This window comes from Teichococcus coralli (assembly GCF_009829925.1).
GTDB lineage: Bacteria > Pseudomonadota > Alphaproteobacteria > Acetobacterales > Acetobacteraceae > Pseudoroseomonas > Pseudoroseomonas coralli.
Map to the genome: position 1 here is coordinate 171,212 of NZ_SNVJ01000008.1, position 55,415 is coordinate 226,626.

General features: G+C 72.3%; 53 protein-coding genes and 1 tRNA gene (2 of these 54 running past the window's edge). 28 read left to right on the forward strand and 26 right to left on the reverse strand.

Going from position 1 to position 55,415, the window contains the following annotated elements:
* Positions 1-295: the 5' portion of a cysteine desulfurase family protein gene (locus E0493_RS11495; RefSeq protein ID WP_160937085.1), read on the reverse strand. The gene continues 782 nt to the left of window position 1, outside the view; only the first 295 of its 1,077 coding nucleotides appear in the window; its start codon is at positions 293-295; its stop codon lies beyond the left edge, outside the window.
* Complete coding sequence (locus E0493_RS11500; RefSeq protein ID WP_160937086.1) at positions 292-801, reverse strand: Rrf2 family transcriptional regulator; 510 nt, start codon at positions 799-801, stop codon at positions 292-294. Before E0493_RS11500 ends, E0493_RS11495 begins: the two co-directional genes overlap by 4 nt.
* 395 nt (positions 802-1,196) lie before the next feature.
* Here E0493_RS11500 and E0493_RS11505 point away from each other — a divergent pair, with 395 nt between their 5' ends.
* Positions 1,197-1,865, forward strand: a complete 669-nt coding sequence (locus E0493_RS11505) for an alpha/beta hydrolase (RefSeq protein ID WP_160937087.1) — start codon at positions 1,197-1,199, stop codon at positions 1,863-1,865.
* Between the two features lie 75 nt (positions 1,866-1,940).
* Here E0493_RS11505 and E0493_RS11510 read toward each other — a convergent pair whose 3' ends face one another.
* Positions 1,941-3,026, reverse strand: a complete 1,086-nt coding sequence (locus E0493_RS11510) for an anhydro-N-acetylmuramic acid kinase (RefSeq protein WP_160937136.1) — start codon at positions 3,024-3,026, stop codon at positions 1,941-1,943.
* A gap of 68 nt (positions 3,027-3,094) precedes the next feature.
* Here E0493_RS11510 and tyrS point away from each other — a divergent pair, with 68 nt between their 5' ends.
* On the forward strand, positions 3,095-4,321 hold the full coding sequence (tyrS, locus tag E0493_RS11515; RefSeq protein ID WP_160937088.1) for a tyrosine--tRNA ligase: 1,227 nt from the start codon (positions 3,095-3,097) through the stop codon (positions 4,319-4,321).
* Positions 4,322-4,389: 68 nt separating this feature from the next.
* On the forward strand, positions 4,390-4,797 hold the full coding sequence (locus E0493_RS11520; protein ID WP_160937089.1) for a DUF3574 domain-containing protein: 408 nt from the start codon (positions 4,390-4,392) through the stop codon (positions 4,795-4,797).
* A gap of 10 nt (positions 4,798-4,807) precedes the next feature.
* Here the strand turns inward: E0493_RS11520 and E0493_RS11525 are convergent, their stop codons facing one another.
* The gene (locus E0493_RS11525) at positions 4,808-7,975 is read right to left on the reverse strand and encodes a YhdP family protein (protein WP_367614500.1); all 3,168 of its coding nucleotides are present in this window, start codon (positions 7,973-7,975) and stop codon (positions 4,808-4,810) included.
* Positions 7,976-8,001: 26 nt separating this feature from the next.
* Here E0493_RS11525 and E0493_RS11530 point away from each other — a divergent pair, with 26 nt between their 5' ends.
* Together E0493_RS11530 and E0493_RS11535 are read left to right on the forward strand one after the other, a co-directional pair.
* Positions 8,002-10,959: a bifunctional [glutamine synthetase] adenylyltransferase/[glutamine synthetase]-adenylyl-L-tyrosine phosphorylase gene (locus tag E0493_RS11530; protein WP_160937091.1), complete on the forward strand. Its 2,958-nt coding sequence runs from the start codon at positions 8,002-8,004 to the stop codon at positions 10,957-10,959.
* A complete protein-coding gene (locus E0493_RS11535) occupies positions 10,956-11,423 on the forward strand; it encodes a peroxiredoxin (RefSeq protein ID WP_160937092.1) in 468 nt (155 codons plus the stop codon). The genes E0493_RS11530 and E0493_RS11535 overlap by 4 nt, the downstream gene beginning before the upstream one ends.
* 39 nt (positions 11,424-11,462) lie before the next feature.
* On the opposite strand, the gene E0493_RS11540 is transcribed toward E0493_RS11535, so the two are convergent.
* Positions 11,463-12,041 (reverse strand): YqaA family protein, encoded by a 579-nt coding sequence (locus tag E0493_RS11540; protein ID WP_160937137.1) that lies wholly within the window; start codon positions 12,039-12,041, stop codon positions 11,463-11,465.
* 128 nt (positions 12,042-12,169) lie between these two features.
* Here E0493_RS11540 and E0493_RS11545 point away from each other — a divergent pair, with 128 nt between their 5' ends.
* A complete protein-coding gene (locus E0493_RS11545; RefSeq protein WP_160937093.1) occupies positions 12,170-12,502 on the forward strand; it encodes an NIPSNAP family protein in 333 nt (110 codons plus the stop codon).
* 46 nt (positions 12,503-12,548) lie between these two features.
* Here the strand turns inward: E0493_RS11545 and E0493_RS11550 are convergent, their stop codons facing one another.
* From E0493_RS11550 to E0493_RS11565, 4 genes are all read right to left on the reverse strand, one after another.
* Entirely contained in the window at positions 12,549-13,013 is a 465-nt protein-coding gene (locus E0493_RS11550; RefSeq protein WP_160937094.1) for a GlcG/HbpS family heme-binding protein, read from the reverse strand.
* Positions 13,014-13,388: 375 nt separating this feature from the next.
* Positions 13,389-13,790 carry a MarR family transcriptional regulator gene (locus E0493_RS11555; protein ID WP_160937138.1) on the reverse strand — a complete coding sequence of 134 codons (402 nt, stop codon included), beginning with the start codon at positions 13,788-13,790 and terminating at the stop codon, positions 13,389-13,391.
* 141 nt (positions 13,791-13,931) lie between these two features.
* Positions 13,932-15,293 (reverse strand): leucyl aminopeptidase family protein, encoded by a 1,362-nt coding sequence (locus tag E0493_RS11560; RefSeq protein ID WP_160937095.1) that lies wholly within the window; start codon positions 15,291-15,293, stop codon positions 13,932-13,934.
* A gap of 137 nt (positions 15,294-15,430) precedes the next feature.
* Complete coding sequence (locus E0493_RS11565; protein WP_160937096.1) at positions 15,431-16,399, reverse strand: Gfo/Idh/MocA family protein; 969 nt, start codon at positions 16,397-16,399, stop codon at positions 15,431-15,433.
* Between the two features lie 293 nt (positions 16,400-16,692).
* On the opposite strand from E0493_RS11565, the gene recQ reads away from it, so the two are divergent.
* The 3 genes from recQ (at position 16,693) to bfr (ending at position 19,432) form a co-directional block, all read left to right on the forward strand.
* Entirely contained in the window at positions 16,693-18,504 is a 1,812-nt protein-coding gene (gene recQ / locus E0493_RS11570) for a DNA helicase RecQ (RefSeq protein ID WP_160937097.1), read from the forward strand.
* 61 nt (positions 18,505-18,565) lie between these two features.
* Positions 18,566-18,757: a (2Fe-2S)-binding protein gene (locus E0493_RS11575; RefSeq protein ID WP_160937098.1), complete on the forward strand. Its 192-nt coding sequence runs from the start codon at positions 18,566-18,568 to the stop codon at positions 18,755-18,757.
* A 183-nt stretch (positions 18,758-18,940) separates the two neighbouring features.
* Complete coding sequence (bfr, locus tag E0493_RS11580) at positions 18,941-19,432, forward strand: bacterioferritin (protein WP_160937099.1); 492 nt, start codon at positions 18,941-18,943, stop codon at positions 19,430-19,432.
* A gap of 24 nt (positions 19,433-19,456) precedes the next feature.
* Here bfr and E0493_RS11585 read toward each other — a convergent pair whose 3' ends face one another.
* The 3 genes from E0493_RS11585 to E0493_RS11595 all read right to left on the reverse strand — a co-directional run bounded on the left by E0493_RS11585 (position 19,457) and on the right by E0493_RS11595 (position 21,867).
* Positions 19,457-19,975 (reverse strand): cysteine dioxygenase family protein, encoded by a 519-nt coding sequence (locus tag E0493_RS11585; protein WP_160937100.1) that lies wholly within the window; start codon positions 19,973-19,975, stop codon positions 19,457-19,459.
* 16 nt (positions 19,976-19,991) lie between these two features.
* Positions 19,992-20,675, reverse strand: coding sequence for a GntR family transcriptional regulator (locus tag E0493_RS11590; RefSeq protein WP_160937101.1), 684 nt, complete (start codon positions 20,673-20,675; stop codon positions 19,992-19,994).
* A 157-nt stretch (positions 20,676-20,832) separates the two neighbouring features.
* Positions 20,833-21,867 carry a polyprenyl synthetase family protein gene (locus E0493_RS11595; protein ID WP_160937139.1) on the reverse strand — a complete coding sequence of 345 codons (1,035 nt, stop codon included), beginning with the start codon at positions 21,865-21,867 and terminating at the stop codon, positions 20,833-20,835.
* Positions 21,868-21,997: 130 nt separating this feature from the next.
* Between E0493_RS11595 and E0493_RS23095 the strand changes: the two genes are divergently transcribed.
* The 3 genes from E0493_RS23095 (at position 21,998) to E0493_RS11605 (ending at position 25,446) form a co-directional block, all read left to right on the forward strand.
* Complete coding sequence (locus tag E0493_RS23095) at positions 21,998-22,210, forward strand: putative signal transducing protein (RefSeq protein WP_202397069.1); 213 nt, start codon at positions 21,998-22,000, stop codon at positions 22,208-22,210.
* The gene (locus E0493_RS11600) at positions 22,207-22,959 is read left to right on the forward strand and encodes a tRNA1(Val) (adenine(37)-N6)-methyltransferase (protein WP_367614501.1); all 753 of its coding nucleotides are present in this window, start codon (positions 22,207-22,209) and stop codon (positions 22,957-22,959) included. The genes E0493_RS23095 and E0493_RS11600 overlap by 4 nt, the downstream gene beginning before the upstream one ends.
* A gap of 75 nt (positions 22,960-23,034) precedes the next feature.
* A complete protein-coding gene (locus E0493_RS11605; RefSeq protein WP_160937103.1) occupies positions 23,035-25,446 on the forward strand; it encodes a glycosyltransferase family 4 protein in 2,412 nt (803 codons plus the stop codon).
* Between the two features lie 18 nt (positions 25,447-25,464).
* Here the strand turns inward: E0493_RS11605 and E0493_RS11610 are convergent, their stop codons facing one another.
* The 3 genes from E0493_RS11610 to E0493_RS11620 form a co-directional block, all read right to left on the reverse strand.
* Positions 25,465-26,586: a P1 family peptidase gene (locus E0493_RS11610; RefSeq protein WP_202397070.1), complete on the reverse strand. Its 1,122-nt coding sequence runs from the start codon at positions 26,584-26,586 to the stop codon at positions 25,465-25,467.
* Entirely contained in the window at positions 26,576-29,221 is a 2,646-nt protein-coding gene (gene alaS, locus E0493_RS11615; RefSeq protein ID WP_160937104.1) for an alanine--tRNA ligase, read from the reverse strand. Before alaS ends, E0493_RS11610 begins: the two co-directional genes overlap by 11 nt.
* 103 nt (positions 29,222-29,324) lie before the next feature.
* Entirely contained in the window at positions 29,325-29,915 is a 591-nt protein-coding gene (locus tag E0493_RS11620; RefSeq protein ID WP_268894114.1) for a transposase, read from the reverse strand.
* 19 nt (positions 29,916-29,934) lie between these two features.
* On the opposite strand from E0493_RS11620, the gene E0493_RS11625 reads away from it, so the two are divergent.
* From E0493_RS11625 to E0493_RS11640, 4 genes are all read left to right on the forward strand, one after another.
* Positions 29,935-31,350, forward strand: a complete 1,416-nt coding sequence (locus E0493_RS11625) for a replication-associated recombination protein A (RefSeq protein WP_160937105.1) — start codon at positions 29,935-29,937, stop codon at positions 31,348-31,350.
* Positions 31,347-31,733 (forward strand): fluoride efflux transporter FluC, encoded by a 387-nt coding sequence (locus tag E0493_RS11630; RefSeq protein WP_160937106.1) that lies wholly within the window; start codon positions 31,347-31,349, stop codon positions 31,731-31,733. The genes E0493_RS11625 and E0493_RS11630 overlap by 4 nt, the downstream gene beginning before the upstream one ends.
* Before the next feature lie 86 nt (positions 31,734-31,819).
* A complete protein-coding gene (locus E0493_RS11635) occupies positions 31,820-32,797 on the forward strand; it encodes an RluA family pseudouridine synthase (RefSeq protein ID WP_160937107.1) in 978 nt (325 codons plus the stop codon).
* A gap of 4 nt (positions 32,798-32,801) precedes the next feature.
* Positions 32,802-35,375 carry an AsmA family protein gene (locus tag E0493_RS11640; protein ID WP_160937108.1) on the forward strand — a complete coding sequence of 858 codons (2,574 nt, stop codon included), beginning with the start codon at positions 32,802-32,804 and terminating at the stop codon, positions 35,373-35,375.
* A gap of 65 nt (positions 35,376-35,440) precedes the next feature.
* Here the strand turns inward: E0493_RS11640 and recA are convergent, their stop codons facing one another.
* The 3 genes from recA to E0493_RS11655 all read right to left on the reverse strand — a co-directional run bounded on the left by recA (position 35,441) and on the right by E0493_RS11655 (position 38,510).
* Positions 35,441-36,484, reverse strand: a complete 1,044-nt coding sequence (gene recA, locus E0493_RS11645; RefSeq protein ID WP_160937109.1) for a recombinase RecA — start codon at positions 36,482-36,484, stop codon at positions 35,441-35,443.
* A 212-nt stretch (positions 36,485-36,696) separates the two neighbouring features.
* Entirely contained in the window at positions 36,697-38,250 is a 1,554-nt protein-coding gene (locus tag E0493_RS11650; protein ID WP_160937110.1) for an ATP-binding protein, read from the reverse strand.
* Positions 38,251-38,279: 29 nt separating this feature from the next.
* On the reverse strand, positions 38,280-38,510 hold the full coding sequence (locus E0493_RS11655; protein WP_160937111.1) for a hypothetical protein: 231 nt from the start codon (positions 38,508-38,510) through the stop codon (positions 38,280-38,282).
* 110 nt (positions 38,511-38,620) lie between these two features.
* Between E0493_RS11655 and E0493_RS11660 the strand changes: the two genes are divergently transcribed.
* A complete protein-coding gene (locus tag E0493_RS11660; protein ID WP_160937112.1) occupies positions 38,621-38,878 on the forward strand; it encodes a hypothetical protein in 258 nt (85 codons plus the stop codon).
* Between the two features lie 15 nt (positions 38,879-38,893).
* Here the strand turns inward: E0493_RS11660 and speE are convergent, their stop codons facing one another.
* A complete protein-coding gene (gene speE, locus E0493_RS11665) occupies positions 38,894-39,766 on the reverse strand; it encodes a polyamine aminopropyltransferase (RefSeq protein WP_160937113.1) in 873 nt (290 codons plus the stop codon).
* A gap of 97 nt (positions 39,767-39,863) precedes the next feature.
* The gene (gene speD / locus E0493_RS11670) at positions 39,864-40,322 is read right to left on the reverse strand and encodes an adenosylmethionine decarboxylase (protein WP_160937114.1); all 459 of its coding nucleotides are present in this window, start codon (positions 40,320-40,322) and stop codon (positions 39,864-39,866) included.
* A gap of 310 nt (positions 40,323-40,632) precedes the next feature.
* Here speD and E0493_RS11675 point away from each other — a divergent pair.
* Both E0493_RS11675 and E0493_RS11680 read left to right on the forward strand, forming a co-directional pair.
* A tRNA-Ser gene (locus tag E0493_RS11675) sits at positions 40,633-40,723 on the forward strand.
* Positions 40,724-40,896: 173 nt separating this feature from the next.
* Entirely contained in the window at positions 40,897-41,352 is a 456-nt protein-coding gene (locus E0493_RS11680) for a hypothetical protein (RefSeq protein ID WP_160937115.1), read from the forward strand.
* Positions 41,353-41,543: 191 nt separating this feature from the next.
* Here E0493_RS11680 and E0493_RS11685 read toward each other — a convergent pair whose 3' ends face one another.
* Genes E0493_RS11685 through E0493_RS11695 form a run of 3 tightly spaced genes read right to left on the reverse strand, consistent with a single transcriptional unit; the run spans position 41,544 to position 44,391 of the window.
* Positions 41,544-42,743, reverse strand: a complete 1,200-nt coding sequence (locus E0493_RS11685) for a mandelate racemase/muconate lactonizing enzyme family protein (RefSeq protein WP_202397071.1) — start codon at positions 42,741-42,743, stop codon at positions 41,544-41,546.
* On the reverse strand, positions 42,740-43,723 hold the full coding sequence (locus tag E0493_RS11690; RefSeq protein ID WP_160937116.1) for a Bug family tripartite tricarboxylate transporter substrate binding protein: 984 nt from the start codon (positions 43,721-43,723) through the stop codon (positions 42,740-42,742). Before E0493_RS11690 ends, E0493_RS11685 begins: the two co-directional genes overlap by 4 nt.
* A 20-nt stretch (positions 43,724-43,743) precedes the next feature.
* Entirely contained in the window at positions 43,744-44,391 is a 648-nt protein-coding gene (locus tag E0493_RS11695; protein WP_160937117.1) for a GntR family transcriptional regulator, read from the reverse strand.
* A gap of 44 nt (positions 44,392-44,435) precedes the next feature.
* Between E0493_RS11695 and E0493_RS11700 the strand changes: the two genes are divergently transcribed.
* Positions 44,436-45,284, forward strand: coding sequence for an SMP-30/gluconolactonase/LRE family protein (locus tag E0493_RS11700; RefSeq protein ID WP_160937118.1), 849 nt, complete (start codon positions 44,436-44,438; stop codon positions 45,282-45,284).
* A 147-nt stretch (positions 45,285-45,431) separates the two neighbouring features.
* Here E0493_RS11700 and E0493_RS11705 read toward each other — a convergent pair whose 3' ends face one another.
* Together E0493_RS11705 and E0493_RS11710 are read right to left on the reverse strand one after the other, a co-directional pair.
* Entirely contained in the window at positions 45,432-46,196 is a 765-nt protein-coding gene (locus E0493_RS11705) for a class I SAM-dependent methyltransferase (protein ID WP_160937119.1), read from the reverse strand.
* 386 nt (positions 46,197-46,582) lie between these two features.
* Complete coding sequence (locus E0493_RS11710; RefSeq protein WP_235913713.1) at positions 46,583-47,029, reverse strand: hypothetical protein; 447 nt, start codon at positions 47,027-47,029, stop codon at positions 46,583-46,585.
* A gap of 208 nt (positions 47,030-47,237) precedes the next feature.
* Here E0493_RS11710 and E0493_RS11715 point away from each other — a divergent pair, with 208 nt between their 5' ends.
* From E0493_RS11715 to def, 8 genes are all read left to right on the forward strand, one after another.
* On the forward strand, positions 47,238-48,557 hold the full coding sequence (locus tag E0493_RS11715; RefSeq protein WP_235913714.1) for an MFS transporter: 1,320 nt from the start codon (positions 47,238-47,240) through the stop codon (positions 48,555-48,557).
* 102 nt (positions 48,558-48,659) lie between these two features.
* Positions 48,660-50,054: a nicotinate phosphoribosyltransferase gene (locus E0493_RS11720; protein ID WP_160937120.1), complete on the forward strand. Its 1,395-nt coding sequence runs from the start codon at positions 48,660-48,662 to the stop codon at positions 50,052-50,054.
* A gap of 29 nt (positions 50,055-50,083) precedes the next feature.
* A complete protein-coding gene (chrA, locus tag E0493_RS11725) occupies positions 50,084-51,325 on the forward strand; it encodes a chromate efflux transporter (protein WP_456316346.1) in 1,242 nt (413 codons plus the stop codon).
* A 327-nt stretch (positions 51,326-51,652) separates the two neighbouring features.
* Positions 51,653-52,426 (forward strand): IclR family transcriptional regulator, encoded by a 774-nt coding sequence (locus E0493_RS11730; protein ID WP_367614502.1) that lies wholly within the window; start codon positions 51,653-51,655, stop codon positions 52,424-52,426.
* Complete coding sequence (locus tag E0493_RS11735) at positions 52,414-53,409, forward strand: 2-dehydro-3-deoxygalactonokinase (protein WP_160937122.1); 996 nt, start codon at positions 52,414-52,416, stop codon at positions 53,407-53,409. Before E0493_RS11730 ends, E0493_RS11735 begins: the two co-directional genes overlap by 13 nt.
* Complete coding sequence (locus E0493_RS11740; protein WP_160937123.1) at positions 53,406-54,056, forward strand: 2-dehydro-3-deoxy-6-phosphogalactonate aldolase; 651 nt, start codon at positions 53,406-53,408, stop codon at positions 54,054-54,056. Before E0493_RS11735 ends, E0493_RS11740 begins: the two co-directional genes overlap by 4 nt.
* Positions 54,057-54,308: 252 nt before the next feature.
* Positions 54,309-54,434, forward strand: a complete 126-nt coding sequence (locus E0493_RS23725; RefSeq protein WP_268894112.1) for a hypothetical protein — start codon at positions 54,309-54,311, stop codon at positions 54,432-54,434.
* Between the two features lie 159 nt (positions 54,435-54,593).
* A complete protein-coding gene (def, locus tag E0493_RS11745; protein WP_160937124.1) occupies positions 54,594-55,175 on the forward strand; it encodes a peptide deformylase in 582 nt (193 codons plus the stop codon).
* Positions 55,176-55,254: 79 nt separating this feature from the next.
* Here def and E0493_RS11750 read toward each other — a convergent pair whose 3' ends face one another.
* Positions 55,255-55,415, reverse strand: partial view of a hypothetical protein gene (locus E0493_RS11750; protein ID WP_160937125.1) — the 3' portion only. Its footprint extends 79 nt past the window's final position; the window shows 161 of its 240 coding nt (coding positions 80-240); its start codon lies off the right edge, out of view — the gene reads right to left on this strand; its stop codon occupies positions 55,255-55,257.

A 55,415-nucleotide genomic window follows, 5' to 3' on the forward strand; every position in this document is an offset into this window, starting at 1 on the left:
GAAGGATGGCCGGATGCTCCGTCGCCCCCGCCAGGATGCGCCGCCCCCGGCCCAGGGCGTGGAGCGCGAGCGCGTTGGCCTCGGTCGCTCCCGAGGTGAACACCACGTCGCGCGGGCGGGCCCCGAACCGCTCCGCGACGCAGCCGCGCGCCCTTTCCAGCACCTGCCGCGACGCCCGCCCGGCGGCATGCACGGAGGACGGGTTGCCCACGAGGTCCAGCGCCTCCAGCATGGCCTGCCGCGCCGCCGGCCGCAGCGGCTCGGTGGCGTTGGCGTCGAGATAGAGCGGGGTCATGACAGGGTGCGCGGCGGCAGCGCGCGGCCGCAGACGCGGCCTTCCACCACGTCGGCCAGGGAGATGTGGCAGAGGAACAGGCTGATCTGCGCGCCCAGCTCGTCCCAGAGATCATGCGTCAGGCAGCGGCTGCCGGCGAGGCAGCCCGGCGTGCCCTCGCCGCAGCGGGTGGCGACGATGGGCTCGTCCACCGCCTCGATGATGGCGCCGATGCTGATTTCGTCCGCCGCGCGGGCAAGCCGGTAGCCGCCGCCCGGCCCGCGCGCCGAGGCAACCAGCCCCGCCCGCCTCAGCCGGGCGAACAGCTGCTCCAGATAGGCAACCGACAGCAGCTGCGCCTGCGCGATCTCGCCGAGGCTGACGGGCCGCCCTCCGCCCGCCTCAGCCCGCTTCGGCTGAATTGCGCAGGACGCAATGCTGCCATCCCCCGACTGCTGGTCCTGCATCCGGGCGGCCAGTTCCACCAGGGCCATGACGGCGTACCGCCCGCGCGTAGACAAGCGCATCGCTCAGCTTTCCCATGCTGCCGCGACATCGCCGCGACCGAGGCGTCCAAAGTACTGAAACTGCGCCCGGCTGGGGGCCATGCCATGAATCCGTTATGAAAGCGGCGCTTGAAGGCTTATATTGGTCGCGTCGCGGGGAGCGGAAGCCTGCCCCGGGACGACAAGGGCTTGATGGGAGCCATGCAGCGCGGCGGTTTGCCGCGCCGGTCGAACGCTATTGATCCCGACCGGCACGGTCAACCATTCGGCGGCATACAGCCGCCTGCATGGCGTTCTCATGGCGCCTTCCAGTGGCGCACCCTGGCCGGCCCGGTCGCGCTTTCGCGGGACGTCCGGACCATCATGGCTTCCCAACCGGGCGCTGCCGCGCCCACCGCACCGGATGCAAGGGGACGATGCCTGAAGTGATGTTCGCCGGGCCGGATGGCCGGCTCGAGGGTCGTTACCACCACGCGAAGCAGCCCAACGCCCCCGTGGCGCTGGTCCTGCATCCTCACCCGCTGCATGGCGGGACGATGAACAACCGGGTGGTGCATGCGCTTTACACGCGCTTTCAGAACATGGGGTTCTCCACCCTTCGCTTCAACTTCAGAGGCGTCGGGCGCAGCCAGGGCCGCTACGACGGCGGCATTGGCGAAATCTCGGACGCCGCCGCGGCGCTCGACTTCCTCCAGGCGGTGAACCCGAACGCTTCCATGCTCTGGGTCGCCGGCTACTCCTTCGGCGCCTATGTCGGCATGCAGCTGCTGATGCGCCGTCCCGAGATGGGCGGCTTCGTTTCCATCGCCCTTCCCGCTAGCCACTACGATTTCGGCTTCCTGGCGCCCTGCCCCTGCTCTGGGCTGATCCTGCACGGCGGCGAGGACGAGCTGGTGCCCGAGAACTCGGTGCGCAAGTTGGTGGAGAAGCTGAACACCCAGCGCGGCATCGCCATCGACTACCGCGTCCAGGAAGCTGCGGGCCATGTGTTCACCGCCGAGCAGACCGAGAAGGTGGCCGACGCGGCGGAGGACCATGTCCACACCATGCTGAACCGCACCCGGATGGCCATGGCGGCCGACTGACCGCCCTGGACGCTCACGCGAAAAAGGGGCCGGACGGCAGAAGCCTGTCCGGCCCCTTTTTCGTGGCGGGCCCGCTCAGCCGCCGGTCAGGCGGCCCCCCGTCAGCGGCTGCGGCGCGCCGGTCGTGCCGGGATAGGTGAGCGGCAGCCCGCGCAGCACCCGCGCCGCCAGGATGCCGAAGGCCTGCGCCTCCAGCGCATCCCCATCCCAGCCCGCGACCTCGACGGGACGCAGCGGCTCCGGCAGCGCGCAGGCCAGCGCCCGCATCAGCGCCGGATTGCGGCGCCCGCCGCCGCCCACCAGCCATTGCACCGGCGGGTCGGGAAAGTGCCGCGCCGCGGCGGCCACGGCGCAGGCGCAGAAGGCCACCAGCGTCGCCGCACCGTCGGCGGGGGAAAGCTCCGCCGCGCCGGCATCGCGCAGCGCCCGGTCGAAGTCGAGCCGGTCCAGCGACTTGGGTGGCGGAGCCTCGAGGTAAGGGTGCGCCAGCAGCCGCGCCATCACGGCGCCGTCCGGCAGGCCCGCCAGCGCCAGGCGCCCGTCCTTGTCGTAGTCGGCGCCGGTCGAGCGCCGCGCCCAGTCGTCCAGCGGGCCGTTGGCCGGCCCGGTGTCGAAGGCCAGCAGCCGGTGGTCGCTACCGATCCAGGTGACGTTGCCCACCCCGCCGAGGTTCAGGATGACCAGCGGCTTCGGAAGCTGCGCCGCCACCACCGCATGGGCGATCGGCACCAGCGGCGCCCCCTGCCCGCCGGCCGCCACGTCGGCGCTGCGGAAGTCATGGGCGACCCGCGTGCCGGTCGCACGCGCCAGCATCGCGGCGTCGCCGATCTGCCAGGTGCGGCCCTCGCCGGGGCGGCCGGCCACCGGCCGGTGCAGGATCGTCTGCCCGTGGAAGCCGATCAGGTCCGCCTCCAGCCCAAGCTTGACCACCGCCTCCACATGCCGCTCCGTCAGGCGGCGCTCGCAGTCCTTCAGGAAAGGGTCGTCCGGCGGCAGGCCTTCGGCCAGGTCCAGCAGCTTGCGCAGGTCCCGCCGCAGTTCCGCATCGTAAGGCAGGGTGAGGCTTGGCCCGATCCGCCCGATCTGGTCTCCGTCCGTCTCCAACCACGCGGCATCCACGCCATCCAGCGAGGTCCCGCTCATCAGCCCAATGGTTCGCAGCATCCCCACACTGTGCTAGGGGCGCAGCCTGGGGGGAAGCCCCCGCCCCGAAGCGGATACGGACGACGATGGACGAATTCCTGCACATCGCGCGCGAGCGCGGCTACATCCACCAGGTGACGGACGAGGCGGCGCTGGCCGCGCGGATGAAGCAGGGCGTCCTTCCGGCCTATATCGGCTTCGACTGCACGGCGGACAGCCTGCATGTCGGCAGCCTCATGCAAATCATGATCCTGCGCCTGCTGCAGCGCACCGGTCACAAGCCCGTGGTGCTGATGGGCGGCGGCACCAGCAAGGTGGGCGACCCTTCCTTCCGCGACGAGGCCCGCCCGCTGCTGACCGACGCGCAGATCGAGATCAACAAGGCCGGCATCCGCAAGGTCTTCGACGCCTTCCTGAGCTTCGGCGACGGCCCCACCGGCGCCATAATGGTGGACAACGCGGACTGGCTGGACAGGCTGCTCTACATCCCCTTCCTGCGCGAGGTCGGGCGCCACTTCAGCGTCAACCGCATGCTGTCCATGGACAGCGTGAAGCAGCGGCTGGAGCGGGAGCAATCCTTCTCCTTTCTCGAATTCAACTACATGCTGCTGCAGGGCTACGACTTCCTGGAGCTGTTCCGCCGCCACGGCGTGGCGCTTCAGCTCGGCGGCTCCGACCAGTGGGGCAACATCATCATGGGCGCCGACCTGGTGCGGCGCATGGAGGGCCAGGAGGCCTTCGGCGTCACCACGCCGCTGCTGACCACCGCCTCCGGCGCCAAGATGGGCAAGACCGCCGCCGGCGCCGTCTGGCTCAACGCCGAGAAGCTCTCGCCCTATGACTACTGGCAGTTCTGGCGCAACGCCGAGGATGCCGATGTCGGCCGCTTCCTCGCCCTCTTCACCGAGCTGCCGATGGACGAGGTGCGGCGGCTCGGCGCCCTGGCCGGCTCGGAGGTGAACGAGGCCAAGAAGGTTCTGGCGACCGAGGCGACAGCCCTGCTGCACGGCCGCGCCGCCGCCGGGCAGGCCGCCGAGACCGCCCGCCGCGCCTTCGAGGAGGGCCAGGCCGCCGAAACCCTGCCCGCCATCAGCGCCGCCCTCCCGGCGCCGCTGATCGACCTCGCCGTGCAGGCTGGCTTCGCCGGCAGCAAGGGCGAGGCCCGCCGCCTCGTCCGGCAGAATGGCCTGCGGCTGAACGATGAGCCGGTGAGCGACGAGACGCGCAGCGTCACCGAGGCCGACCTGCGCGACGGCGCGGCGAAGCTCTCGGCCGGCCGCAAGCGGCACGTGCTGGTGCGCCCGGCCGGCTGAGCGGCGGCCTGGCGGGGCGGGCGCGGCAGGGGCATCCTGCCCGGCCGCCTTCGCCACGGAGACGACGCATGCCGCGCCTCATCCTGCCCCTTCGCGTCCTACCCATTTGCCTGCTGCTCGGCGCCTGCGCCGGCTGCCCGGGCGGCCAGACCCCCGCCACCGTGGCGGAGCTGTTCTTCGGCCGCTCGGTGCCGGGCGGCGGCACCGTCGGCGAGGCGGAGTGGGACGCCTTCCTGGCCGACACCGTGACACCCGCCTTCCCCCAAGGCCTCACCGTGCAGGACGCGCAGGGCCAATGGCGCGGCGCCGATGGCGAGGTGGTGCGCGAGCCGGCCAAGCGCCTGCTGCTGGTCCTGCCCGAAACCTCTGCCGACCGCGCCGACGCGCGGGTTGCGCCGCTGGCGGAGAACTATCGCGCCCGCTTCCGGCAGGAGAGCGTGCTGCGGCTGCAACACGCGGCCTGCGTGGCCTTCTGAGGCGCCGGCCTCAGGGCGCCGGTGCCGTGCCGCCGCCGAACAACCCGCGCAGGAAGCCTGGCGTCAGCGCGGCCAGCGGGTTCACCGTCACCGCCGGGTCCTGCACCGGGCCGCGCATGCGCCAGGTGGCGGCGAACAGCCCCCCTCCCTGCTCCGGGCTGAACAGCTTGCCGAGCAGCGGGATGCGCCCGAGCAGCGTGTTCAGCGCATAGGCGGGAACGATGGTGCCCTCCAGGTCGATGACCCGGCTGCGCCGGAGGATGGTGCCCTTGGCCGTCACCCCGAGGGAGGCGGAAAAGGCGCGCGCCTCCCGTAGCGCCAGCGCCTCGGGTGTCAGCGTGAAGGGCGCCACCAGCCGGGAGAAGCTCAGCCCCGGCCCACGCACCGCGTCCACCACGCCATATACCGTCAGCGCCTGCAGCAGCTTGCCCACGCCCGCGGCCTCCTGGATCGTGAAATCCGACATCTCCGCCGTGCCGCTCAGCGGCGCGCCCGGCGCGTTGCTGGCCCAGTGGCCGTTCACCGAAAGCCTGCCGCCCTGCACCTGCCTCAGCACGTCGAAGGCCTGTAGCAGGGCCCCGGCATCCTCCGCGTTCAGCTGCAGGTCGCGCCCCTGCCCACGCGGCACGATGGTGAGGTCGAAGCCGCTGCCGGGCGCCGTCAGGCCCGAGAAGCGGGCCTCCCGCAGCACGCCGCGGCCATCGGCGGCGGCGCGGCCCTGCACCGTGCCCAGGCTCCGCCCTTCGCCCAGCAGCACATGGTCGAAGCGCCCGTCCAGCATCACCGGCGCGCTGTCGCCCGAGGCGGCGCCGCCCTTGTCGTCCGGCTCCGCCAGCAGCGGGCCGAGGTCCAGCGCGGGGCCGGAGAGGCGGAACCGCCAGGGCGCGCCCGGCTGCGCGGGCGGCCGCATCTCCGCGGCGAAGCGGCCGGCGAAGATCCGCGCCTCGTTCAATTCAACCCGCTCCAGCCTGCTCTGCGGCCCGAAGGCAACCTTGCCCCGCGCCCGGAGGTCCGGAGCTTCCACCTGGAAGCTCTCCACCGCGCGCAGCGAGTCCTCGGCGATCCGCAGCTCGGCCTGGGCCGAAGCGGCCTGGCGGGGCGCCTTCCGCCAGGCCAGCGCGGAAAGGGCCATGCGGCTGTCCCTGAGGTCGGCCGCGAGGCGCACCCGCGTCTCACCGTCCCGCCGCTTCTCCATCACCGCCTGAACGCCGACCGGCCCTTCAACGAAACCCTCCAGGTCCAGCCCGAATTCCGCGATCCTGGAGGCGTCCGGGCGCGCGTCCGCGCGGATGCGCTCGACCACCTGGCTGGCCGGGCCCGGGCGGAGATCCATCTCGACGGCGAGCTGCGTCGGGATGCCGTCGAGCAGCGCCTCGCCGTTGGCCCGCAGGCGGCTGTTGTCCACCGTCAGGCTCGCGGTGCCATGGTCGAGCGGCTTGCCGACAACCACGTCGGAGAGATGGAACTGCGAGAGCTGCGCCTGGAGGTTCACCCGCAGCACCTCGGACGGGATGTCCTCCAGCAGCGGAAAGGCCAAATGGAGGCGGCCGTCGAGCTGGCCCGAGGGATTCTTCAGGTCCAGCGGGCGGCGTTCGAACAGCTTCAGGCGGGGATGCTTGATCAGGGCCACCGCCTGGGCCACCGGCCCGCGCAGCCGGGCATCGATGTCCGCCTGCTCGTCATGCGTGTCGAGCGCGGAGAAGCGGATGGTGGCGCCCGGGCTGTTCAGCGCCGTGCCGGCCTGCCGCGCCGCGGCGACCTGGATGGTGATCTCCTTCAGGCCGAACTGCGCCGTCGCCTGCACCGCTTCCAGCGGCGCGATCGGCCGCAGCCAGTGCACCACGCCATTCTCCAGCTGCAGCGTCCCGCTCAGGTCGGTGACCTGCAGCCCCGAGAGGTCGGCCGCCGACTCCGCCCGGAGCGCGAAGCGGCCCTCGTGCAAGGTGCCGGCGGTCACGTTCTCCACGATCCACTTGCGGGCGCCGCGCACGATGTCCGGCGGCCAATAGGTGCCGAGCTCGCCGGCCTGGACCTGGTCAAGGCCCAGCTCCAGGCTGGCGCGCCAGCGGTCGTCCCGCAGCGCGGCCTGGCCCGAGGCGGTCAGCACCGGTGCCGGGAGGGCCGCGGCGCCCGCCGTGGCCGGCGCCAGCGCCACGCGAAGGCGGCTCAGCTCCAGCGCCGCCGGCGTGCCGCGGGCCGAAAGGTCGAGGGCGGCGAAGGCGATCCGGTGCCCGGCCGCGCGGAAGCTGCCTGGCCCGCCATGCAAGGCGAGCCCGAGCCGCGGGGTGGCCTGCGGCGCGCCGGCGTCGAAGCGGCCCGAGACGTCCAGCGCGATCGAGCCGTCGAACAGCGCCAGCGGCGCGAGGGCCGGCAGCAGGGCGGCGAGCCGCGCGGGCTCCAGCCCCGGCAGCGAGAGCGTGCCCTCCAGCACCGGTCCTTCCCCGAGGATGCTGGCGGCGAGGCGCACCGGCACGACCGGTCCGGCACCCGGCAGCCGCAGAGACGCCTTCCCCTCGCCGTCCACCCGGTCGCCCCCCGCGCTGCGCCGCAACGTCAGCGAGACATCCTCCAGCCGCCAGGTCAGGCCGAGCTGGTGGTCGAGAATGGTGAGCTGCCCGTCGGCGATGTCGATCCGCCGCAGCACTCCCCAGGGCGTATCCCGCGCCTCGCGCCCCAGCAGGCGCCGCAGCACGAGGCCGCCCTCCTCGTCCGATTCGGGCTGGGAGGGCGCCGGCGAAGGCCGCCCCATCGCCAGCGAGAGCGCGCCGTCGGCCCCGCGCTCCAGCACGATGGTGGGGCGCTGCACCGCCACCGTGATCGGAGCCACTTCCCCACGCAGCAGCCAGCCCGGCGACAGGGTGACGACGGCATCGGGCAGCCTCTGCCGCACTGTGCCCGCCAGGTCGCGCAGTTCCAGGCCGCCGATGCGCAGTTCAAGCGGCGAGCCATGGCCTTCGTGAAAGCCTTCCCAGGCCAGCGCGACGTCGCCCACCCGCAAGCCAGGCGCCAGCGACTCCACCGCGCCGCTGCGCATCAGAAGGTCGGCCACGGCGGGCAGGTGCAGCGGGCCCTGCGCCAGCCGCCAGGCCAGCGCGGCGGCGCCCAGGCCCGCCAGCAAGCCGAGCGCCAGCACCATGCGGCCCAGCAGCCGCGCCAGGCGGAGGGCTTGACGGCTCACGCGGCGCATGGGTTCGCTGCCTGGCCATGAGCGACATCCAGCGCCGTCCTCCGCCGCCCTTCGACCATGCCGCAGCGCGGCATCTGACCGACGCCTTCGCGCAACGTGGCGCCGCCGAGCAGGCCTACGCCGCCACCGCCGAGGGCCGGGCGTTGCTCGGCGCCCTGGGCGGCCACAGCGCCTACCTGGCCGGTCTGGCGGAGCGGGAAAGCGCCACGCTGCTGCGCTTCGCCACGCGCGGCGCGGACGCCGCCTTCGACCTCGCGCTCGACCCGCTCTGCCGCGCCGACCCGGCGGCCGCCCGACCGGCCGTGGCGGCCCTGCTGCGGCAGGCCAAGCGGCAGGCGGCGCTGGTCATCGCGGCCGCCGACCTTTCGGGGCTCTGGCCGCTGGACCGGGTCACCGGCGCGTTGTCCGCCCTGGCCGAGGCTGCGATCGACTACGCCTGCGCCCATCTGCTGCGTGAGGCGGCGGATCGGGGGGAGTTGCGGCTGCCGCGCGCCAGCGCGCGTGACCCGCGCGCGGTCGCGCGCGGCTCGGGACTGGCCATTCTTGGCATGGGCAAGCTGGGCGGACGCGAACTCAACTATTCCTCCGACATCGACCTGATGGTGCTCTACGAGCCGACCGCCGCAGCCTACCACGCCGAGCGGGCCGGCGCGCTCTATGTCCGCATCGCACGTGACCTCGTGCGGCTTATGGAGGAGCGAACGGCCGACGGCTACGCCTTCCGCACCGACCTCCGGCTGCGGCCGGATCCGGCGGCGACGCCGCTCGCCGTCAGCATCCCGACCGCCATCTCCTACTACGAATCGCTCGGGCAGAACTGGGAGCGGGCGGCGATGATCAAGGCGCGCCCGGTCGGCGGCGACCGCGCGCTGGGCGACCACTTCCTGACCGAGATCCGCCCCTTCGTCTGGCGGCGGCACCTCGACTTCGCGATGATCGCCGACATCCACGCGATCAAGCGGCAGATCCACGCGGCGCATGGCGCGAAGGGAGCGCATGCCCAGGTCCAGGTGGCCGGGCACGACGTGAAGCTCGGCCGCGGCGGCATTCGCGAGATCGAGTTCACCACCCAGGTGCTGCAACTGATCTGGGCCGGGCGCGACCCGACGCTGCGCGACCCGACCACGCTTGGCGCCCTCGCCGCCCTGGCCGGCGCCGGCCGGCTCGATCGCCGCGCCGCCGCCGACCTGGCCGACGCCTACACCTTCCTGCGCGACGTCGAGCACCGGCTGCAGATGGTGGCCGACCGGCAGACCCAGCGCCTGCCCGAGGATGAGGAAGGGCTAGCGCGCATCGCCAGCTTCATGGGCTTCGCCGACGCCGCGGCCTTCAGCGCCGCCCTGACCGGCCAGCTCAACCGCGTCGAGCAGCACTACGCGCAGATGTTCGAGCGGGCGCCGGCGCTCAGCGCGCCTCCCGCCGGGGGGCAACTCGGCGGCAGCCTCGTCTTCACCGGCGCCCGCGAGGATCCGGAAACGCTGCAGACCCTCGCCGCCATGGGCTTCGCCGACCCGGCGCATGTGGCGGGGCTGGTGCGCGGATGGCACCATGGCCGCACCCGCTCCACCCGCAGCGAGCGGGCGCGGGAACTGCTCACCCTCCTGATGCCGGCGCTGCTCGGCGCCTTCGCCGCCCAGCGGGAGCCTGACATGGCGCTGGCGCGGTTCGACGGCATCCTCTCCCGCCTTCCCGCCGGGGTGCACATGCTCTCGCTGTTCCACCGCAACCCGGCGCTGCTGCAGCGGGTGGCCGGCATTCTCGGCGCGGCGCCCGCGCTGGCCAACCATCTCGCCCACACGCCCGGCTCGCTGGACGGGCTGCTCGCCGGCAGCGGCCCTGGCAGCGCGGCCACCGTGCTTCCGGCGCTGCTGAAATCCGCCCGCCACTTCGAGGAGGCGCTGGAGGGCGCCCGCCGGCTGGTGACCGAGGGCAAGTTCGAGATCGACGCCGCCGCGTTGGAGGGGGTGCTGGATGCCGATGCGGCCGGCCTCGCCCGCAGCGAACTCGCCGACGCCGCCATCGGCCACCTGCTGCCGCATGTCACCGGCGACTTCGCCGAGCGCTTCGGCAAGGTGAAGGGCGGCGCCTTCGCCGTGGTCGCACTGGGCAAGCTGGGTGGGCGGGAGATGCTGCCCGGCTCCGACCTCGACCTGGTGCTGATCTACGACCACCCGGAGGATGCCGAGGAAAGCCGCGGTGGCCGCCGCGCGCTGCCGCCCAGCGTCTATTTCGGCCGCCTGGCGCAGCAGGTGGTGGCCGCCATCACCACGCCGGGGGCGGAGGGCAAGCTCTACGAGGTGGACATGCGGCTGCGCCCCTCGGGCAACAAGGGGCCCGTGGCGACCTCCCTCTCCAGCTTCACGCGCTACCATCAGGAGAGTGCCTGGACCTGGGAGCGCATGGCCCTCACCCGCGCCCGTTGCGTCGCCGGCCCGCCCGCGCTGCGGCGGCGGATCTCCGGCGCCATCCGCGCCGCCATCCTGCAGCGTTCCGGGGAGGCCGCGCTCGCGGATGCCACCGCCATGCGCCTGCGGATGCTGCGCGAACTGCCGGCCGAGGGGCCGTGGGACATCAAGGCCATGCCCGGCGGGCTGGTGGAGGTCGAGTTCATCGCCCAGGCCCTGCAACTCGCCCATGCGCACCGGCATCCCGCCATCCTGGCGCCGACCACCCGTCTCGCCCTGGCCAATCTCGGCAAGGCGCGCATCCTGCCACGGGAGGAGATGGAGGCGCTGATCGCCGCGGACCGGCTCTGGCGCACCACGCTCGGGATGCTGCGGCTGACGGTGGGCCGCTGGCGGGAGGACGCCCTGCCCGCCCCCACGGCCGCCGCGCTGCTGCGGGCCACCGCGCGGCTGCTCGGGCAGGGCGCCGTTGACGTCCCGGCCTTCCGGCAACAGATGCGAACGCAGGCGGAGCAGGTCCGCGCGATCTTCGAGCGGCGCCTGGGCCCCCTGGTTGGAGGCAATGGATGAGCGTTGAGGAAGGTGCCGCGGCACCGGATTTCACCCTGCCGGCGAGCGGCGGGCGGACGGCTTCGCTGGCCGCCATGAAGGGCAGGCCCTTCGTGCTGTACTTTTATCCCAAGGCCGATACCTCGGGCTGCACCAAGGAGGCGTGCGACTTCCAGGAGGCCCTTCCCGCCCTGCAGCAGGCGGGGCTGGAGGTGATCGGCGTCTCGCCGGACGCCATGGGGCCGGTCGAGAAGTTCGCCGCCAAGTACGGCCTGACCTTCCCCCTGGCCTCCGATGCCGAGAAGCAGGCCGCCGAGGCCTACGGGACCTGGGTGCAGAAGTCGATGTACGGCCGCACCTACATGGGCATGGAGCGTTCGACCTTCCTGATCGACGGCGAGGGCAAGGTGGCGCGCATCTGGCGCAAGGTGAAGGTTCCCGGCCACGCCCAGGCGGTGATGGAGGCGGCCCGGCAGCTCCGCTGAACGGAAGGGGGGCCGCCCGCGCGGCGTGCCCCCCTGCCCTCAGATCAGGCGCAGCGCCGCGAAGCCGGCGATCATCGCCACGGCGACGACGCTCGTCAGCAGCGTCAGGCGCCGCTCGATGAAGTTGCGCATCGGTGTGCCGTAGCGGCGCAGCAGCAGCGCCAGCAGGAAGAAGCGGGCGCCGCGCGTCAGGGCGCTGGTAATCAGGAAGGCCCAGGGATTGAACGCCGCGGCGCCTGCGGCGATGGTGACGATCTTGTAGGGGATCGGCGTCAGGCCCTTGATCAGGATGACCGCCGCGCCCCAGCGGTCGAACCAGCCACGGAAGCTTTCCAGCGCGTCCGCGTGCCCATAGGCGGCGAGCACCGGCTGCGCCACGGCCTCGAACAGGAAATAGCCGATCGCATAGCCCAGCAGCCCGCCCAGCACCGAGGCCACGGTGCAGATCGCCGCGTAGCGCCAGGCTCGCTCGGGGCGGGCGAGGCACATCGGCACCAGCATGGCGTCCGGCGGCACGGGAAAGAAGCTGCTCTCCGCGAAGGAGACCAGCGCCAGCCAGGTCCCGGCATGCCGGTGGCCGGAAAGGTAGAGGACACGGTCGTAGAGGGCGCGGAGCATGACCATGGCATCTCACGCCCGCTGCGCTGCGGCAAGGGAACAGTGTGGCGCGGCTCGGCGTCGGCCGAAGGCTTGTTGCTCCCGCCGCCGGGGACCATGCTGCCGCCGCCAAACGAGGGAACGGCCCCATGCTGATCGACCACCGCACCTATACCTGCCGCCCGGGCACGCTGAAGAAGCAGCTTGAGCTCTACCATGCGTACGGCTGGGCGGCACAGACACGCCATCTCGGAATGCCGGTCGCGTTTCTCACCACCGAGACGGGTGACGTGAACACCTATGTCCACATCTGGATGTACGAAGATGCCGCCGACCGCGCCAAGCGACGCGCCGGAATGCAGGCGGACCTGGAGTGGATCAGCTATCTCGACCGGAGCGCCGAGGCGGGCTACCTGCTGAAGCAGGAGAACAAGCTCATGCTTTCCGCCGCTTTCGCGCCGGCGCCGCGCCGCGCAAAGTGATCGGAGGCGGCGGGGGACCGCGCCGGTTCCCTGCCGCCCCGTCGTCTCACTCGGGGTCGCCGGTGTCCGCCACCAGCCCGGCCGCGGCGATTCCCGCCACGGCGCAGGCCTCGTCCTTTTCCGACGCATCGCCGGAGATGCCCACCGCGCCCAGCACGGTGCCCGCCGCATCCCGCACCAGCACCCCTCCCGGCACCGGCACGGCGCGGCCGCCGGAAAGGTCGGAAAGCGCGTTCATGAAGCCGGGCATCTTCGCGGCCCGACGTGCCAGCTCGCGGCCACCAAAGCCAAGCGCCATGGCGCCGAAGGCCTTGCCCATCGCGATCTCCGGCCGGAGCAGGCTGCAGCCATCCTCGCGCAACACGGCCTTCGGCTGCGCCGCCTGGTCCAGCACCACCACCGTCAACGGCGCGAGGCCGAGCTGGCGGCCATGGGCAAGCGCGGCATCGGCAATGCTGCGGGCGGCCGCCAGGGTCAGGCCGTGGTCAAATCCGGTCGGCGGGTTGGGCATGCGTCTGTCCCTTGTTCTGGGTCGGCTCGGCGGATGCCGCTGCGCTGGCTGCGACGCCACGCGGCGTGGTTAGGCAAAGCGCCGCCGTGCGGCAAGGCACCGTATCCGGTGGCGCGCCATGGCGGCGGCATGCCGCGGCGGGCAGGCGCCATGGCGGGGCAGTATCGCTGCCCCGCCGCCATCTTGTCTGACAAGTATAGAAGTTGAACGTTTCTTCGCAGAACAGGTCCGTTCTGCGGCCGTGATCCGGCGGCTCGGTGCGCCATGGAGTGCCTGGAAGCCGGCGGCAGCCCGGAGCGCCGGGCTGCGGAGGCCGTGCAGCATGCACGTCAGGATTGCGGTTGCCCGCGCTGCACGGCCCTTCGCGAAGGCAGGTCAGCTCGCGCGGCGCGTGGCGCTCTCGCTATTGGCGGCCTGCGCGGGCGCTCCCCCCCGTCCTGCTCCATCGGCCTCCATCATCACCGACCGAATCTCCCGGAGAAAGGAGGCGCCTTTCGCGGTCCGCTGCACCAGAACGCTGCGGCGGTCCTGCGGGTCGGTCTTCCGGCGCGCCAGGTCCAGCTCGCCCAGGCGGTCGAGCGCGCGCGTGATCGCGGGCTTGGAAACGTTCAGGGTCGCCGCCAGGCCGCGGACCGTGTGCGGGCCTTCCGACATGTACACCGTGAGGAACACGCCGAGTTGCCGCGCCGACAAGTCATGCCCGTCGCGCCGCACCAAGGCCACAACCGTGTCCCGGAAGATTCCAATCAGGTGATCCGGAGCGTTCTGAACGGGCATCATTGATCCTCAAGCAAGCGGTTCCGGCGGCGAGCCCCGTCGCGCGGAAGGTGTGAAGGGATGCTAACCTGTTGGTCAGCGGGAACGGTCACGTCTTAATCGGTGATCAGCGTCACGGTTTCGATATGATCTGGTCACTTTTTAAGCCAGGGGAAACTTTCTGAATGCCGCGAAGAGTGCCCGCATCGCCTGTGCTTCGCCTCCCTCTGGGCGTCCCGGACGCGACGTGTCGTTCCAGGCATATAGGTCGAGATGAGCCCAGCGAACATTGTCTGGAACAAATCTTTTCAGAAATAATGCAGCAACAACGGCGCCGGCCATCGGTTTCGGGGCGACGTTGTTAAGAGTGGCCACCGAACTGTCGAGCCACGAATCGTAACCGGCATGTATCGGAAGTTGCCAGAGCGGATCCTCGGCGCTCCTTCCAGCAGCCAATAGTGTGGAGGCCAGCCCTTCGTCGGTGGTGAAGAGCGCCGGGAGGTCCGGCCCGAGCGCCACGCGCGCTGCGCCGGTCAGCGTTGCGCAATCGACCACCAGCGCGGGCTTCTGCTCCGCCGCATGGCAGAGCAGGTCGGCGAGCACCAGCCGCCCCTCGGCATCGGTGTTGCCGATCTCCACCGTCCGGCCGCTGCGGGTGCGGATCACGTCGCCCGGGCGCAGCGCCCTGTCGGAAACGGCGTTCTCCACGCAGCCCAGGCTGAGCATGAGGCGCACCGGCAGCCCGGCCCGCATGATCATCTCCGCCAGCCCGAGCAGAATGGCCGCGCCGCCCATGTCCTTCTTCATGCGGCGCATGCCTTCCGGGCCTTTCAGGTCCAGCCCGCCGGTGTCGAAGACCACGCCCTTGCCGCAGAGCGCCACCAGCGGGTGCTCTGCGCTTCCCCATTGCAGGATGGCGACCTCCGGCGGCCGGTGGCTGCCCTGCCCCACCGCCGCCACCGCGGGAAACCGGGAGGCCAGTTCCTCACCGGCGATCCGCGTCACCTGCGCGTCGTGTCGCGCGGCGAGGGCGGCGACCTCGGCGGCCAGATCGGCCGGTCCGAGGTCGGCCGCCGGCGTGTTGATCAGGTCGCGCACGCGCCAGGTCGCCTCGGCGGCGGCGATCGCCTCCGGTTGGCCGCTCTGCAGGCGCAGGCGCGCCGGGCGACGAGTCGCGGCCCTGTAGCGCGTGAAGCGATAGGCGCCGAGGCACCAGCCCAGCGCCGCCTGCGCTTCAGGGGCGGGCTCGTGCAGGTGCCAGAGCGTTCCTTCCGGCAGCGTCATCGCCAAGGCGCCGTAGTGCCAAAGGGAAGGCGCACCCTCGCCAAGGCCGAGCACCGCGCCGGACAGGCCGCTCCCGCCCGGCAACAGCCGCAACTCGCCGGCGGCGGCGGTGAAGCCACCTGCCTCCAGGAAGGCACGCTGCGCCGGCGGTCGCGCCGCCAGAAAGGCGGCCAGGTCCGCCCTCCCGGTGGTGAAGAGGGGCAGCGAGGCAGCGTCAGGCTGCTGTTCCAGAGGCAACATGCGAAAGGGCTCCTCCGCCGGGTTCGGTGCGGCCTAGAGCATTTTCCCTTCGTTCTGGCTCAAGGGAAACGCTCTAGCTGTTTGTTTTGACGGGCATCTTCACCCGCTCCGATGATGCCATCGGGACGGGTTCTGCTCTAGGCGGCCAGGATGCGCTCGACCAGGTCCTGCACCTCGAAGGCCTCGCGCGGGGTGGCGAGGTTCTGCGGCTCGCCGCGGGTCAGGGCGGCCAGCTTCTCCATCTGCGCGCGCAGCGCGTGGGGGCGCATGGCCGGGTTGGGCAGCGCATCCGGCGCCGCCTGCCACTTGCCTTCCCCGTCCAGCCGCTCGGCATAGGACCAGTCGCGCAGGCGGATGGAGCCGGCCTCGCCGGTCAGCGTCCAGGAATTCGCCTCGTCCGCCGCGATGCGCCCGACGCTGCCCGAGAGCCGCACCGGCACGCCCCCGGCCCGCAGCTCGGCCGTGACGGCGGTCTCGGAGCCGCCGCCCGCCGGATACTCGACCTGCGCGGCGAGCAGCTCGAGCGGCCCGAGCTGCCGGCGGGTGAGGAACAGGAAATGCGACACCACCTCGCGCGTGAAGCCACCTTCCTCGCGCCGCGCCAGCCAGCTTGCCGCCTCCTGCTGCCAGCCGCGTGGCCAGCGGCCGAATTCGGCGCTGATGTGGAGCTGCCGCGGAGCGCCGACCGCTCCCGCTTCGCGCCAGGCCGCCAGCTGCGCCACCGCCGGTGAGGAGGCCATCGGGAAGTTCACGGCCGCCCGGGCGCCGTCCCGCTCCACCTCGGCGACAAAGGCCGCCCCATCCTCGCGGTCGGTCGCCAGGGGCTTTTCGAGCAGCACGGAGCGTCCGGCACGAATCGCGGCGCGCGCCAGCGGCAGGTGCGCCGCCGGCGGCGCGGCGATGTAGAGCGCGTCGCAGGCGGCGATCACCGCCCCGGCATCCTCCAGCATCGGCGCGCCCAACTCCGTGGCTTCCAGCCTGGCGGCCGCCTCCGGCGAGGGGTCCCACACGCCGACCAGCCGGACCGCGGGATGCGGGAAGGCCGAGCGCACCAGCCGCTCGCCCATGATGCCAAAGCCGACGATGCCGAGTTTCACCTGGTCCATCCACCCGCTCCGAAAATGAAAGCGCGGAACCTAGGGCCCTCCCCGCGGGCGGACCAGCCCCCTTGCCGGCGCTTTCCGTGGGGAGAGGATGCGCAGGGCGCATCCCTGTGGCCTTCCATCGCGCCTTGGAGCGGGTACATAGGGCGCCATATCTTGCCTCACCCGCCATGCAGGCCCGCTCGGCCCGCCTGGCGCGGCCTTCCGGCGCGCCGGCGGCGCGTCGCTCCATCACCCCTCGCGGACCGGCGATGCCGGCCGGGTCGCCCCGGCGCCGCGCGACGACCAGGGATCTCATGCAAGACTACGCCGAGCCTGTGGAAGTGCTGCGCCGCGTCTTCGGCCATCCCGGCTTCCGCGGATTGCAGGAGGAGGTGGTGCGCCACGCCGTGGCCGGCGGCTCCGGCCTGGTGCTGATGCCCACCGGCGGCGGCAAGAGCCTGTGCTTCCAGGTGCCGGCGCTGTGCCGGCCCGGCCTGGGCGTGGTGGTCTCCCCCCTGATCGCCCTGATGGAGGACCAGGTCGCCGCGCTGCGCCAGCAGGACGTGCCCGCCGCCGCGCTGCATTCCGAGCTGGACCCGGACGAGGCCCGCGCCATCTGGCGCGACCTCGACAGCGGCCAGCTCAAGCTGCTCTACGTTTCGCCCGAGCGCCTCACCGCCGAGTACACCCTCGCCCGGCTGGACGCGATGCGCATCGCCCTCTTCGCCATCGACGAGGCGCACTGCGTCAGCCAGTGGGGCCACCACTTCCGGCCGGAATACCGCGGCCTGCCGGTGCTGGCGGAACGCTTTCCGCGCGTGCCGCGCCTGGCGCTGACCGCGACCGCCGACCCGCGCACCGTGGTCGACATCCAGCGCCAGCTCGGGCTGGAAGAATGCCCGCTGTTCCGCGCCAGCTTCGACCGGCCCAACATCCACATCGCCGCCGAACCGCGCGAGGCCGAGCGCGGCCAGCTCCGCCGCTTCATCCGCAGCGCGGGCGATGGCGCCGGCGCCGGGCTGATCTATTGCGGCACCCGCCGCAAGGCCGAGCAGACGGCCGAGTGGCTGTGCCAGGAAGGGCATGACGCACTGGTCTTCCACGCCGGGCTGGAGCCCGCCGCCAAGCGGGACGCGCACCGCCGCTTCGCCCGCGGCGACGCGGTGATCATGGCCGCCACCATCGCCTTCGGCATGGGGATCGACCGGCCGGACGTCCGCTACGTCGCCCATACCGACCTGCCGCGCAGCCCGGAGAGCTGGTACCAGGAGATCGGCCGCGGCGGGCGCGACGGCCTTCCCGCCCAGGCCCTGCTGCTCTACGGCGCCGGCGACATCTCCCTCGCCCGCCACCGCATCGGCGAGAGCGGCGCGCCCGAGGAACAGAAGCGCGTCGAGCGGCAGCGGCTGGAAGCCATGGTGGCGATCGCCGAATCCGCCACCTGCCGGCGGCAGATCCTGCTGCGCTGCTTCGGCGAGGAAGCCCCCGAGCCCTGCGGCCGTTGCGACATCTGCCTCAACCCGCCGCGCCTGTTCGACGGCACGGTGGCGGCGCAGAAGCTGCTCTCCGCCGTGCTGCGCACCGGCCGCCGCTTCGGCCTCGGCCATGTGGTTGACGTGCTGCGCGGCAAGACCACGGCCAAGGTGGCGCAGTTCGGCCACGACCAGCTGCCCACCTTCGGCGTTGGGCGCGACCTGCCGGACGCCGCCTGGCGCGGCGTGGCGCGGCAGCTCGTGGCGCAGGGCGCGCTGGACGTGGTGGTGGAGAACCATGGCGAGCTGGTGCCGACCGACGCCGCCCGCCCCATCCTGAAGGGCGAGCAGCCGGTGATGCTGCGGCAGGATCTCGTGGCCGTCGCGGGCGGCGGCCGGTCCGCGCCCGCCAGCCCGGTGGCCGAGGGCGCGATGGCCGACCCGGTCTTCGCCGCCCTGCGCGACTGGCGCCGCCGCACCGCCTCGGCGCAGGGCGTGCCGGCCTACGTCATCTTCCAGGACCGCACCCTGGCCGAGATCGCCGCCGCCCGCCCCGCCGACCTGCGGACGCTGGGCTCGATCCCCGGCGTGGGAACGACCAAGCTGGAACGCTACGGCAAGGCCGTGCTAGGCGTCCTGCGCGATTGCGAATGACTTGCAGACGAATCTGAGAACCGGTATCAACCGCGTCGCTCCCAGCAAGCGGTTTCGATCAATGTATGTCTGCCTCTGCAACGGCCTGACCGACACCCAGATTCGCGGCGCCATCGATGCCGGCGCGCGGCGGCCGAAGGAGGTCTACGCCGCCTGCAACTGCGCCGCCCAATGCGGCGGCTGCACGGGCACGATGCTGTCCATCATCCGTGACCAGCCCGCCGGGCAGCTTCAGGGCGAAGGCCGGGCCTGAGAGCCCGTCCGAGAATGGGGCGGCGGAGGGCTGGCGGGGGATTTCGCGCGCCAGGCACGCAGATCCGCCAGACCGCCCTCAGCCATTCTCGAACGGGCTCGGAAGGCATGGCCGGGCTGCCAGCTTGACGCGAATGGGCCCCGCTCGCAGTCTTTGCGCGAAGCGGCAGAAGGGAGAACGGCGATGCTTCGCGACCCCAAGGTTATCGAGCACCTGAACACGCAGCTCACCAATGAGCTCACCGCCGTGAACCAGTACTTCCTGCACGCGCGCATGCTGGACAACTGGGGCGTGACCAAGCTCGGCAAGCATGAATACGAAGAATCGATCGAGGAGATGAAGCATGCGGACGAGCTGATCAACCGCATCCTCTTCCTCGGCGGCCTGCCCAACGTCCAGCGCCTCAACCAGGTCCTCATCGGCGAGAATGTCGAGGAGGTGCTGCAATGCGACCAGCGCATCGAAGAGAAGGCGATGAACGACCTGCGCGACGGCATCGCATACTGCGAGAGCGTGCGCGACTTCGTCTCCCGCGACCTCCTGCTGCGCATCCTGGCGGACGAGGAGAAGCACGCCGACTTCCTCGAAACCCAGTTCGAGCTGATCAAGCAGATCGGCCTGCCGAAATACATCACCCTCAACAGCGACGCGGCGCCCGACCAGCACAAGGGCTGAGCCCGCCGCTGCGCGAGGCCGTCGTCAGGCCGCGTAGACCAGGTTCACGTCCTGCCCGAAGCGCTCGTAAGGCACGCCATAGACGTGGACCGACAGCGCTTCGGCGCTTCCCAGATTGGCCAGGCGGTGGATCAGCTCCGGATCGGCCGCGCCGTGGCCGACCATGCCCGGCGCGCGCAGGGCGCTGCCGCACTGCACGGGCTCGCCTCCCCGCTCCGCCCGGTAAAGCCCTTCCGTGAGGATGCCCCGGTGCACGCCGAAGGCGCACCAGGTGCGGTGCGCGTGAACCGGGCTCATCTGCCCGGGGCGCCAGGCCAGCGCGACAACGGCATAGCCGCCCTGCGGATCGGCATGCAGCAGGTGGCGGACATAGCGGTCCGGCCGGCACGGACATGACCTTTCGGCCAGCAGGCCGGGGTCAAGGAGGTGGCCGGCCAGCGCCGCCGCGACGCGCCGCGGCCGCTCGGCAAGATCGGTCCGCGCGGCGGCGGCGATGTCGGACAGCATGGCGTCGAGCCGGGATCTTGGGGCGATGAAGGACATGGGAGCTTCCCTGCTCTCAGATTGCGGCGGCGGAGTCGGGCGCGGTGAGGGCCGCCAGCACCATCCGCTGCGAGGCGGCGACCTGCTCGTGCATGATGGCGGCCGACCTCTCCGCGCGGCCGAGCGCCAGGGCCTCGATCAGCGCATGGTGCTCATGCGCCATCTCTCCTGTCCGGTCGCGCGAGCGCAGGCCGAGCGCCAGCATCCGGCTGCTCTCGTCCAGCAGGCGGTCCACCTGCCGGGCCAGCCGGCCGTTGCCCGAAAGCTCGGCCACCGCGACATGGAAGGCCTTGTTGGCGTCGAGAAAGACGTGGGTGCTCTCTTCGTCCGCCGGCCGGTATCCGCAGGCGCAGACGGCGTCGAGCCGCCGCAGCGCCTCCGCGTCAACCCGCCCGGCGGCACGGCGCGCGGCCTCGGGTTCCAACAGCAGCCGCAGGCCGAAAACCTCGTGGATGTCGCGGATGGTCACCACCGATACCACCCAGCCGCGCCGCGGCACCGCCTGCACGAGCCCCTCCTCCGCCAGGCGGGCCAGCGCGGCGCGCACGGGCGCCTTGCCGAGCCCGAGCCGTTGGGACGCCGTGGCCTCGCTGAGCGTCTCGCCGGGCATCAGGCGGGTCATGATGATTTCCCGCCGCAAGGCGGTGACGGCCTGTTCCGTGAGGGAGGCGGGCACCTCGAGGGGGGTAGGCATCGACATGACAGAACACCCTAATGTCACTGACATGTCACACGCTATTGCAGAGATCCCCGCATTGCAAGGCCTGACCCCCGCCCAGGTCCCGGCCGAGACCCCGGGCACAAAAAAGGGCGGCCGAAGCCGCCCTCCCCCGCCCCGGCAAGGATGCCGCCACGTCTCAGCGGGCGCGGGCGACGCAGAACTCCACGATGCCGGCCAGCGCCTTCTTTTCCGGGCACTCCGCGAAGGGTGCCAGTCCGGCCAGGGCCAGGTCGCCATAGTGCCGGGCGCGGTCGATGGTGTCGGTGATGGTGTTGTGCCGGTGCATCAGCGAGAGGGCATGGGCGAGGTCCGCCTCCTCCTGCCGCTTCTCCTCCAGAACACGGCGCCAGAAGGCGCGCTCCGCCTCGTCGCCGCGGGCGAAGGCCAGGATCACCGGCAAGGTGATCTTGCCCTCGCGGAAATCGTCGCCCACCGTTTTGCCGAGGCGTTCCTGCTCGGCCGAGTAGTCCAGCGCGTCATCCACGAGCTGGAAGGCGATGCCGAGGTTGCGGCCATAGCTTTCCAGCGCTTCCGCCTCGCTGCGCGGCCGCTCGGCCACCACGGCGCCCACGCGGGTGGCGGCGGCGAACAGCGCGGCGGTCTTGCCCTCGATCACTTCCAGGTACTGCGCCTCGGTCGAGGCGGTATCGTTCTGGATGACCAGCTGCAGCACCTCGCCTTCGGCGATGGTGGCCGAGGCGGAGCAGAGGATGTCGAGCACCTCCAGTGAGCCGTCGGCCACCATCAGCTGGAAGGCGCGGGCGAACAGGAAGTCGCCCACCAGCACGCTGGCCTTGTTGCCGAAGATGGCGTTGGCGCTGGCCTGGCCGCGGCGGAGGTCGCTTTCATCCACCACGTCGTCATGCAGCAGCGTGGCGGTGTGGATGAACTCGACGCAGGCCGCGAGCCCGACATGCCGCTCGCCGCGATAGCCGCAGAGCCGGGCGGCCGCGAGCGTCAGCAGCGGGCGCAGCCGCTTGCCGCCGGCCGCGATCAAATGTGCCGCGAGCTGCGGGATGAGTTGCACCGGGCTCTGCATCCGCGCGATGATCAGGCGGTTGCAGGCGTCCAGATCCTCCTGCACCAGGCCGACCAGGGCGGTCAGCGCGTCCTCGGCATCGGGCCGCGGCGCGCCGTTGGCAGAAGGTTGAACATCGGGCGCGGTGCGCATCGGCGCAGCGGGAGAGTTCACGCGGCCATTGACCTCTGTGCTGGGGCGCGCACCATAGCCACCGGGGCATGGGGCAGCAAGGCGCCGGCCATCATGCCCCTTCCCTTCCCTTCAGGAGACCTCGCCCGCCATGCGCGTGCTTGCCGAAAGCGCCGATCCGGTGCGCCTGTCCTTTCTGGCGGCGCTGCTGGCCGATGCCGGCATCGCCAGCCAGCAGCTCGACGCGCATGTCAGCGCGCTGCATGGCGGCATCGGCGTCTTCCCGCGCCGGCTGGCGGTCCGGCCGGAGGATTATGGTCGCGCCATGGCGGTGCTGCGGCAGGCGGGCGAAACGGCGCCGTGAGCGAGGCACGGCTTGCGGACCTGACGGAGGATGCGCTGCTGGATGGCCGGGTGCGGCTGCGCCAGCCGCGACAGGGGCTCCGGGCGGGGCTCGACGCGGTTCTGCTGGCGGCCGGCATTCCCGCGCGTCCTGGTGAAACCGTGCTGGAAGGCGGATGCGGCACTGGCGCGGCCTTTCTGTGCCTGCTGGCGCGCGTGCCGGAGCTGCGTGTTGTCGCTGTTGAGCGCGATGCGGGCCTTGCCGAGCTGGCGCGCCACAACGCCACCCTGAACGGCCATGAGGGGCGCGTCACCGTGCTGACTGGCGACATCGCCGATCCCGCGCTTCGCCAGGCCCTGCCGCGGCTGCACCACGCTTTCGCCAACCCGCCTTACTGGCCCTCCGGAACCGAGCCGCCGGCCACGCTCCGCGCCGATGCGACGCATGCCGGGCCGGGTCCCTCCCTGGCCCATTGGGCAGCGGCGCTGGCCGCCCCGCTGCGGCACCGCGGCAGCGTCACGCTTGTTCTTCCCGCCGCCCGCTTCGCCGAGGGTGCGGCGGCGCTGGGGCAGGCCGGTTGCGGCGAGATCGGACTCTTCCCGCTGTGGCCAAGGGCCGGCCAGGCGGCGCGGCGGGTGCTGCTGCGCGCCCGGCGCGGCGGACGCGGGCCTGACCGGATGGAGGGCGGCCTGGTGCTGCATGAGGGCCAGGGCTGGACGGAAGCGGCCGACGCGCTGCTGCGAGGCGGGGCCGAGTTGAAATGGGATTAACGGTGGTAAACGTGGAGTGTCGCCGCTACTGGTGATCCCCGAGACCTGCGCGACGAGTTGACGAGCTGTACCGCCATGAGCAACGACTTCAGCGACACGCTTGACAGCGACGGAACCCTGGCCGATCCGGACGCGCTGCTCGCCCAGGCGGACCAGAAGCGGACCGCGCGCGACTGGACGGGGGCGGCGGAACTCTATGCCGCCTTTGTCGGCCAGCGGCCTGATGCCTGGCCGATCATCGTGCAGCAGGGCCATTGCCTGAAGGAATCCGGCCAGCCGGCCGAGGCGCTGGCACGTTACCTCGCCGCCGAGGCGCTGGCGCCTGAGGACGCCGATCTGCAACTTCAGATCGGCCACGCCCACAAGATTCTCGGCGAGCTGCACAAGGCGGCGCTGGCCTACGCGCGCGCCGTGGCGCTCGATCCGGGCAACGCCAACGCCTGGCGCGAAGCTTCGGCGACCTCCGAATGGCTGACGCTGCATGCTCCGCGCCCTGGCGGCGAGGCGCTGGATGCGGAACCCGAGGAGCCGCTGGACGCCGCCATCAACGACTTCCCGCCCCCGGACGATCTGAGCGCCTACGGACCGGAAGCGGCCACGGATATGCCGGAAGACGCGGCGCTGCTGACCCTCGCGGTTCCTCCCGCACCCGAAGCGGAGGCAATGGCCGCGCCGGCAGCCCCGGAATCGGCAGGAACGAGGCTCCAGCTTGTTCTCGACGTCACCGACCTGCTCGACTACTTCAACGGCGCGCGCACACCGACGGGCATCCAGCGCGTTCAGATGGGCATTGTCAGCCGTGCCCTTTCCGAATCCGCCGATGCGGAGGCGGAACTCCGCTTCGCCGCCTATGATCCGGCCGATCTGGCCTGGCATCCGGTGGATGGGGCGGGCTTCACCGCGCTTGTCGCGCTGTCGGCGGGCGGTTCCGATCCCGAGGAGCCGGCCTGGGTCAAGGCGCGCGACAGCCTCTCCCGGAAGGTGGCCACGGCTCCGGCCTTCGACTTCGCGCCGGGCGCCGTGCTGCTCAATCTCGGCAACTCCTGGGGCTTTCCGGACTACTTCCGCGCCTTGCGCGCAGTCCAGCAGAGCCAGGGCGTGCGCTACATCCCCTTCGTGCACGATTGCGTTCCACTGATCGTGCCCGAGCACTGCCTGCTGACGCTCGTGCAGGACTACGCGCGCTGGTTCGGCGCGCTCGGCCTGCATGCTCATGGCCTGCTCTGCAATTCCGAGAACACGCTGCGCGACGCGCGCCAGCAGCTCGGCCGCCTTCTTCCGGCGCTCGACCTCCCGGCCCGCGTCATCCGGCTGGACGCGGATCCCCGCGGCGTGGCGGCGCCCACGGGCAGCACCACCCTGAGCGCCCTTCGCGCGCTGCGCCCCGGCGAATCCTTCGCCCTCTTCGTGGCCACGATCGAGAGCCGCAAGGACCACCTGCTGGTCTTCAACGCCTGGCTGCAGCTGCTGCGGCGGCATGGCGCGGCAAAGGTTCCGCGCCTGGTCTGCGTCGGCAAGGAGGGCTGGCATGCCGAGGCGGCGCTGAACCTGTTGCGCAACGCGCCGGAACTGCAGCGCCACGTGGTGCTGCTTCCGCGCGTTTCCGACCTGGAGCTGGCCGCCCTCTACGAGCGTTGCGCCTTCACGGTCTACAACAGCTACTACGAGGGCTGGGGCCTGCCGATCACCGAGGCCATGGCGCATGGCAAGGTGGCCGTGACCCCCCGCCATTCGGCGCTGGTGGAAGCCGGCGGGGAGGCGGCGGTCTACTTCACGCCGCAGAGCCTGCCGGACCTGCAGGAGAAGCTGGAGCGCGTGATCCTCGACAGGGAGTTCCGCGCTGCCCAGGAGGCGGTGGTCCGCGACAAGGGCAAGCCGCGCAGCTGGAGCGCGGTGAAGGACGAGATCTTCGCGGCCGTGTCGGCGCTGGCCCGGGAGCCTGCCCGCCCGGTGGAGCAGCGCGCGACCCTGCGGCTCGGCCAGCATTATCGTGCCCGTCGCATGATGCGCACCCGGCCGGATCTGCAGTCGGCGCTGGCCGATGCGGTGCGGGATGGCCCACACTGGTATCCCGCCGAGGAGTGGGGCGTCTGGACCAAGGGCGGCACGGCAACCCTGCGCCTGCCCCTACCGGAGGGTGCCGCCGACGCGCCGCTTCGCCTCTATCTCCAGCTGCGTCCGCCCCCGGTGGAGGCCAGCATCGTGGTGCGCTGCACGGCGGCCGAAAACACCTTCTCCCAGTTCGAGCTGGATCTGGAGACAGGGCGCGACAGCACCTTCATGCTCGACCTGCCGCCTGCCGGCGCCGCGAACATCCTCCAGGTGGAGCTGGACAGCGGCAGCGGCACCGACCTGGCCGCGATGAGCCTGCCCGACCCCCGCTGCATCGGCACCGGGCTGCTCGGCTTCATGATCTGCCGCCAGGATGACCATGCGGCTCGCCTGGCCTTCCTTGAGCAGCAGAGCTTCTGCCAGCCGACAGCGTGACATGGCGGCAGCCCGCCTTCAAACGCGGGCGATCCGCCGGTGGCGTGCCAGCACCTCCCGCACGGCTGCCAGATCGATGGCCTCGACGCGCCGCCGGCGGCGGGTGACCGGATCGCGACTCTCGACGGTGACGGCCATCAGCAGCGAGTTCAGCACCGCCTCCTCCACCGCCTCGGCGGCGGCGACGAAGAGCGGCGACATGCGCTCGTTCGGCCAGTCGGCGATGCTTGGGCGGCCACGGCGCACCTCCGGATGGGTCGAGAAGGCGATGGCGTAGTCGCCCGAACCGTCGGAAAAGGCGGCGCCGGTGCGGGCCAGCCCCGCCATCGCCCGCAGCGCCAGGCGGGAAAGGTTGCGGTCGGAGAGCGGCGCGTCGGTGGCGAGGACCACCATGACCGAGCCGTCCGCGTCGCCGCCGGAATCCCCCTGCTCGCTGTGCTCGCGCAGGTAGAAGCGGCCAAGCTCGCGGCCGACGGGAACGCCGTCCATCAGCAGGGCGCCGCCGTAGTTGCTCTGCACCAGCGCGCCCAGGGTGAAGCCGCCGAGCCCCGGGGGCAGCAGGCGCGAGGCGGTGCCGATGCCGCCCTTCCAGCCGAAGGCCACCGTGCCCGTGCCGGCGCCGACGCTGCCCTCCGCCACGGTGCCGGAGGCGGCTTGCTCCAGCGCGGCCAGGACGTCCTCGCCGGTGATGCCGCGGCCGCGGATGTCGTTCAGCTTGCCGTCGTTGGTCTCGCCGACGAAGGCGTTGACGGAGCGGACGTCCTCGTTGCCGGGCTGGGTGAGGGTCCAGTCCACCACCGCCTCCAGCGCGCGGCCGACGGCCAGGGTGTTGGCCAGGACGATGGGGGATTCGAGTTCGCCGAGTTCCTGCACCTGGGTGGCGCCGGCCAGCTTGCCAAAGCCGTTCATCACGGCGAGGCCGGCTGGGACGCGGTCGCGGAACAGGTTGCCGGCATGGGGGCGGATGGCGGTGACGCCCGTCCGGACCGCCTCGCCCTCGATGCGGGTGACCTGGCCGACCAGCACGCCCGCGACGTCGGTGATGGCGTTCAGCGACCCGGGCGCGAACTGCCCGGGCCGCAGCCCCAGGTCGCGGGCGCGGCAGCGCGCCCCCGCCCGGATGTCCGGCTCAGCCGGCAAGGGCGGCCCGGATTGCGGCCAGCGCCGCGTCCGCCTTGTCGGCCTCGGGGCCGCCGGCCTGGGCCATGTCGGGGCGGCCGCCGCCGCCCTTGCCGCCCACCGCCGCGCTGCCGGCGCGCACCAGCGCCACGGCATCCGCCCGGCCCTTCGCCGCCTCGGCGACGCCGACCACGATGCTGGCCTTGCCCTCGGCGGTCGAGACCAGCGCCACCACCTCGGCGGTGCCGGCCTTCAGGATGGCGTCGGCCAGGCCCTTCAGGTCGCGCGGCGGCACCTCGCCCAGGTCGCGGGCGGCGAAGCGGATGCCGTTCACCTCCTCCGCCGCCGCGGCGCCGCCGCCGGTGGCGAGCTGCCTGCGCAGGTCGGCGACGTCCCGCTCCAGCTTGCGGCGCTCCTCCAGGAGCGACGCGATGCGGGCGGGCAGGTCGGCGGGGGCGACTTTCAGCGCCGAGGCGGCCTCGCGCAGGGTGCGCTCCTGGCTTTCCATCAGCGCCAGGGCGGAGGCGCCGGTCACCGCCTCGACACGGCGCACGCCGGCCGAGACGGCACCCTCGGAGACGATCTTGAAGAGGCCGATGTCGCCGGTGCGGCGGACATGGGTACCGCCGCACAGCTCCAGCGAATAGACACCGTGCTTCTCGGCCGCCGCCGGGTCGTGGCCCATGCCGACGACGCGGACCTCATCGCCGTACTTCTCGCCGAACAGCGCCATGGCGCCGGCCTCGACCGCCGCCTCGGGCGTCATCAGGCGCGTGGTGACCTCGGCGTTCTCGCGGATGCGGTGGTTCACCTCGTCCTCGACCCAGGCGATGTCGTCCGGCGTCATCGGCGTGGGCTGGGAGACGTCGAAGCGCAGGCGGTCGGGCGCGTTGAGGCTGCCCTTCTGCGCGACATGGGTGCCGAGGCGGCGGCGCAGCGCCTCGTGCAGCAGGTGCGTGGCCGAGTGGTGCGCGCGGATGGCGCTGCGGCGGGTGTGTTCCACCTCGGCGCTCACCGCCTTGCCCGGCGCTGCCTCGCCCGCCTCGACGGTGCCGAGATGGACGAAGAGGCCGAGCTTCTTCTGGGTGTCGCGCACGGCGATGCGCAGGCCGTCGGGGCCGGTGATCACGCCGGTGTCGCCGACCTGGCCGCCGCTCTCGGCGTAGAAGGGGGTCTGGTTCAGGACGACGGCGACCTCGGTGCCGGGGCCGGCACGCTCGGTCACGGCGCCATCGGCGACCACGGCGAGGATCTCGCCCTCGGCCTTTTCCGTGCTGTAGCCGAGGAACTCGGTGGCGCCGAGCTTCTCCTTGAGGTCGAACCAGAGGGTCTCGGTGGCGGCCTCGCCGGAGCCGGCCCAGGCGGCGCGGGCGCGCTTGCGCTGCTCGGCCATGGCGGATTCGAAGCCGGCCACGTCCACCGACTTGCCCTCGCCGCGCAGCGCATCCTGCGTCAGGTCGAGCGGGAAGCCGTAGGTGTCGTAGAGGCGGAAGGCGACCTCGCCGGGCAGCGTGCCCTTCTCGCCCAGCTTCTCGGATTCCTCGGCCAGCAGGCCGAGGCCGCGCTCCAGCAGGCTGCGGAAGCGGTTCTCCTCCAGCTTCAGCGTCTCGATGATCAGCGCCTCGGCGCGCACCAGCTCGGGATAGGCGGCGCCCATCTGGCGCACCAGGGCGGGGACAAGGCGGTAGAGCAGCGCGTCCTTCGCGCCCATCATCTGGGCGTGGCGCATGGCGCGGCGGAGGATGCGGCGCAGGACGTAGCCGCGGCCCTCGTTCGAGGGCAGCACGCCGTCGGCGATCAGGAAGGCGCCGGAGCGCAGGTGGTCGGCCACCACGCGGTGGCTGATGCGGAACGGGCCGTCGGCGTCCTGGCCGGTCGCCTCGGCGGAGGCCAGGATCAGGGCGCGCAGCGTGTCGGTGTCGTAGTTGTCGTGCTTGCCCTGCAGGATGGCGGCGAAGCGCTCCAGGCCCATGCCGGTGTCGATCGAGGGGCGGGGCAGCGGGTTGCGCGTGCCGGCCGGCTCCTCGAGGAACTGCATGAACACGAGGTTCCAGATCTCGATGAAGCGGTCGCCGTCCTCGTCCGGGGAGCCCGGGGGGCCGCCGGGGATGGAGGGGCCGTGGTCGTAGAAGATCTCGGAGCAGGGGCCGCAGGGGCCGGTGTCGCCCATGCGCCAGAAGTTGTCCGACGTGGAAATGCGGATGATGCGCTCGTCCGGCAGGCCGGCGATCTTGCGCCAGAGGGCGGCGGCGTCCTCGTCCTCGGAATAGACGGTGACCAGCAGCTTGTCCTTCGGGAGGGCGAAGTCCTTGGTCAGCAGGGTCCAGGCATGGGTGATCGCCTGGTCCTTGAAGTAGTCGCCGAAGGAGAAGTTCCCCAGCATCTCGAAGAAGGTGTGGTGGCGGGCGGTGTAGCCGACATTGTCGAGGTCGTTGTGCTTGCCGCCGGCGCGCACGCATTTCTGCGCCGTGGTGGCGCGGGAATAGGGGCGCTTCTCCTGGCCGGTGAAGACGTTCTTGAACTGCACCATGCCCGAGTTGGTGAACATCAGCGTCGGGTCGTTGCGCGGCACCAGCGGCGAGGATTCCACCACCGCGTGGCCATTGCGGGCGAAGTAGTCGAGGAAGGTGGCCCGGATGTCGTTGCTGCTGGTCATGTGCTTCGGCTCTTGTCCTCGCGGGAACGCGCCCGCCCCCCTTAGCCCGGCGCGGGGTGGGGCGTCGAGAGGCGCGGGGCGCGCGGCTCCGGGCATGGCCGCTTCAGGGCCAGGCCAGGCGGACGAGGCAGGGGATGCGGCGGCGCCCCGCGGCCGATGCGGCGAGGGACCGGGCAGAGCGGAGGCCGTCCCGCAGGACGCGGAGGCCGTTTCGGGCGTCGAGCAGCAGGGCCGGAAGCGCCCGGGCGAGGGTTTCGGACAAGAGCGGGTCCGGCAGGAGCCAGGGCGGGCCGTTGAGGGCGGTGCGCAGGCCGAGGCGGCGGATCAGCAGCAGCAAGGGCATGCCGCCGAGGCGCGTGGCGCGGCAGATGGCATATTCGATCTGGCGCAGGGGGTGGCCGGGGGCGAGATCGGTCCGAGCCAGCATTTCGGGCAGGCGGTGCCACAGGCCGGCATGCGTCAAGTGGCGGAAGAAGCGGGAGACCGTGTCAGGCTTGCCGTGGCGCTCCGGCAGGAGGCGCCAGGGGTCGCCGGCGGTCTGGGCGAGGTGGAAGATGGCGTCCATGCGGGCGCGGAGGTCGGTGCTGCGGCGGCCCTCCGGAGCTTGCGGCAGGACATGGGGGAGAAGTGCGGAGATGCCCGTGACGCCGGCGGTCGAAGCGCGATCCCTGCCCCCCCCTGCGGCGTGACTCAGGCGGCGCTATACTCGCCGCATGCCCCCTCGCCGTCCCGCCCCCGCCGCACCGACCGCCGACCTGTTCGGAGCCTCCGCGCCGCCGCCGGAGCCGTGCCACGCCGAGGGTCCGGCTCCGGATCGGCCCTTGGCCGACCGGCTCCGGCCGCGATCGCTGGACGAGGTGGTGGGGCAGGACCACCTGCTGGGGTCGCAGGGCACCATCACGCGGATGCTGGAGCGGGACGCGCTGGCCTCGCTGATCCTGTGGGGGCCGCCGGGCGTGGGCAAGACCACCATCGCCCGGCTGCTGGCGGAGGCGGCGGGGCTGCGCTTCGCCGCGCTCTCGGCGGTGTTCTCGGGCGTGGCGGACCTCAAGCGGGCTTTCGACGAGGCGCGCGCGCGGCGGCAGGCCGGCCCACAAGGGGAAGGTCGGGGCACGCTGCTCTTCGTGGACGAGATCCACCGCTTCAACCGCGCGCAGCAGGACGGCTTCCTGCCGGTGGTCGAGGACGGGACCGTCACGCTGGTGGGCGCGACGACGGAGAACCCCTCCTTCGCGCTGAACGGCGCGCTGCTCTCGCGCTGCCAGGTGATGGTGCTGAAGCGGCTGGACGACGCGGCGCTGGAGAAGCTGCTCGCCCGCGCCGAGGAGGAAGGCGGGCGTCCGCTGCCGGTGGACATCGCCGCCCGCGCCGTGCTGCGCGCCATGGCGGACGGCGACGGGCGCTACCTGCTGAACATGGCCGAGCAGCTTCTCGCCCTGCCGGAGGGAGGCGAGGCGCTGGACCCGGCCGGGCTTTCCGCCCTGCTGGCCAAGCGCGCCGCGCTCTACGACAAGGATCGGGAGGAGCACTACAACCTCATTTCGGCACTCCATAAGTCGCTGCGCGGCAGCGACCCGGACGCCGCGCTCTACTGGTTCGCGCGGATGCTGGAGGGCGGCGAGGACCCGCGTTACATCGCCCGGCGGCTGACCCGTTTCGCGGCCGAGGATGTCGGGCTGGCCGATCCGACCGCCCTGCCCGCCGCCATCGCCGCCTGGGAGACCTATGAGCGGCTGGGCTCGCCCGAGGGGGAGCTGGCGCTGGCGCAGCTTGTGGTGCATCTCGGCACCGCGCCGAAGTCGAACGCCGTCTATGTCGCCTACAACGAGGCGCGGCGGGCGGCGAAGGGAACCGGCAGCCTGATGCCGCCGGCGCACATCCTGAACGCGCCGACCAAGCTGATGAAGCAGCTCGGCTACGGCTCGGGCTACGCCTATGACCACCAGGAGGACGAGGCCTTCAGCGGGCAGAACTACTTCCCGGAAGGAATGGCGCGGCAGCAGTTCTACCGCCCCGCCGGCCGTGGCGCCGAGGCGCGCATCCTGGAGCGGCTGGAACGCTGGGCCGAGTTGCGCGAGAAGCGCGGCGGCGGCGGGCGCGGCGACCGGCGGATGAAGGAGCGGGAATGAACGGGTTTTCGCCGGGGCTGCTGGCCCTGGTCGCGCTGGGGGGTGCCGCAGGGTCGGTGCTGCGCTATTCGGTGGGGCTGTGGTGCACCGCCTGGCTCGGCACCGCCCTGCCCTGGGGCACGCTGGCGGTGAACGTGATCGGCAGCGGGCTGATCGGCATCCTGGGCGGCGCCATGCTGGGCGGGCTGCCGCTGCCGAACGAGCTGCGGCTGCTGGCCATCACCGGGTTCCTCGGTGGCTTCACCACCTTCTCGGCCTTCTCGCTCGACGTGGGCGTGCTCTGGGCGCGCTCGCCGGCCTGGGGCATCGGCTACCTGCTGGCGACCGTGCTGCTGGGGCTCGGCGCCTTCGCGCTCTGCTTCACCCTGGCGCGCCGCTTCTGAGGCGGGCCGCGGCGCTCCGGCATTCCAGGGTCGAGCGCGGCCGCCTCCCCTGCTAGAAGCGCCTTCGCACGAGGTTTGAGACTGCCATGCCCATCGAGCACCGCATCGTCCAGGCGGCGGACGCCGACTCCCGGCTGGACCGCTGGTTCCGCCGCCACTTCCCGCAAGTCACCCAAGGCGCGCTGCAGAAGCTGCTGCGCACCGGGCAGATCCGCGTTGACGGCAAGCGCGCAGAGACCAACACCCGCCTCGCCCGCGGCCAGGAGATCCGCATCCCGCCGCTGCCCGAAGGACCGGCCCCGGACACAGCGCCCAGGGAGCGGCCGGTGACGGAGGAGGACGCCCGCGCGCTGGAGAAGATGATCCTCTACCGCGACGACAGCGTCATCGCCCTCAACAAGCCGCACGGCCTGCCGGTGCAGGGCGGGCCCAACATCAAGAAGCACCTGGACGGGATGCTGGACGCGCTGCGCTTCGGCCATGAGGAGCGCCCGCGCCTGGTGCACCGGCTCGACCGCGACACCTCCGGCGTGCTGCTGCTGGCGCGCGACGCCCTCGCCGCCAAGCGCCTCGCCGCCGCCTTTCGCGGGCGGGACGCGGAGAAGACCTACTGGGCCATCGTGGTCGGCCAGCCGCAGTTCCAGGGCGGTCGCATCGACATGCCGCTGGCCAGGACCGGCGGGCCGCAGGGTGAGCGCACCGCGCCGGCCACGGGCAAGGAGGGCGTCCACGCCATCACCGAGTTCAACACGGTGGACGTGGCGCGGCGCCATGCCACCTGGCTGGAGCTGAAGCCGCTCACCGGGCGGACCCACCAGCTCCGCGTCCACTGCGCGGCGGCGCTGGAGTGCCCGATTCTGGGCGACGGCAAGTATGGCGGGCAGGCCGCGCATCTGGAGGGGCTGCCGCACGCGCTGCACCTGCATGCGCGGAGCATCAAGGTGCCGCATCCCGAGGGCGGCACGCTGGAGGTGACGGCGCCGCTGCCGCCGCACATGCTGGAAACCTTCGGCTTCCTCGGCTTCGAGAAGCCGCGCACGCCGCAGCCGAAGCGGAGGGTCTGACCCGATGGCCGCGCCCCGCCGCCGCACGCGGCTGCTGCTGGCCGGCGGCCTCATCCTTGTGGGCGTGCCGGCCCTGGCCTGGGGCGGGCTCAACCTGCTGCTGCGCGATTCCGTGCTGCGGCCGCGCCTTGTCGCCGCCGTCGAGCAGGCGACGGGGCGAAGGCTGACGCTCTCCGGCCCGTTGGGCGTGAAGCTTTCGCTGGTGCCGACCATCACGCTGGAAGGCGTCGCGCTGGCCAATGCGCCGGGCGGCACCCGGCCGGAGATGCTCACCGCGCGGCGGGTGGAAGCGGAACTCGCCCTTGTTCCGCTCCTGTCCCGCCGGCTCGACTTCCAGCGCATCACGCTGATCGAGCCGGATCTGCTGCTGGAGACCGATGCCGCCGGCGCCGGCAACTGGCGCTTCGGCCCGCCGCGGCCCGGCGCGCCCGGCGGGGCGCCTCCGGCGCGGCCCGGCAGTGAAGAGGCGGGGCTGCTGCCCTCGGTCGCCGCGGTGAACATCGAGGGCGGCAAGCTCACCTGGCGCGACGCCCGCAGCGGGCGGAGCGAGGTGCTGGACGTCCGCCACTTCGCGCTGCGTGCCGCCTCGCCCGCGGCGCCGCTCACCTTCGAGGGCGCCTTCGGCCTGCGCGGACTCGACGTGGCGGCCGAGGGCAGCACGGGGCCGCTGCCGCGCCTGCTGGGCGCCAGCGCCGAGCCGGCGGACTGGCCGCTGCGCCTTTCGCTGAGCGCGCCGGGCCTGCAGGCCGTGCTCGACGGAGGAATGCGGCGACCGGAGGCGGCAGCGGGGTGGCACGCCCATCTCGACGCCTCCGCCGACCGGGCCGAACGGCTGGCGCCCCTCCTGCCCGGCATGGCGTTCCCGCCCCTGAGCGGCCTCAGGCTCGCCGCCGAGCTGGCCGAGGGGAGCAAGGACGGCCCGCCGGCGGTGGGAGCGCTGCGCGCCAGCGTGGCGGGCGGTGACCTCGGCCAATGGGTGCCCGGCCTCGGCCTTGGCCCCGCGACCCTGGGCGCGGAGACGGCGGACCAGCCCCTGGCGCTCTCGGCCACCCTCAACCTGCGCGGCCTGCCGCTGCAGGCCGAGGGAAGGCTGCCGCCCGTCGCGGCGCTGATGCGCGGCACCGGCGGACCGCTGAGCCTCGCGTTGAACGGCCCGGCCATGGCGGCACGCTTCAAGGGCGACCTGCCCCTGCCGGGAAAGCCTGAGGGCGGCGGCATGCTGTCCGCCGAGGCGGCGGATACCGCGCCGCTGCTGGCGGCGCTGGCCCTGCCCGCCCCGCGCCTGACCGACGCGCGCTTCGCCACGCGCCTCGCCCTTTCCGCCGGGCGGCTCACCGCTGGCGAGCTGCGCCTGCAATCGCGCGAAGCCACGCTGGAGGGGGAGGCGACCTTTCGGCAGGGAACGCCGCGCCCGGCCCTTTCGGGGCGGCTCTCGGCGCAGCGCCTCGACCTCGACGCCCTGCTCGCGCCGGCTCCGGCTGGCTCGCCGGCGGCCCCAACGGCGGCCCAACCGGCCGCACCCACGCCGCCCGGCGCGGCGACGCCGGCCGTGCCGCCGCGGCCTGAGCTGCCGGGCAGGGCCGGCGGCCCACGCCGGGTCATCCCGCCCCTGCCCCTGCCGCTGGCGCCGCTGCGCGCGCTGGATGCGGACCTGCCGCTGCAGGTCCAGGAACTCCGCCTCGGCGGCGTCAGCTACCGCGACCTCAGCACCCATGCAACGCTGGCTGCCGGGCGGCTCAGCCTGGACCCGCTCGCGGTGACGCTTCCCGGCGGCCGGCTCGCCGGCAGCCTGGGCGCCGACGCCGCCGCCGAACCGCCGCGCCTGAGCGTTTCGCTGCGGCAGGAGGGCGCCGGGCTGGACCTGCGCCCGCTGCTGCAGGCCTACGGGCTGCCGCCGCAGGCCAGCGGCCATGTGGAGCTGGACACCGCGCTTCAGGGCACCGGGGGCGACCTCCAGGCGCTGGCGGCGAGCTTGAGCGGGCATTTCGGGCTGGCGCTGGCCAACGGGCAGATCGACAACGCCTTGCTGGAGCGGCTCGGCGGCGGGTTGCGCAAGGCGCTGGTGCCCAACGCCCCGAACGCTGGCAGCACCGCGCTGCGCTGCATCGCGCTGCGGCTGATGCTGCAGGACGGCATGGCCCGCCCGCAGGCCATGCTGATCGAGACCGGCCTGGCTGACGTGGTGGGCAGCGGCGAGATCAACCTGCGCGACGAGAGCCTCGCTCTGCGGCTGCTGCCGCAGGTGCGGATCGGCGGCGTGGGGCTGACGGCGCCGGTGCTGGTGGGCGGCAGCCTGGCCAATCCGAGCTACCGCCTGGACCCCGCTGGAACCGCGGCGGCGGCGGCCGGCATCGTGGGCGAGCTGGCGGGGCAGCAGAAGGAGGGCCAGGACAACCTGCTCGGGCAACTGGCGCAGCAGCTTGCCGGGCGCGGCGCCGGCAGCCTGCCGGATTGCGCGCAGCAGCTCGCCGTGGCGCGCGGCGGCCGCCAGGGGCCGGTGCCGCCCGACCAGCCGCAGCGCAACGGCGGCCAGAAGAGCAACCCGCTCGACCTGCTGCGCGGCCTGCTCGGGCGCTGAAACGGCAAGAGGAGCGCTGGCGCGCCCCTCTTCCTGTTCCGACTGGCCGCCGCGGGCGTGGCGGGTTACTCCGCCGCCGCCTCGTCGCCCTCGCCGCTTTCCGGCGCGACCATCATCGCGTTGGCGACGATGCCGGCCTGCTCGCGGATGCGCTTCTCGATGCTGTCCGCCATGGCCGGGTTGTCCCGCAGGAACTGCTTGGCGTTCTCGCGCCCCTGACCGATGCGCTGGCTGTCGCAACTGAACCAGGCGCCCGACTTCTCCACCACGCCGGCCTTCACGCCGAGGTCGATCAGCTCGCCGACCTTGGAGACGCCCTCACCATACATGATGTCGAACTCGACCTGCCGGAACGGCGGGGCCATCTTGTTCTTCACCACCTTGACGCGGGTCTGGTTGCCGGTGACCTCGTCGCGCTCCTTGATCTGCCCGATGCGGCGGATCTCGAGGCGGCAGGAGGCGTAGAACTTCAGCGCGTTACCGCCCGTCGTCGTTTCCGGGTTGCCGAACATGACGCCGATCTTGAGGCGGATCTGGTTCAGGAAGATCAGCAGCGTGTTGGAGCGGGAGACGGAGCCGGTGAGCTTGCGCAGCGCCTGCGACATCAGGCGGGCATGCAGGCCGACATGGCTGTCGCCCATCTCGCCCTCCAGCTCGGCGCGCGGCACCAGGGCGGCGACGCTGTCCACCACCAGCACGTCCACCGCGCCGGAGCGCACCAGCGTGTCGGCGATCTCCAGCGCCTGCTCGCCGGCATCGGGCTGGCTGATCAGCAGGTTGTCCACGTCCACGCCCAGCTTGCGGGCATAGCCGGGGTCGAGCGCGTGCTCGGCATCCACGAAGGCGCAGGTGCCGCCGCGCTTCTGCGCCTCGGCGATGGCGTGCAGCGCCAGGGTGGTCTTGCCCGAGCTTTCCGGACCGTAGACCTCGACGATGCGGCCCTTGGGCAGGCCGCCAATGCCGAGCGCGAGGTCCAGGCCCAGGGAGCCGGTGGGGATGACCTCCACCTCGTCCGACTGCTGCTTGGCGCCCATGCGCATGATCGAACCCTTGCCGAAGGCCCGTTCGATCTGGCTGAGCGCGGCGTCGAGCGCCTTGTTCTTGTCCATTCTGGAATCCCTTCGCCGACTGGCGATCTCTCTGTCTGCGGGGACCGGTGGCGCTGACGCCGCTCGCTTGGGCGCCAGGGCTTCCGGCCCGTTCCGGCCAGCGAGCAGAATGCGGCACTTCCGATGGCACACCAAGGGAGAGCACGCACAGGCCGCGGCGCGGGTTTCGTGTTCGCCATATGTTCACATTCGCGGCGTTGTGCAAGGGGCAATCAGCCGTTCACCAGCGCCTTCACCGCCTCCACCAACTCGGCCGGCCGATAGGGCTTCGCAAGGTAGCGCATGTCCGATTCGTCGAGCCCGTTCTGCACCACGGAGGGCGCGTAGCCGCTGACCAGCAGCACCGGCAGGGTGGGAAAGCGCCGCCGCAGGACCTCCGCCAGCGCCACGCCGCCCATGCCGGGCATCATCACGTCCGACACCAGCGCGGCCGGCACCAGCCCTTCCTCCTCGACGAGGGCCAGCGCCGCCTCGCCGTCCTCCGCCGCCGCCACCTCCCAGCCGGACCGGCGCAGGGCACGCTCAGCGAGGCTGCGCAACGGCGCCTCGTCCTCGACCAGGAGGAGCGGCCCGGCCGCGTCGCCGGGCGGCGGAGCGGGCTTTGCCGGGGCACTGGGCTCCGCAGGCGGCGCAACCAGGTCGGTTTCCTCGACGCGGGGGAGCAGGATGCGAATCCGCGTTCCCCGGCCCGCCGCGCTGTCCACCACCAGATAGCCGCCGGACTGCCGCACGATGCCATGCACGGTGGCCAGCCCGAGGCCGGTGCCGCCCTGCTGCGCGCGGCTGGTGAAGAACGGCTCAAAGATCCGCGGCAGCAGTTCGGGCGGGATGCCGGGGCCGGTATCCGCCACTTCCAGCACGGTCCAGCGGCCCGGGGGCACCTCCTCCGGCCCGCCGGCGAGCGGCTCCAGGAGCAGCGCGCGGCCGGTGGTCAGGCACAGCCGGCCGCCACCCGGCATCGCCTGGCGGGCGTTCATGGCCAGATTCATCAGCACGCGGTCGAGCTGGGAGGGGTCGATCCGGACCATGCGGCCCGGCTCGTCGAGGATCACGTCCAGGCTGATCCCGCGCCCCAGCAGCGGCCGCAGCAGCCGGGCCATCCCTTGCACCGCGTCGTTCAGGGGCACGAGCTTCGGCGCCAGGACCTGCTGCCGCGCATAGGCCAGCAACTGCCGCACCAGCGCGGCGCCCCGCTGCGCCGCCTGCCTGACCTGCTCCAGCGCGCCCGCCGCGGCGGTGTTGGGCGGGGATTCCAGGCTGGTGGCGGCGTCGTCCGCGGCGCCGAGGATGACCGCCAGGAGGTTGTTGAAGTCGTGCGCGATGCCGCCGGCCAGTCGGCCAAGCGCCTGGAGGCGGTCGCCTTCGGCCATCTGCGCCGCCATCGCATGCCGCTGCGTGACGTCGTGCAGCAGCAGGACCGCGTTGCCGCCCGGCATCGGAAGGTATTTCGGGGCGACGGGGCGGCCGGCCTGCCCCTCCGGCGCCGCGAGGCGCAGCTCGCCGGGCGGCGGGGCGCCCTGCAGCCAGGCGAGCAGCGCCGGACGCGAGGATTCGGCGAAGAGCCGTTCCGGCGCCATGCCAGGCCGCACCGGCTGCGTCGGGCCGAGCGCCAGCAGCAGCGCCCGGTTGGCGGCGGCGACGCGCTGCCCGCCATCCAGCAGCAGGGCGGCATCGGGGAGCTGCTCGAACAGGGCGGCGCCATCCGGCGCGGGCGCCTTGGGCCGCCGGACGCTCCACCTCCACCCGATTCCACGCACCACTCGCATGGGATGGTAGATATCACACGCGTGTGATCTCAGGAATTGTCGTGACGCAGGCGGGTGATGGTTTCCGCCAGGACCTGCTGGCTGAGCTGCAGCACGGCGCGGTTGGTGCGCCCCGCCCTGGCGCCGGGCTGCGGAAGCGCCGCTTCCACGACGGGCTGCGCCTCCGCCGGGGCGGAAAGGGAGCGGGCGAGCAGCAAAAGGCGCTCGGGCTCGGCCTGAAGGCGCCGCAGGCAGAACTCCAGGGCTTCGTGAATCTCCATCCGCCGCTCCTTTGCTCGGGCGGGCGGACGATGCGCGCGGCCTTTCGAAAAAAGCGTAAAGGCGCGGGGGCGACACCGGTTGGTAATCTGGTGGGACCTATCCTGCCGCCATGGATAGCCCCGCCCTTCCCGTCCTGCTTTCCGCCGTCGAGCGCCTCGACGGCATGCTGGCGCTGGCCCATGCCTTCGTGCAGGCGGGCCGGCGGCTTGACCTCGATGGCCTTGACGCGGAGATCACCGCGCTCTGCGCCGCCATCCTGGCCCTGCCGCGCGAGCAGCGGGGCGTCTTCGGCGGCGCGCTGCACGGCCTGCAGGCGCGGATCCTCGCCCTGCAGGCCGGCGCGGTGCCGGTGGCGGCCGAGGCGTAGCGCCCGGCCCGCCGCTCAGCCCTGCTGCGGCAGGTGCCTGCTGATGTAGGGCGGCAGGTTGAAGGCGCCGGCGTGGATTTCCGGCGTCCAGTACTGCGTCTGGCCCAGGATGCCGGCGGCCTCGGCGCGGGCCCGGATGGTGGCGGCGTCCACCTGGCGCAGCGTGGCGTCCTTGGCGGCCCAGCCCAGGGTCATGAAGCCGCCGACATAGGTGGGAACGGCGGCGACATAGGCCCAGATGTCGGGGAAGGACTTGCCGCGGCGAAGGCTCGTTTCGGCCAGTTCCTCCGCCTGCATCGCCGGCACGCCGCACTGGTTGACGATCAGGCCGCGGTCGGAGAGCAGCCGCGCCGCGTTGGCGTAGAACTCGTCGGTGAACAGCACCTCGCCGACGCCGATCGGGTCGGTGGAATCGACGATCACCACGTCGAAGCTGCCGGCCCCGGCCTTGCGGACATAGTCGATGCCGTCGCCCACGATGACCTCGGCGCGCGGATCGTTCCAGGCGTCGCCGGCGATGCCCGGCATGTGCTCCTTGCACAGGCGGATCACCTCCCCGTCGATCTCGACCATGACAGCCTTCTCGACGGTGCGGTGCTGCAGCACGCGCTTCAGCACGCCGCCGTCGCCTGCGCCGATGATCAGCACGCGCTTCGCCGCGCCATGCGCCAGCAGCGGCACGTGCGTCAGCATCTCCTGGTAGACGAACTCGTCCTTCTCGGTGATCTGCACAACGCCGTCGAGCAGCATGACCCGGCCGTGCGAGTAGCTCTCGAACACCATGATGTCCTGGAAGTCGCTCTGCACGCGAGCCAGCTCACGCTTCACCAGGAAGCGCTGGCCCCATTCGGGATAGAGCGTCTCGTTCACCCAAGAATCGGTCGGCATGGCGGTTTGTCCCCGGAATCAGCAAAAGAGGGCGGGATCCTGCGATCCCGCCCCCAGTTTCGTCACGTGACGAATTTCGTCACGTGAAAGGCTGTTGTCAGCCGATCAGGCCGCGCTTGTGCTCGGCGAGCTGCACGCGCTCGGGCAGGAAGCCCTTCTTGAGCACGGACACGGCGTTATACGGGTTGCAGTCCCCGCAGACGAAGATGTCGAGCGCGGCATAGGCCCGCTCCGGCCAGGTGTGGATCGAGACGTGGCTCTCGGCCAGCACCAGCACGCCGCTCACCCCGCCATTGGGCGAGAAGTGGTGGAAGTGGCCGTGCAGGATGGTCGCGCCGGTCGCGATCGCGGCCTCGCGCAACACGTCATCGACATGCGCCGGGTCATCGAGGTTCGTGGCGCCCCAAAGGTCCACGATCAGATGCGTGCCGGCAAAGCGCACGCCGTCGCGCTCGACGAAGTAGTCCTTCGCCTCGCCGTTCGGGCTATCAACAAACTGGGCTTCGCTCGGGCTGCAATCCGAGACCATCCCCAGCGGAGAAACGAGAGCGTCCATGGTGCGGGGGCTCCTTCCCACCAGAAGATGACCAGGGTGATCGTGGGACGATCAGGTCAACGGAGGGGGCATATGGGGCAAGCCATCCCGCACCGCAAGAAAAATCGGGACTTGAAGGCCGAAAAAATCGCGGGTCCTACCTGCGCTGAGCGCGGATCTCGCCGTGCCGACCTCCTTCCTTCCCGCAAATGCCTCCCGTCCCTGAGGGGCTCCTTCGGAAAAACTCCAGTCCTGGGGGTGGGCGGGGCCAGGTGGCGCGAAAAGCCCCTTGTCGGCCATGCCAAGCCTGCTATACCCCGCCGCCTGCGCTGGATGGGTGGCCGAGCGGTCGAAGGCGCACGCCTGGAAAGTGTGTATACCTCAAAAGGGTATCGTGGGTTCGAATCCCACCCCATCCGCCAGTTCCTTCACCAGCCATGCTCTCCACCAGATCGAGCATCGCGCTGCGTGGCGGCTTTCCGGAGGTGATCGGTTGACTGGCCTGACCCTCAACGGCTGATCAGCGCTCCTCGCGAACCGGTTCTCTCCGAATCCGTTGACCGAGCGGGTTCAGTCCGGATCTCGGAAGCGCAGGGTGATCGCGACCTTCCTTTCGGTTCCTCGCGCGCCCGGTTCGATTTTCACCCGCCCGGGATCCGCGTCTCTCCTTCCGTCCGCTGCCGCCGGTGTGCTTGGCGTCGCCGCCATGAAGGGCAGCCGCCAAGGCCGATATCCGATCGGCCTTGCTATCGCTGCAGGCGAGCGCTCGCCCCGCCCGCCGCCCACTTCGCCTCAGCCAAGGCAGGCTCTCAACGGCACCTTCATTCCGAATCGGGCCAGTTCTCAGCAGCGGTCCATGCCCGGCGCGGTTCGGCGGCGCGGCGCCGCTGACGCGATGGACCGTCAGGTCGGCTCGCGCGCGGCAAGCGGCGTCCCGCGCGCCGCCATCAAGCGCGATGCCGGCCAGCCCGCGATGGCGCAGCAGGCGTGCGAAATCGAGCCGATGCCGGCGATGCCCGCATCGCTCCGGCCATCCACGACGAAAACATGACCTTCCGGCGTGATCTCGATGGCCTGGCGCCGGATGTTCGCCGGATCGCCGCGCGGGCCAAAGGCATCGACGTCCTCGCGCGCAGGGATGTCGCGCGGCGCGAAGCCATCCGCCGCCGGCGTGACGGCAAGCGCCGAGCCGAGATGCCCCGGGGGCGCCCCCGGAGGCGTCGGTGATCAGGACGGAACCGCTTACGTCAGGCCGGTGCGCGGCGTGCGCGGCTGGGTGTAGAGCGTCGCGCCCTCGGTGCCTGCGGGCCAGCCGCCCGACGGCAGGCCGGCGTTGCGGAGCGAAGGGCTGGCGGCGACGAAGGCCTCGTCGATCGTCACCCCGAGGCCGGGCGCAGTCGGAAGGGTCACGTGTCCGTCGCGCATCTCCGGATGGCCACCGTGGATCGTCTCACCGCGGCCCGGCCAGTCGGGATCCAGGCGTTCCAGGATCAGCGCGTTCGGGATCGCGCCGAGCAGATGGATCGCGGCGAATTCCGCGACCGGACCGAGCGAGCCCGAATGCGGCGCAACGGTCGCGAAGCGCGCCTCGGCGAGCGTCGCGATCTTGCGCAGCCCGGTCAGCCCGCCAGAACGGCCGCTGTCGGGCTGGATCACGTCCACGAGGCTCTCCAGCAGCAGCGGCGCGCAGCCATGGAAGCCGCCATGCCGCTCGCCGCCGGCCAGCGGCGCCTTGGTGGCGCGGCGCAAGGCGCGATAGCCCTCGATGTTCTCGGGCGGAAGCGGTTCCTCGACGAAGAGCGGGCGGAGTTCCGCCAGCGCGTCGCAGATCACGACCGCGTCGGGCAGCGACAGCCAGGGCGGGCCGTGCAGGTCGATCATCAGGTCGGCATCAGGGCCGATCGCGTCCCGGATCGCGCGCGCCTTGGCCACCGGGTTCACCACGCCGCCGGTCTTGATCGCGGTGTAGCCCCTGGCCAGCGCGGCCTTCGCCTGCTCCGGCGTGCTCGCATGGGTGTAGCAGCGGATGCGCTCGCGCACCGCGCCGCCCAGCAGTTGCCAGACCGGCACGCCGAGCGCCTTCCCCTTGATGTCCCACAACGCCATGTCCACGGCGCCGATCGCGCCCTGTCCGACAACGCCGCTCATGCCATGGCCCATCATCGCCACGCTCATGCGCTGGGCCAGACGCTCGGTGGCGAAGGCATCCTGGCCGATCAGCACAGGCGCCAGGTCGTTCACCGCCGTCTCCACCACGCGCGGCCAGCCGCTGCCCTCGCCGAGGCCGGTGATGCCGGCATCGGTCTCGATGGTGACGAACAGCCAGTTGCGCGTGCCGGACGTGATCGAGTTCCTCACATCCGCCGCCCAGCCAGAGACGCCGAGCGGCCCGGCCTGCATCAGGTGCGTGCGGATGGCGGTGATGCGCGGGTTGCTGGTCATTGCGCGGTGATCCCCGCCTCGCGGATCAGCGCGGTCCAGCGGCCCAGCTCCTCCAGGTAGAAGGCCTGGAAGGCGGCCGGGTCGGGGCTGGCGGTGGGCTCGATGCCGAGGTTGGCCAACCGCTGCAAGAAGTCCGGCGCGCGCGTCGTGGCCACGGTCGCGGCGTGCAGCGCGGCGATGGCGCCGGCCGGCGCGCCGGCGCGCGTGCAGATGCCCTGCCAGGACCGCATCATCGCCGTCGCCGGCAGGCCGAGCTCGCCGAAGGAGGGCACATCGGGCAGGCCGGGCGTGCGCGCCTGCTGCATCACGCCGAGCATCCTCACGCGGCCCTCGGCGGCGGCTGGCGCCTGGTAAGGGGCGATCAGGTCGAACATCATCTCGACATCGCCGGTCATCAGGGCCTGGAAGGCGGGCGCGCCGCCGCGGTACTGCACCGCCTCGAACCGGCCGCCGACGGCGTCGAACAGCAGCTCGCCGCCAAGATGCGACGACGTGCCGGTCCCGGCGGAGGCGATGCGGATGACGTCGTCGCCGGGCCGGCGGGACCGCGCGATCGCCTCCGCCATCGTCGTGATGCGCGACGCCGCGCTCGCCATCACCACCACCGGCAGCGCGGTGAGCTGCCCGACCATGGCGAGGTCGGCGCGCGGATCGTAGCCGAGATGCGCGATGAGGCCGGGATTGGTGACGAGCTGCAGCCCGGCCATCGCCAGCGTGTGGCCATCCGCCGGCGCCGCCACCACCGCCTGGGTGGCGAGGTTGCCCGAGGCGCCGGAGCGGTTCTCCACCACCACGTTCTGGCCGAGCTGGCGGCCCATCTCCGCGGCGGCGAGCCGCGCGACCGCGTCCGCTGTGCCGCCCGGCGCGAAGCCGACGACCAGCCGCAGCGGGCGTTCGAAGCGGAAGGCGCTCTGCGCCCGGGCGAGGCCCGGCGCCGCCAGGCTGGCGGCGATCAGGCCGCGCCGCGATATCGCGGTCATTGGTGTCTCCTCCGTGGACGTCACAGGCGCGTCAGCAGATCCCGCTTGGCGCCCATCGCGTGGTTGAACGACTCCGTGGCCGCCTGCGCGGCATCGCGGCCGCGGATCGCGGCGAGAATGGCGCGGTGCTGCGCGGCGGCTTCCTCCATGCGCCCGGCGCCGAAGCCGAGCCGCAGCCGCGCGGCGTTCACGAAGGCGCTGCGCGACTTGTAGAGCGCGCTCGCCTGCGGGTTGTCGGCGGCGTCTTCGAGCGCATCGTGGAAGGCCTCGTTGGCCTCCAGCGCGGCGGGCGCGTCGTTGCGGCGCGCGGCCGCGGCATAGGCCTGCTCATGCCGCGCCATCTCGGCGACCTGCGCCTCCGTCGCGCGTTCCGCGGCGCGACGCGCCAGCAGCGCGTGCAAGGCGCCGCGAAGGTCGTAGAGATTGTCGAACAGCTTGGCGTCCATCACCGGCACCAGGGCGCCGCGATGCTCGCGCATCTGCACCAGGCCCTCGCCGGCGAGTGAGAGCAGCGCCTCCCGTACCGGCGAGATCGAGACGCCATGCGCGCCGGCGATGGCGCCGAGGGTGCGGTGGGTGCCGGGCACCCAGGATCCGGAAAGGATCTCGCCACGCAGCCGGTCGCGGAGGATGGCGTAGGCGGGGGTGGAGGCGGCGAGTTCGACCATGCGGAGATATAGACATCCGATTTTATAAAATGCAATATCGAAATATGCAGATCCTCGATACTCCCCGTGCCGCCGTCGGCGAGAGCCCCGTCTGGGCCGAGACCACCGGCCTGCTCTGGTGGGTGGATGTGCGGGGGCCATGCCTTCACCGCACCGATCCACGCACCTCGCGCACCGAGACCTGGGCGCTACCGGAGCCGGTCGGCTCCCTGGCGTGCTGCCGCTCCGGCGCGCTGCTGCTGGCCTTGCGCAGCCGCGTGGCGCGATTCGACCCGCGCGATGGCCGGCTGGAGACGGTGGCCGCGCCTGAAGCCGACCGCCCGCACAACCGCCTGAATGACGGCAAGGCCTCGCCCTGCGGCCGGTTCGTCGTGGGCGGCATGGATGACCGGCCGGAGAAGCACCCGACCGCCGCCTTGTGGTGCGTGCACCCGGGCGGCGCGGTCACGCGGCTCGTCGAGGGGATGACCGTTTCCAACGGCCTGGCCTGGAGCCCGGATGGCGCGACGCTGTGGTTCTCCGACAGCCGCCGCACCGGCATCTGGACGGCTCCCTGGGACCAGGCCAGGGGCGGGATGGGCGAAGCGCGGCTGGTCGCGGCGCCGGATGACGCCACCGGCCGGCCGGATGGCGCGGCGATGGACGCCGAAGGCGGCTACTGGTCGGCGGGTGTCTCGGCGGGCGTGCTGAACCGCTGGCTTCCGGACGGCACGCTCGACCGCGTGGTGCGCCTGCCGCTGCGCGCGCCGACCATGCCCTGCTTCGGCGGGCCGGGGCTGCGCCAGCTTTTCGTTACCAGCCTTCGCGGGCCGCAGGCGGGGCCGCATGACGGCGGCCTGCTGGTGCTGGATGTCGGCGTGGCGGGCGCCCCTGTGGGTTGCTTCGCCGATTGAAGGTGGCAGGCCGCGGCCGAGTTTCGCCTGCTGCTGGAAGGGCCGCGGCTCACATCCGGTCGCACGCCCTCCGCCATCCGGCCTGGTGCCGGCCTCCCCTTCCCTTCGCCTGGTCCATGCCCCGCCACGGGCGCGGCAGCGGCGCCCTCAGGCGGCTCGCAGGGTGAAGGTCACAGCCTCGATGTCGAAGCTGCCGTCGGCACCCAGGCCGAAATGCTCCTGGACGCAGGCCGGCGCCGCCGCGAGCAGCGAGCGGATCGCCTCTGCATGGGCGGGCGGCGTGCGCGTGCGGGCGGTCCAGCTCGCGAACTCCATGCGCAGGCGACGCGAAACGATGCCTTCCAGCGCGAAGCCGGCGCGCGACAGGGATACGACCCACTCCGCGACGCTGTAGTTCCTCACATGGGAGGCGTCGCGCAGCAGCTCGACGGCCTGGAGGTGGGAGTCGAGCACCGGGTTGGCGGGAGCCACCGTGTCGATGAACAGCGCCGGCCGGCCCGCCCTGAGCACGCGCCGCGCCTCGCGCAGGCCGGCCTCCATGTTCTGCCAGTGATGCGTGGTGAAGCGGCAGAGCACCGCGTCGAAGGCGGCATCCGGAAAGGGCAGCCGCTCGGCCGGCGCCTGGCGGGTGACGATGTTGGCGAGGCCACGCCCGGCCGCCGTGGCCGCCACCGCCTCCAGCATGTCCGGCGTGACGTCGCAGGCGACGACCTGCGCGACGTGCGGCGCGGCGCGGTAGCTGACATGGCCGCCGCCGCAGCCCAGGTCGAGCACGCGGGCCTCGCTCTGGCCGCGCAGCGCGGCCTCGATCTGGTCAAGGTCGGCGCCGCTGCTGTGCACCGCGCTGGCGACGTAGTCCTGGGCGCGGGCGCCGTACTGCTCGGCGGCGAAACGATGCTGGGAGGTGTTCATGTCCCGCTCTCTCCTGCTGGAGGCGCCAGCCTTCCGCATTTCCCAGGCCGGTATGGGTTGGCAGGGTATCCTGGCATATCCGCTTCCACCATGCCGCTGCCCGCCGACCGGCGGCGCCTGCCGGGTGCCTTCCTCCGCCGCCGCCGGAAGGCGCTGGTGGGCGAGCTGCTGCGGAGCGGCGTGGCTTTCGCGCGCTTCTGGAGCAGCCACGCGGTGCTGGCGCGCGAAGGGGATACGCCGGTTCAGCCATCCGCGGGACGGCCTGCTGCGCCGCGAGCAGGTGATGCTGCTGCCGGCGAGGTCCTGCCCACGAAGTCCGCGGGCCTTTCCACGGACGCCGCGGACCAGCAGGCCACTGAAAACAAATCCTGGTGTCCTGAGGCCGCTCAGCCCTTCGCCTTGCGCCCGCGCGCGGCGCCGCCCGGCTGCGGGCGGGCGGGACGCGCCTCGGCCTCCGGCTCCGGCCCGGCCATCTTGCGGGCCACCGCCAGCAGTGCCGCCTTGTGGGAGAAGTCGAGCCGGCGATAGGCGCGCAACAGCCCTTCCTCATCGCCGGCCAGCAGGCCGAGGGAACCCTGCGCCTCCTCCAGGAGCTCCTGCGGCGGCGGCGTGTCCGGGTCGAGCCCGACGAGGTAGGAGATGGAGGTCGCCAGCCCCTCGGCGAACTTGATCAGGGGCTGGCCGCGCGGCATCAGCGCCCTGCCCTCACGGATGCGGTCGAGATAATCGGCCGGCAGGCCAGCGCGCCGGCAGGCCTCCTCCGCGGTCAGCTCGACCCGTTCCAGCCGGCTTTCCACCCGCTCCAGGAAGGCTTCCATGTCGGGGTTGGGCAATGGGCGAACCCTCCTTCCGCTGCCTGTGCCGGGCCCCCGCCTCCCGCCCCCGCCGGAGCGGGCGCCGCGGTGCCTGCCCGGATGTTGGTGGAAGCCCGCGTGCCGCCCTTCGGTTGCCGGGCGGCAAGGCTGGCCTGCGCAGCCATCGGCTCGACAACCGCGGCATCATCCCACATGGATGCACGGAATGATCGGGAGAACGTCATCCATGCCGGTGCTTCGAGGGGACAGCTCGGTCCTGCGGGGAGGGCAAGGGCCGGCAGCGGCCATGGCCGGGGGCGCTCCCGACCGGCGACGGCGCTGGACGGGCCAGGAGATCCGCCTGCTCACCCTGGTCTCCATCGCGCACCTGGTCAGCCATTTCCACATCCTGGTGCTGCCGCCGCTGTTTCCCCTGCTGCGGGACCGGATGGGCGTGGGCTTCGTGGAGCTTGGGCTGGCGCTCACGGTGTTCAACGTCGTCTCCGCCCTGACGCAGGCGCCGATGGGCTTTCTGGCCGACCGCATCGGCCATCGCCGGGTGCTGGTGGCGGGGCTTTGCCTCGGCGGCCTCGCCTTCATCTCCCTCAGCTTTGCCCAAACCTATGCCTGGCTGCTGGCGGCATCGGCGCTGGCCGGGCTGGCGAACTGCGTCTACCACCCGGCGGACTACGCGCTGCTTTCCGCCGGCATCGACGAGTCTCGCATCGGCCGGGCCTTCTCGGTCCATACCTTCGCGGGTTTCCTGGGCGGGGCGATCGCGCCGGCGGTGATGCTGACGGTGGCCTCCACGGCCGGGCTGGCACCCGCGCTGATCCTGGCGGGCGCGATCGGCCCGCTGGCAGCCCTTCCCCTGCTGCTGGACCGCGCGCCGGCGAAGCAGCCCTCCGCCGCCGCGCAGGCGCCGCGTGCCGGCCGGCAGGCGCCCGCGGGCGCGGCGGCGGCGCTCTCGGTGTTCAGCCCGGCGATCCTGTCGCTGACGGTGTTCTACGTGCTGCTCAGCCTCTCCAACGGCGGCATCCAGAACTTCGCGGTGGCCGCCTTCGTCAGCGGCTACGGCATCGAGCTGGCGGCGGCCAATGCGGCGCTGACGGCCTATCTGGCGGCCAGCGCCTTCGGCGTGCTGGCCGGCGGCTTGGTGGCGGACCGGACGCGGCGGCACGGCGAGGTCACCGGGCTGGCCTTCGGTCTCACCGGGCTGCTGGTGCTGCTGGTCGCGCTGGCGGACTTGCCGAACGCCCTGCTGATCCTGACCATGGGCGTCGCCGGCTTTCTTTCCGGCGCCATCACCCCCTCGCGTGACATGATGGTGCGCGCCGCCTCGCCGCCGGGCATGGCGGGGCGCGTGTTCGGCATCGTTTCCACCGGCTTCAACATCGGCGGCGTGGCCGGCCCGGTGCTGTTCGGCTGGATATTGGACCATGGCGCGCCGCGCTGGGTGTTCGGGGCGAGCGTGGTGTTCATGGCCATCACCGTCGCGATGGCGCTCTCCGGCGGCTACGCCTCGCGCCGCCGGGCGCGCCGCGCGGAGGTCGCGCACTCCGCCTGAACCGCCGCGACGCGGCGGGGCGCCGGGCGCGCCGCCGGCAACCCAGGCAGCCCTCGCGCGCTGAAACAGCGAAGCAGGCGATGAGGCGCAGGAGAAGGGGCCGTGATCCACAACCTCGCCAAGCGGGCGCATGACCGCAACTGGACCCTCGACCCGATCGTGCGCTCCCTGCTGGACACCGACTGGTACAAGCTGGCGATGCTGCAGTTCATCTGGAAGCATTTCGCCGGCACCCGGGTGCGCTTCACGCTGATCAACCGCAGCCGGAGCGTGCGCCTCGCCGAGGTGGTGGACGAGACGGAGCTGCGGCGGCAGCTCGACCACGTCCGGGAACTGCGCTTCACCAGGTCCGAGCTGATCTGGCTCGCCGGCAATACCTTCTACGGGGAGCGCAACATCTTCTCCCCCGGCTTCATCGAGTGGCTTGCCGGCTTCTCGCTGCCGCCCTACCGGCTGCTCCGGGAGGAGGGGCAGCTACGGCTGGAGTTCGAGGGATGCTGGGAGGAGGTCACGCTGTGGGAGATCCACGCCCTGGCGATCGTCTCCGAGCTGCGCACCCGGCACGGCTATGCCCGGCTGGACGAGATGGACCTCGACATCCTGTTCTCGCGCGCCAAGGCGCGGCTCTGGTCCAAGGTCGAGCGCCTCGCCGGCGTCCCCGGCCTGCGGTTCGCCGATTTCGGCACCCGGCGGCGGCATTCCTTTCTGTGGCAGGAGTATGTCGTCGAGCTGCTCGCCGCCAAGCTGCCCGGCGGCTTCACCGGCACCTCCAACACCTACCTGGCCCACAAGCACAATCTGGAGGCCATCGGCACCAACGCGCACGAGCTGCCGATGGTGCTCGCCGCGCTGGCCCGCCTCGGCCGGCTCGGGGCCACCGGCCTGAAGGACTCCCAGTACGAGGTGCTGCGGCTCTGGCAGGAGATGTATGGCAAGGCCATGCAGGTCATGCTGCCCGACACCTACGGCTCCACCCAGTTCTTCCGCGGCGCGCCGGACTGGGTGGCCGACTGGACAGGCGTCCGGCTCGACAGCAAGGACCCCCATGTGGGGGGCGAGGAGGCGCTGGCCTTCTTCGCGGGGCGTGGGCGCGACCCGCGGAAGAAGCTGCTGGTGCCTTCCGATGCGCTCGACGTGGACCTGATCCTGGGCCTGCATGCCCGCTTCGGCGGCCAGATCCAGCCGGGCCACGCGCCGGGCGACTTCCGGTCCGCGCGCGACTTCCAGGACCCGGCGAAATGGCGCCATGAGCCGCGCTGCCGGATCAGCGCGGGAATCGGCACCAACCTGACCAACGACTTCGCGGGCTGCGCGCCCGTCGCGGTGCCGGAATTCGCGCCGATCAGCCTGGTCTGCAAGGTCACCGAGGTGGAGGGACAGCCGGCGGTGAAGCTGAGCGACAACTTCAGCAAGGCCACCGGAACGCCCGGGGAGATCGCGCATTACCGCTCGGTATTCGGCACCGCCGGCCTGGCGGAGGTTCCCGTGACCGTCTAGCCCGGCACACCGGAAAGGGAAGCACCGAGGTGAACGAGACCAGCGCCCCCGCCGCCACGCCCGGCGCCGCCGCCGTGCACGCGCCGGCGCGGGAGGGCTTTTTCCGGATCCTGCTGATCTTCCTGCGCCTTGGGCTGACGTCCTTTGGCGGGCCGGTCGCGCATCTCGGCTACCTGCGCGGCGAGTTCGTCGCCCGGCGCCGCTGGATGAGCGAGGCCGCCTATGCGGACCTGGTCGCCCTGGCGCAGTTCATGCCGGGGCCCGCCAGCAGCCAGACGGGCTTCGCCATCGGCGTGCTGCGCGGCGGCCTGCCGGGCGGGCTGGCGGCCTGGCTGGGCTTCACCCTGCCTTCCGCCCTCCTGATGCTCCTGGCGGCTCATGGCGCGGGTCTCGCCGGCAGCGGAACCGGGGCGGGCATCGTCCATGGGCTCAAGCTCGTGGCGGTCGCGGTGGTGGCGCAGGCGGTCTGGGGCATGGCGGGCACGCTCTGCCCGGACCGCAGGCGCGCCAGCATGGCCGTGCTGGCGGCGCTGGCGCTGCTGTTGCTGCCCTCGGCGGTCACGCAGGTGGCGGTGATCCTCGCCGGGGCGGCGGCCGGTTTCGTGCTCTGCCGCGAGGGCCCCCAGGCGGGCGACGCGCGGCTGGGCTTTCGCGTCCGTCCGCGCGACGGCCTTGCCGCCCTGGGGGTGTTCGCCGCGCTGCTGCTCGGGCTCGGTCCCCTGGCGATCGCGACGGGCTCGCACGCCCTGGCGCTGGCCGAAGCCAGCTACCGCGCCGGCGCGCTGGTCTTCGGCGGCGGCCATGTGGTCCTGCCGCTGCTGGAGCGCGCCTTCGTGCCGAGTGGCTGGATCCCGGCCGACACCTTCCTGGCCGGCTACGCCGTGGCGCAGGCCGTGCCCGGGCCGCTCTTCACCTTCGCGGCCTTTCTTGGGGCGGCGCAGGGGTCCTGGCCGAACGGGGCGCTGGGCGCGGGCATCGCGCTCGCCGGGATCTTCCTGCCGGGCCTGCTGCTGATCTACGGCATGCTGCCCTTCTGGGACGGCTTCCGCCGGCGCCCTGCGGCCCAGGCCGCGCTGCGGGGGGTCAACGCGGCGGTCGTGGGCATCCTACTTGCGGCGCTGTTCGACCCGATCTGGACCTCCGCCGTGCACACCCCGGCGGACTTCGCGGTGGCGCTCGCCGCCTTCGCGGCGCTGGTGCTGTGGCGGCTGCCGGCCTGGCTGGTGGTGGTGCTCACGGCGGCGGCGGGGGCGATCAGCGTCGCCCTTTGAAACGGCGATGCCTGGTGTCCCTGCCGGTTCGACGCCTTGGAGCAGATCCCGTTCCGATTGCATCATCGGGCGGGTGAAGATGCTCGTCGAAACAAACGGCTAGAGCGTTTTCCGTGAGCCAGAGCGAACGGAAAATGCTCTAGCACAGGGGAGCTTGCCGCCGGCCGTTCGCCAGGGGCGAGCAGCCTTCTCCCACGATGTGGGTTGCACCTCCTCCATTTGACCCAGGAGGGGGCCGGCTCCAGGATACGCGGCAACGAGGACGGCGAGCGGAGAAGCATGTCAGTCGCAGGCCGGAACGCGCGCGGCGAACCGGCGGAAGGCGGGGTGGCAGCCGCTTCCGCCGCGGGCACGCAGACCCTGCTGCGGGGCCTGAAGGTGCGGGAGTGTGTCGCCGCCGGCCCGCATGACGCCCAGGGCCTCGCCGAACGGCTCGGGACGCCGCGCAGCACGACGCGCCGCATCCTCAGCAGCCTCGCCGCGGCCCGGCACCTGCACCACCTGCCGCACAGGGGCTATCTGCCCGGGCGGATGCCGATCCATCTCGGCCAGCGCGCGCTGGAGCAGCGGCCGCTGGTCGCGATGGCGCAGCCGCATTGCGAGGCCCTCTCCCGCAGGACCGGGGACACCATCCATCTCGGCATCGCCGAAGGCGCGGAGGTGGTCTCCTTGCTGAAGATCTCCGGCACGCGCGGTTTGGAGATGCCCTCCCGAGTCGGGCAGCGCATGCCGCTCGCCACCACGGGGATCGGCAAGGCGCTGATGCTCGGCATGCCGGAGCCGCGCTGGCGCGAGCTGCACGCGGCCGCCCTGGCGCTGAACGCCCGCAGCCCGGACCGCCCGCCTGCCCTTCCCTGGGAAGCCTATGCGGAGCGGATGCGGGCCTGTCGCGCGCGCGGCGTGGTGTTCGACCTGGAGGAGAACGAAGTGGGAATCCGTTGTGCCGGCGCGCCGGTGCATGACTGGGGCGGCCAAGTTGTCGCCGCCATCAGCGTGGCCAGCGCCGCGCCCTTCATGCCGGAGGAACGGCTGGAGGCGGTGGCGCCGCTGGTGCGGGCCACGGCGGAGGCCGTCGCGCGCGAGCTGGGATGGCCGGGGTGAGCTGCGCCCCCGCCCTGATCGCGCTGGACTGGGGCACCTCCAGCCTGCGCGGCTTCCTGATGGACGGCGCCGGCGCCGTGCTGGAACAGCGCGGCAGCGGCCATGGCATCGTCAACCTGCCCGAGCCGGGCGTGCCGGGATTCGAGGCCGCCTTCGCGGCGATGTGCGGCGCGTGGCTGGACCGCTTCCCCGCCCTGCCGGTGGTGGCCGGAGGGATGGTCGGCAGCGCCCAGGGTTGGCGCGAAGCCGCCTATGCAGACTGCCCCGCCGATGCCCGGCGGCTGGCGGCCGGGGCGGCCGAGGTCGGCACGGCGCGCGGGGTGCGCATCCTGATCGCGCCCGGCCTGGTCTGCCGCGCGCCGGGCGCGGCGCCGGACGTGATGCGGGGCGAGGAGATCCAGATCGCCGGGGCGTTGCTGGCCCATCCCGGGCTGGCGGCGCGCAGCCTGCTGGTGATGCCCGGAACCCATTCCAAATGGGTCGTGGTGGAGGACGGGCGGATCATCCGCTTCGCCACCTACATGACCGGCGAGCTCTTCGCCGTGCTGTGCCGCCACTCGCTGCTCGGCCGCCTGATGACCGAGGAGGCCGCCACGCCCGAGGCGGCGGAGGCCGCCTTCGCGCGTGGCATCGCCATGGCGCGCGACAGCGTTCCGGGGGACCTTGCGCACCAGATCTTCGCCGCCCGCAGCCTCGGCCTGACCGGCGAGCTGCCGGCCGCGGCGCTCCGGGATTTCCTTTCCGCGCTGCTGATCGGGCACGAGGTTGTTTCGGGCACCCGGCGCGCCGCTTCGGAAGGCGCGCCGCTGGCGCTGGTCGGCGAGGACGCGCTCTGCCGCCGCTATGGGGCGGCGCTGCAACAGTTCGGCACGCCGCCGGCGGTGCAGCTCGGCAACACCGCCCCCGCCGGCCTGTTCCACTTCGCCATTGCCGCAGGGCTGGTCGCGCCGCCGGCGCCCGGCGCGCAGGAGACGCTGCCATGATCCCTTCCCCGCTGCAGGACCGGCTCGACGCCGCCTTCGCGCAACTGCCGCTGGTCGCCATCTTGCGCGGGCTGCGGCCCGAGGAGGCGGAGGCGGTCGCCACCGCGCTCTATGAGGCCGGCTTCCGCCTGATCGAGGTGCCGCTGAACTCGCCGCAGCCCTTCGACAGCATCGCCGCCATCCGCCGCCTGCTGCCGCAGGACGCGCTGGTCGGCGCCGGCACGGTGCTGCAGGCGGCGGATGTCGGCCGGCTTGCGGATCTCGGCGCCGAGCTGGTGGTGATGCCGCATGCCGACACGGCCGTGATCGCGGCGGCGGCGAAGGCCGGCCTGCTCTGCACGCCGGGCATCGCCACCCCCACCGAGGCCTTCGCCGCGCTGGCCGCAGGCGCCGCGGCGCTGAAGATCTTTCCTGCCGAGATGGTCGGGCCACCGGTGGTGAAGGCGATGCGCGCGGTGCTGCCCAAGGGCACGCGGCTGCTGCCGGTGGGCGGCATCACGCCCGCCACCATGGCGCCCTTCCTGGAGGCCGGCGCGGCCGGCTTCGGGCTGGGCTCGGCGCTGTACAAGCCGGGCATGACCGCCGCCGAGGTCGCGGCCACGGCACAGCGCTTCATCGGGGCCTGGCGGGAGCTGCGCCCGGCCTGAGCCGCTCCGGACCACCTGCCCTGGCCGGCGCGGCTGTGCGCGGCGGGGGCCTTTCCGATCGCCGCCTCCGCCGCGAGGCGGGACACCCAGCGGACATGGCGTTGATGCTGACCCACCCTCGCCGCCCGCACCTGTGATGGCCGGCCTGGCGCCACGACGCTGTTCGGCACGAAGGCGCAGGCCGCCACGGCCTATCCGCGCCGGCCGATCGAGCCGATCGTTCCCTGTGCCGCCGGCGGTGGCACCGATCTCGTGGCCCGCGCCTTCGCCAACGTGGCCAATCCGCACCTGGACGAGGCGATCGGCGTGGTGAACCGCACGGGCGGCGCCGGCGCGGTGGGTTTCTCCGAGATCACGGCAGCCAGGCCGGGCAGGTAAGCCGGGCGGGGCGGTGGCACCGGGCCGCCGCCTCTTTTCGTGTCGCCACAAAAACTGCGACGCCGGGCGGCGTGCCCTCCCCTTGCCGCCGCGGGGAGCCCGGCCGATCATGCGTCCTTCCGCACTGCCGGTGCCATCCCTCCGACGCGAGATCCCGCCATGGCCATTCTGAAGATCGCCCGCATGGGCCACCCCGTGCTGCTGGAGAAGTGCCGGCCTGTCGAGGATCCCGGCGCCCCGGACATCCGCCGCCTGGTGCGGGACATGTTCGAGACCATGGAGGACGCGCCCGGCGCCGGCCTCGCCGCGCCTCAGGTGCATGTGCCGCTGCGGCTCTTCGTGTTCCGGGTGCTGGCGGAGCGCGCCAGCGGCGCGCCCGATGACACGGTGGTCGGCAACACCGTGCTGATCAATCCGGTGATCGAGCCGCTGGGCGAGGAGAAGCACCTGCGCTGGGAAGGATGCCTCTCCATTCCCGGTCTGCGCGCCGCCGTGCCGCGCTACAAGCGCCTGCGCTACACCGGCGTGGATTGCGACGGGCGCACGGTTTCCGCCGAGGTCAGCGGTTTCCATGCCGGCGTCGTGCAGCACGAGAACGACCATCTCGACGGCATTCTCTACCCGATGCGAATGAGCAACTTCGCCCTGATGGGCTTCAACGAGGACATCGCGCGCGCGCAGCAGGCCGGCCTCCACGGCGGTGTTCCGGCGCGGGGCGGAATCGCCGGGCCGGGCGCCTGAGCAACGCGGCGGGCGCGCATCGCGCCTCCTCCCCGCCCGGTGGAGCCCGGATTCAGCCGCCCGCGCTTCGCTCCGCCGCCTACCCCCGGCCGGCGTAGAGGCGGTCCAGCAGGTCGGACGCCGCCGCATCCACATTGGCGGCGGAGGCCATCAGCATCGTGGCGGTGATGCTGAGGCCCGGCTGGCCCTGCCGCCGCCGCCGGGCGGTGACGGCGAAGCGCGCGCCCAGCCGCTGCTTCA

Excerpts from the sequence above, each read along its gene's own strand:
- E0493_RS11500 (WP_160937086.1), bottom strand. The coding sequence starts at position 801 with ATGCGCTTGTCTACGCGCGGGCGGTACGCCGTCATGGCCCTGGTGGAA.
- E0493_RS11505 (WP_160937087.1), top strand. The coding sequence starts at position 1,197 with ATGCCTGAAGTGATGTTCGCCGGGCCGGATGGCCGGCTCGAGGGTCGT.
- tyrS (WP_160937088.1), top strand. The coding sequence starts at position 3,095 with ATGGACGAATTCCTGCACATCGCGCGCGAGCGCGGCTACATCCACCAG.
- E0493_RS11520 (WP_160937089.1), top strand. The coding sequence starts at position 4,390 with ATGCCGCGCCTCATCCTGCCCCTTCGCGTCCTACCCATTTGCCTGCTG.
- E0493_RS11530 (WP_160937091.1), top strand. The coding sequence starts at position 8,002 with ATGAGCGACATCCAGCGCCGTCCTCCGCCGCCCTTCGACCATGCCGCA.
- E0493_RS11535 (WP_160937092.1), top strand. The coding sequence starts at position 10,956 with ATGAGCGTTGAGGAAGGTGCCGCGGCACCGGATTTCACCCTGCCGGCG.
- E0493_RS11540 (WP_160937137.1), bottom strand. The coding sequence starts at position 12,041 with ATGCTCCGCGCCCTCTACGACCGTGTCCTCTACCTTTCCGGCCACCGG.
- E0493_RS11545 (WP_160937093.1), top strand. The coding sequence starts at position 12,170 with ATGCTGATCGACCACCGCACCTATACCTGCCGCCCGGGCACGCTGAAG.
- E0493_RS11550 (WP_160937094.1), bottom strand. The coding sequence starts at position 13,013 with ATGCCCAACCCGCCGACCGGATTTGACCACGGCCTGACCCTGGCGGCC.
- E0493_RS11555 (WP_160937138.1), bottom strand. The coding sequence starts at position 13,790 with ATGCCCGTTCAGAACGCTCCGGATCACCTGATTGGAATCTTCCGGGAC.
- E0493_RS11560 (WP_160937095.1), bottom strand. The coding sequence starts at position 15,293 with ATGTTGCCTCTGGAACAGCAGCCTGACGCTGCCTCGCTGCCCCTCTTC.
- E0493_RS11565 (WP_160937096.1), bottom strand. The coding sequence starts at position 16,399 with ATGGACCAGGTGAAACTCGGCATCGTCGGCTTTGGCATCATGGGCGAG.
- recQ (WP_160937097.1), top strand. The coding sequence starts at position 16,693 with ATGCAAGACTACGCCGAGCCTGTGGAAGTGCTGCGCCGCGTCTTCGGC.
- E0493_RS11575 (WP_160937098.1), top strand. The coding sequence starts at position 18,566 with ATGTATGTCTGCCTCTGCAACGGCCTGACCGACACCCAGATTCGCGGC.
- bfr (WP_160937099.1), top strand. The coding sequence starts at position 18,941 with ATGCTTCGCGACCCCAAGGTTATCGAGCACCTGAACACGCAGCTCACC.
- E0493_RS11585 (WP_160937100.1), bottom strand. The coding sequence starts at position 19,975 with ATGTCCTTCATCGCCCCAAGATCCCGGCTCGACGCCATGCTGTCCGAC.
- E0493_RS11590 (WP_160937101.1), bottom strand. The coding sequence starts at position 20,675 with ATGTCGATGCCTACCCCCCTCGAGGTGCCCGCCTCCCTCACGGAACAG.
- E0493_RS11595 (WP_160937139.1), bottom strand. The coding sequence starts at position 21,867 with ATGCGCACCGCGCCCGATGTTCAACCTTCTGCCAACGGCGCGCCGCGG.
- E0493_RS23095 (WP_202397069.1), top strand. The coding sequence starts at position 21,998 with ATGCGCGTGCTTGCCGAAAGCGCCGATCCGGTGCGCCTGTCCTTTCTG.
- E0493_RS11605 (WP_160937103.1), top strand. The coding sequence starts at position 23,035 with ATGAGCAACGACTTCAGCGACACGCTTGACAGCGACGGAACCCTGGCC.
- alaS (WP_160937104.1), bottom strand. The coding sequence starts at position 29,221 with ATGACCAGCAGCAACGACATCCGGGCCACCTTCCTCGACTACTTCGCC.
- E0493_RS11625 (WP_160937105.1), top strand. The coding sequence starts at position 29,935 with ATGCCCCCTCGCCGTCCCGCCCCCGCCGCACCGACCGCCGACCTGTTC.
- E0493_RS11630 (WP_160937106.1), top strand. The coding sequence starts at position 31,347 with ATGAACGGGTTTTCGCCGGGGCTGCTGGCCCTGGTCGCGCTGGGGGGT.
- E0493_RS11635 (WP_160937107.1), top strand. The coding sequence starts at position 31,820 with ATGCCCATCGAGCACCGCATCGTCCAGGCGGCGGACGCCGACTCCCGG.
- E0493_RS11640 (WP_160937108.1), top strand. The coding sequence starts at position 32,802 with ATGGCCGCGCCCCGCCGCCGCACGCGGCTGCTGCTGGCCGGCGGCCTC.
- recA (WP_160937109.1), bottom strand. The coding sequence starts at position 36,484 with ATGGACAAGAACAAGGCGCTCGACGCCGCGCTCAGCCAGATCGAACGG.
- E0493_RS11650 (WP_160937110.1), bottom strand. The coding sequence starts at position 38,250 with ATGCGAGTGGTGCGTGGAATCGGGTGGAGGTGGAGCGTCCGGCGGCCC.
- E0493_RS11655 (WP_160937111.1), bottom strand. The coding sequence starts at position 38,510 with ATGGAGATTCACGAAGCCCTGGAGTTCTGCCTGCGGCGCCTTCAGGCC.
- E0493_RS11660 (WP_160937112.1), top strand. The coding sequence starts at position 38,621 with ATGGATAGCCCCGCCCTTCCCGTCCTGCTTTCCGCCGTCGAGCGCCTC.
- speE (WP_160937113.1), bottom strand. The coding sequence starts at position 39,766 with ATGCCGACCGATTCTTGGGTGAACGAGACGCTCTATCCCGAATGGGGC.
- speD (WP_160937114.1), bottom strand. The coding sequence starts at position 40,322 with ATGGACGCTCTCGTTTCTCCGCTGGGGATGGTCTCGGATTGCAGCCCG.
- E0493_RS11685 (WP_202397071.1), bottom strand. The coding sequence starts at position 42,743 with ATGACCAGCAACCCGCGCATCACCGCCATCCGCACGCACCTGATGCAG.
- E0493_RS11690 (WP_160937116.1), bottom strand. The coding sequence starts at position 43,723 with ATGACCGCGATATCGCGGCGCGGCCTGATCGCCGCCAGCCTGGCGGCG.
- E0493_RS11695 (WP_160937117.1), bottom strand. The coding sequence starts at position 44,391 with ATGGTCGAACTCGCCGCCTCCACCCCCGCCTACGCCATCCTCCGCGAC.
- E0493_RS11700 (WP_160937118.1), top strand. The coding sequence starts at position 44,436 with ATGCAGATCCTCGATACTCCCCGTGCCGCCGTCGGCGAGAGCCCCGTC.
- E0493_RS11705 (WP_160937119.1), bottom strand. The coding sequence starts at position 46,196 with ATGAACACCTCCCAGCATCGTTTCGCCGCCGAGCAGTACGGCGCCCGC.
- E0493_RS11715 (WP_235913714.1), top strand. The coding sequence starts at position 47,238 with ATGCCGGTGCTTCGAGGGGACAGCTCGGTCCTGCGGGGAGGGCAAGGG.
- E0493_RS11735 (WP_160937122.1), top strand. The coding sequence starts at position 52,414 with ATGGCCGGGGTGAGCTGCGCCCCCGCCCTGATCGCGCTGGACTGGGGC.
- E0493_RS11740 (WP_160937123.1), top strand. The coding sequence starts at position 53,406 with ATGATCCCTTCCCCGCTGCAGGACCGGCTCGACGCCGCCTTCGCGCAA.
- def (WP_160937124.1), top strand. The coding sequence starts at position 54,594 with ATGGCCATTCTGAAGATCGCCCGCATGGGCCACCCCGTGCTGCTGGAG.